The organism is Paraburkholderia sp. J7 (assembly GCF_905220155.1).
In the GTDB taxonomy this organism is placed as follows: domain Bacteria; phylum Pseudomonadota; class Gammaproteobacteria; order Burkholderiales; family Burkholderiaceae; genus Paraburkholderia.
Window position 1 is genome coordinate 1 of record NZ_CAJMYZ010000039.1, and the last position, 51,894, is coordinate 51,894.

The following is a 51,894-nucleotide window of genomic DNA, read 5'->3' on the forward strand; positions in this document are numbered from 1 at the left end:
GTTCAAGCCCCATTAAATGACGAGCGAGGAAGATATGACGAGAAAATCTCTTTTTTCGACGCTCGCGAAGGTGAGCGTCCGGGCCGGCTTGGCCGCGCTGGCGCTCTCATGTGCATTCGGGGTCGGATCTGTGGCGGCGCAGGAAAACTTTCCGCTCGACCGCGCTCCCGATAACGGCGAAAATCTTGCTTCGCTGCAACACGGCGCCAAATTGTTTGTAAACTATTGCCTGAATTGCCATAGTGCGAACTTGATGCGCTACAGCCGGTTGCAGGATCTCGGCATTCCGCAGAAGCAAATCGAAGATAATCTGTTGTTTACGACCGACAAGGTCGGCAACACGATGTCCATCGCGATGCGCCCGGACGACGCGAAGGCGTGGTTCGGCGTGGCGCCGCCGGACCTCTCAGTGGAAGCGCGGGCGAAAGGGCGCGACTGGCTGTATACGTACCTGCGTACCTTTTACCGCGACGACACGCGGCCGACTGGCTGGAACAACCTGGTGTTCGAAAACGTGAGCATGCCGCACGTGCTGTGGCAGTTGCAGGGCATACGCACGGCGAAGTTCGAGGACACGACTGATGAGGAAACCGGGGAAAAAGTCCGTCGCTTTGCCGGGTTCCAGCAGGTCACGCCCGGAACGCTAACGCCTGTGGATTATGATGCCGACGTGGCCGACCTGGTGGCCTACCTCGGCTGGATGGCCGAACCCGAGCAGAAAACCCGCAGGCAGCTTGGCGTGTGGGTGCTTCTGTTCCTCGGCGTCTTGAGCTTTTTCGCGTGGCGATTGAACGCCGCGTACTGGAAAGATATCAAATAGGCACGTCCTGACCGACGTGGGGCCGGTGCGACGAGATGCCGTCTGACGGTTCAGGGACCGTCAGGCGGTTTTTTCGCCCGCTGGCCTTTTGGGTTTATTGAGGAAATGTAAATCATGATGGTTCTGTACTCCGGCACTACCTGCCCGTTCTCCCAGCGCTGCCGGCTGGTGTTGTTCGAAAAGGGCATGGACTTCGAAATCCGCGACGTCGACCTGTTCAACAAACCGGAAGACATCGCCGTGATGAATCCGTACGGTCAGGTGCCGATTCTGGTCGAGCGCGACCTGATCCTGTACGAATCGAACATCATCAACGAGTACATCGACGAGCGCTTCCCGCATCCGCAGCTGATGCCGGCCGACCCCGTCCAGCGCGCCCGCGCGCGTCTGTTCCTGCTCAACTTCGAGAAGGAACTGTTCGTGCACGTGAGCACGCTCGAGAATGAGAAGGGCAAGGCCGCCGAGAAGAATCACGAGAAGGCGCGCCTCGCGATCCGCGACCGCCTCACGCAGCTCGCGCCGATCTTCCTGAAGAACAAGTACATGCTGGGCGAAGAGTTCTCGATGCTCGACGTCGCGATCGCGCCGCTCCTGTGGCGCCTCGACCACTACGGCATCGAACTGTCGAAGAACGCCGCGCCGCTCATGAAGTACGCTGAGCGCATTTTCAGCCGTCCGGCGTACATCGAAGCGCTCACGCCGTCTGAAAAGGTCATGCGTCGTTAAGTAGTATCCTGGCGGTTGCAGGTAACAGAGGCGGCGTGCACAGCGTGGGTGTGGATGCCGCCTCGTGAAAGGATTGTTGATGCAAGAGATTTCCACCAAGCCGTATCTGCTGCGCGCGCTGTACGAGTGGTGCACCGATAACGGCTTCACGCCGCATATCGCGGTGCGGGTCGACAACCGCACGCGCGTGCCGCGCCAGTTCGTGCGTGACGGCGAGATCGTGCTGAACATCAGCTTCGAGGCGACGAGCCAGCTGCAGATGGGCAACGAGATGATCGAGTTCCACGCGCGCTTCTCGGGCAAGTCGCACAAGATCGAGGTGCCGGTGCCGAACGTTCTCGCGATCTACGCGCGCGAGAATGGCCAGGGCATGGCGTTCCCGGTCGAGTCGCCGCCGGGCGACGCCGACGACGTGCTGTCCTCCGAGGACCACGAAGAAGCCGAAGCGCACGAAGTGCGCGACGAGCCTGCCGAGGAATCCGCCGCGCCGCTCGCGCCCGTCGCGTCGCGCGCTGCCGACAAAGATGACGAAGGCGGCAGCAAGGGCGGCAAGGGTCACCTCAAGATCGTGAAATGAAGTAGAATAGCGGGCTACGCCGGCTTAGCTCATCTGGTAGAGCAGTTGATTTGTAATCATCAGGTGGCGGGTTCGAGTCCTGCAGCCGGCACCAAATTCGAAGTAAAGCGTCAAGACAAAGGGTTACGTGAAGTTCACGTAACCCTTTGTGCTTTCTGGGCTCACTCCGCCCATTCCGGGTCGCTCGTGAACATGATCGTGAGCCAGCGGTGCGACTCGTCCCCGCCGATGGCGCGGCCAATTTCGTCGCGAATCGCGTCCCATTCGGCGATGCGCTTTGGCGGCATGTCGGGCGGCACGACGAAATACAACTCGATCTCGCGCGAACGGCCCACTTTCGCGACATAGGCGCGGTAGTACTCGAAGGCGTAGCGCTCGACGAAGGTTTTCGCGACGGTATCGACATGCTGCTTGAGATCCGCGGGCGCGACGAGCAGCACGTCCAGCAGTGCCTGGCGGATTTCCGCGAGCGGAATCGGAATGATCACCGCGCACACCACCACGAGTGCCGCCGGGTCGACGTAGGGCGTGAGGTGTTCCCACGCCGTTCCCTGAATCGCATAGCCGACACTGAACGCGATCAGCAGCGCCGCCGTGATGCCCGCGGACATGATCCACGACTTGATGTCGAGGCGCACGAAGTCCGAGTGGATTCGACGGTTCGCGCGCGATTCGAACACCGCCATCGCCGCGCAAGCGCTCACGGTGAGCACGGCGTAGACGAGCGCCGGGCCGAAGTGCAGTTCGTGGCCGCCGGAGAGCAGGTTCGTCACGCCGTTGATCAGCGCATAGACGGCCACGCCTACGAGCAGCGTGCTGTTCAGGCCAAGCACCATCGGTTCGAGGTGCCAGAAACCCATGGTGAAGCGCTCGCGCCATTTGCGCGGCAGGTCGACGTTGACCGCGTAGGAGGTGATGAGCCGCACGACGGCGAGCGCAAGCGCGCTCATGCTCGCGTCGACGAGCGAATAGACGCCGTCGAACACAATGGAAAACGAGCCGGAGATCAGGCCGAACAAGATGCCGATGAGGGCGATCACCAACGTCGTGGCGATCGATAACGTCAGCACGCTGCTCTCGTCGGAGGGACTGAAGAATCGTAGCCGTTCCATGATGTCTGCTCTCGCGCGAGGATGAGCAAGACTAGCCGACTCGCCGTGACGCCGTCGCGCAGCTGGCCGGTCAGCTTGCTTCGTGCGCGATCGGGCCGGCGCGGCCTTCCACTAGATCGATCTCATGTGCCGACAAGCCAAAAGCCGCGTAAAGGCGTCGATCTATCTCGCGCGCGATGTCTTCCGCTTCCGGGGCATCGCATCCGGACTCGTGAGCGCGCAGCAACCGGGTTACGCAGTCGGCGATCTCGTCGCGCACCGAAGCGCTGCCTGGCACGGGCAACGCGTCGATCATCGCTTTCGTGAATGCCACGCCGCCGTTGTAGCTCGACGATCCGTACCTCGCGCGAATCAGGAAAATCGAGAGCGGGCAGTTGAGGAGCGCTGCCGCGAACTTCAGCAGCGGTTCGTCGTCCGAGCGCAGAATCAGCGTGGTCTTGCCGGGAATGGTGTCGCCGGCGAGATCGAGTGTCGCGTCGAGCCGCGTGAGGCCTTTCACGATCACTTTTTTCGCATTGGCTTTCGCGCCGTAGCCGTTCGAGAACGTCGAGGCGAAGCGCTCGCGCTCGACCACAGGTGCGTCGTAGCGTCGCCCGAGGTAGGTCATCGGCTTGCTGCCCCAACGCGAGACGTAGCGCCCGAGCGTGCCGGTGTTCACCACGCGGTAGTGATGGTCAGTGAGCGCATGCTCTTCGGCCTCTTCGACGAGGGGCGCGAGCCGGTAGGCGTCCGATGTCGCGCATGCGTTTTCGCAGGGTAGCAAACCACCGAGCGTAGGGTGCGCACGGCCGATCCGCTGGACGAACGCGGCATGTGGCGAGAGCAGCGCGTCGAGCGGCCACGGCGCCTCTAGCGTGCGTTTGTCGGTTCGCGCCAGCTCGCGAAGCGTTTCGCCCTCGATGCGCGCAGTCGCGATGGCGGGCGTGCCCGACTCGCGAAAGACCGTGATGATCGAATCTACGCGCGCCTGTTCGAACACACCGCGCCCGAGCCCGACGATGCGTTCGATTTTGTCCAGATGCCGCGCGCGCAGCGCGTTGCCGAAGGGCTTCGAGAGCCACTTGTCGGGCGTGAGATACGCCATTGCGCCACCAGGCTTGAGGAGCGCGAGGCCTAGCTCCATGAACACGATGTACAGGTCCCAGTTGCCCCTCGCGCTCGGCCAGCGCTGCGCGAGGCGCTCGCGCAGCGCGCGCTGGCCCTCGTTGATCATGCGCTCGGAATCGATATAGGGCGGATTCGCAATGACAGCGTCGAAGCGCTCGAAGTGGCCTTCGGCGGTGAGGAGGTCGGCGAACTCGATGCGCCATTCGAACGCCGTGGCCTCTTCGGGCAGCGTTTCGGCCAGCCTATTTGCAAGCGCGTTGCGCAACGTGTCGCGCAGTTGGGCGAATCGAGCGGCTTCGGTGCGTCTTGCGGCGCGTGTGGTGGTCGTCCGCAGTTTTGCCGCACTCGCGCGATAGTTCGCGATTAGCGCTGCGTAGTCGCGAATGGGCGTATCGAAGTCAAAACTGCTGAGCGTCGCGTTGCCTTGCTTGAGGTTGGTCTCGAGGTTTGGCAGCGAAGCGGTGAAGTCCGCGTGTTCGAGCAGTTCGATCCACAGCCGCAAACGCGCCATGCCGACCGAATCGGCATGGATGTCCACACCAAAGAGCGAGCGCTCTACGATGTCCCGCTTTACACGAAAGAGCGCGGCTTCGATCTTGCGGATGGCCTCGCCATCGCGCTCGTGTGTGAGCGGCTCGCCGTTCGCGTGCGTGACGCCAAGCCGGTCCGCAGTTACGTCGATGCGGCAGGCGCTAAGCGCTTCGAGGTCGCACGCGTTCAGCAAGCCAAGGCGGACTTTCAGCACGAGCAACTCGTTGAGCGCTGAAACGAGCAGATGCCCTGAGCCCACGGCGGGATCGCAGATGCGCAGCGAGTCCAGAATCGCCTGAGCTTCGTCGCGATCGTCGATCACTTCGGATAGCTGATCGATGCTCGTGGAGTGCCAGCCGTTGGCGCGATTCAATCGATTCAGCGCCGCATTTGTGATGGCGGGACGGGCGAGTTGCATCGCGACGCTGCCTGGCGTGTACCAGGCGCCATCGCGGTAGCCGTTGAGCTTTTCGAAGACGAGCCCGAGCGAAGAGGCGTCGAGGCAACGCGCGTTCGCCGCGGCTGGCTCGCGCGCGACCAAACCGGCGGAGAAGTCGAACGCGGCAAGAAAATCGAGCAGATACCCGAGCACGTGCTGCTCGCCGCCCGCATCGGTGAGCACGGTTGCGGCGAAAAGCGGTAGCGTGGCGCTCTCGTCGAGCTCGCCCATGCCGAGCAGGCCTGGGTCCAGGTCTTGCGGCTCGAAAAGCGACCCGTCGAAGCGGGGGAGGTGAGCGAAGCGAGCGGGGGGCGCGGCTTCATCGCCATGGAGAACGGCGTCGCACAGTGCGTCGAGATCGCTGAATGAGCGGATGCGCCGTGCGTTCAAAAACGCGTACGGCGAATCGCCGCCGTGGAGCGTTAGCAGACGTGTTTCGAGCACCTTGAGAAAAACCAGGCGGCTGATCCAGGCGATGCAAAGCCGCAGCGCGAGTTCGAAACGGTCGGCCTCCGTCCGTTCGTTCTGGCTCTCGACCTCGCACGCGGCAAGACGCGCTAGCGCGAGTTCGATCAGTGCGCCACGCAATCGCGCGTCCGGCGCGAGTCGCGTCACGGTGCGCTCTGCGCCGGAAACGTTCTCCCGCAGCCCCACGATATGCAGCAGTTCGGCGTAAAACCCCTCGTCGAGCCCACCTCCGGCGTTGGCGCGGCGCGTGCGCGGTTTGCGCGCGCGGCGTGTCGGCTGGGTGGTTTCTGGCATGGTCTCGAGCGGGTGGGCGTGGCCTGGCGAGGCGCGGTCGGCGCACATTTTACTGCCGCCCGCGTGCGTTTCGTCCTATGCCGTCTGGCCGAGTCGACGCGCCTGCCCGTCTGCGCGATGATCGGTGCAAAGGCGATGCGGCGGAACGTGCCGCGTCGCCGTGCTATATGATGGCGCCGCGTAAGGCGCCCCGGGGCGCCAACCGGCGGCCCGGCAACGCATCGACGAACTGGCTCGCCGCATCGACTATCCGACCTATGACCGAACATCCCACTCTCACCTGGCCCGACACCGAAGGCCCGCGCACGGTGCGCTGGCGCTCCGAGGCGGGCGTGCCGCCGCCCAAACGCGTGGTCATTGCCGACGATCGCACGACCGCGGACACTGCGTACCGCCTCGCCTGCGAAGGCACCGCCCTGCTGTGGCGTGGCGACTTTCAGAACGCGCGTCAGTTGCTGCTGGCCATGGCGCGCCGCGCGGAGCGCAAGCCCCGCAAGGCTGCGTCGCCCAAGGCGCCCGCCTCACCGCTCGAAGCGTTTCATCTGCACCGCCAGGCGCAGGCGCAGCGCGCCCGCACGCTCGCCATGGTGCTGATTCCGCTCGAAGGCGATTACGGCATCAACCTGCGCCGCGCGCCCGACGTTCGTCTTGCGTGCGAAGAGGCGTGGGGCGCGCCCGATGGCGAAGCTTCTGCTGTGTCGTTGCGTGAAATCCTCGGTCTCGTTGGTGCGCACGAATGGCGCAAGAAGGGCGTCGAGATCGCTGCGCTGAATGGCGAGCGCATTCATCCGTACTACGGCGTGTTTTCGCCGGTGCGCGGCGAATATGTCGATCTCGTCGCGCGCACGGCGCTGCCGTCGCTCGAAAAGGCCTTCGATATCGGCACGGGCACGGGCGTGCTCTCCGCCGTGCTCGCCTCGCGCGGTGTGAAGTGCGTGGTCGCCACCGATCAGGACGCGCGGGCGCTGGCGTGCGCGCGCGAGAACCTCGAGCGCCTCGGCTATGCCGCCCAGGTCGAGGTCGTCGAGGCGGATCTGTTTCCGCCGGGGCGCGCGCCGCTCGTCGTCTGCAATCCGCCGTGGGTGCCGGCGCGTCCCGCGTCGCCCATCGAATACGCCGTGTTCGATCCGGAGAGCCGCATGCTGCGCGGTTTTCTCGGCGGTCTCAAGGACCATATCGAGCCGGGCGGCGAGGGGTGGTTGATCCTGTCCGATTTCGCGGAACATCTCGGGCTACGCACGCGTGAATCGCTCGTCGAGATGATCGTGGAGGCTGGACTCGAAGTGGTGGGCAGGGAGGACATTCGTCCGCGGCACCCGAAGGCTTCGGATCCCAGCGATCCGCTGTATCGTGCGCGCGCGGCCGAGCTGACGTCGCTGTGGCGCCTCAAAGTGCGCGCGCAGTGAGCCTGCGGCAGGGAAAACGTTGGCAAAAAAAGAAGAGTACGGGCCGCTAACGGCCCGTATGGGAGTCGAGCATCGGCGTCGGCAGCGCAAGCCGCCGCGCCGGCTTTAAGTCAGGTTCACATCGGCTTCACCCTGGATAGGCCTCGTCGACCTTGAGGCCTGCCAGCTTGAAAATCACGCGCAGCGTTTGCGGCTTGATATCGCGGCGCGACGCCAACGCCGACATCACGAAATCGAGCACCTTCGCGTACTTCAGCAGGATCAGGCAGGTTTCGAGATCCGATGGGCCGTCGCGCATGCTTTCCGCAACGCGCAGCATCTCCACCGAGATGTCGCGCGCCATTTCCAGTTCCAGTTGCTGCTTTTCCGTCCAGTCGGGAACCGTGATGAGTTTCGTAAGCAGTTCCTGGAATTTTTGCTCTGCGTTTCCGTCAGGTATCGTATTCATTGCATGCCCCATGCAAGGCCATACAGCGTCGTGCGCTCTTCGCGCAGCGAGGACTGCGCCAGCCTGATTCATCGCAACCGGCACTCCCGGAGCGACCTCCCAATGCGCGCCTGTCGATTCGTTGCCGGCTGGTCGCGCTACGTTTTGGTCCTTTTTTGGGCATCGGGGACGATAATCCTCGTGTCTCTTCTACTCAACCCCTCCCTCCTGTCCGCACGTGGGTCAGCGTGCCTGGACGCTATTACGACACTCGCTGCTCTTATGGGTTCGGCAGCCTTGACTAGCTTTTTTCGTAAAATGACAGGAATACCGCAACCCTTCTGTCGCCTGTCGCACGTTTCGCGACATGCCACGCCTTTCCTGTGACCACGCCGATGTCCAGCAAGACTTATGAAGTCCGTCCGAACCAGTCTGTCGAACTCCTCAAGGAGCTCCACATCCTGACGCGCGACGGGAAAATGAACCAGGACAGCCGCCGCAAGCTGAAGCAGGTGTATCACCTGTTCCAGTTCATCGAGCCGCTGCTCAAGGATCTCAAGCAGGATGGCCGCGACGTGACCCTCGTCGATCACGGTGCGGGCAAGTCCTATCTGGGCTTTATTCTCTACGACCTGTTCTTCAAGGATCAGCGCGACAGGTCACACATTTATGGAATCGAAACGCGCGACGAGCTCGTGCAGCATTCGCAGGAGCTGGCCAAACGGCTGGGCTTCGGCGGCATGTCGTTCCTGAACCTTTCGGTAGCCGACTCGATCACGTCGCCGCAATTGCCTGCGACCGTCGACATCGTCACCGCGCTGCACGCCTGCGATACGGCCACCGACGACGCCCTGCGCTTCGCACTGAAGAAGCGCGCGCGCTACATCGTGGTCGTGCCGTGCTGCCAGGCCGAGGTGGCGGGCGTGCTGCGCCGCAATAAGGGCAAGTCGCTCGGGCAGGCGCTCACGGAGATCTGGCGTCATCCGCTGCATACGCGCGAATTCGGGAGCCAGATCACCAACGTGCTGCGTTGCCTGCAACTCGAGGCGCACGGCTATCAGGTGAGCGTGACGGAACTGGTGGGCTGGGAGCACTCGATGAAGAACGAACTCATCATCGCCCAGTACAAGGATTTGCCGCGGCGCCGCCCCGCGCAGCGGCTGAACGAGATTCTCGATACCTTTGGGCTCGCGGACCTGCGCGAGCGCTTTTTCGCCGACGAAGGCGAGGCGGCCTCAGAGGTGGCAACCGAGGGTTGAGCGGGTGGGCGGCGCGGCGTCAGTCGCGCTTGTTCATCCAGTCTTGCCAACCGGCGAAGCCGAGCTTGCGCAGCGTTTCCTGGTTGCGTTCATAGATGTCGGCGGCGTCGGGGAATGCCTCGACCGCGCGCTCGATGCTCGCTTCCCGCAGTAAATGCAGGATCGGATACGGCGCGCGGTTCGTGTAGTTCTCGATGTCGTCGGGCTCGCTGCCCTCGAACTGGAATTGCGGGTGAAAGCTCGCGACCTGCAGCGTGCCTTCCAGCCGCAACTGCTGCACGAGGCGCTCGGCGAACCAGGTCGCATCGTTGAAATCGGCGAAGTCGGCGAACGCACGCGGCAGGATCAGCAGCGTCGTGTCGATCTCCGCGGCGTCGGCTTGAGCGAGCGTTTGCAATTCACGCTCGAGATCGATGAGGACACCTTCGAGATCGGTCGCCTCGCTGATCACGTAGCGAATCTGGTTTTTCACGTGCACGCTCTTCGCGAACGGGCAGAGATTCAAGCCAATCACGGCGCGCGTGAGCCAGTGGCGGGTCGCTTCGAGAATGGCGGCGTGGTCGGGGGACAGAGCAGCGGGTTCGTTCATCGTGTCATTTTACGGGCGGCTAGCGCCGAGGACATGCCGCTTCGATCAACAGCTTTGCCATGCGCGGCGCCGCGAGAATCGGGCCGCAGCCGGGGCCGTAAGTCTGGCTTGCGGCGTAGATGCCTTCGACGAGCAGCGCGAGTTCCTCCGCAAGCGCGGCCGGATCGCTAGCCCCGGCTTCCTGCGCAAGCGTGGTGAGCCGCGCCATGAGCTTCGTCTTGTTGTTGTCGACACTGCGCCGCGCGGGATGCGTGGCGTCGGGAAATTCGGTTGCGACGTTCACGAACGGGCAACCGCGATAGCCCGTCGCAGAGGCGCGGTGCGTGAGGTCCTCGAAATACTGCATCAACTGCTTCGCCGGCTCGCCCGGATGCTTCGCGAGACTGGCGTCGAAGCGCTCGAAAAAGCGCACATCGCAGCGCTGCAGGTAGGCGACGACGAGATCGTCCTTCGACGAAAACTGCCGGTACAGGCTCATCTTGTTGACGCCGGCGCGCTCGACCACAGCCTCGATGCCGACCGCGCGCACGCCCTCGCGGTAGAACAGCTCGTCGGCGGCGCGCAGCAGGTGCTCGTGGGCGCGCGCCCCGGCCGTTTGCGCGCGGGGGCGGGGCTTGCGCGCAGAGGCAGTTGACGTTTCGTCGTGGCCTTCGTGTTTCATGAGGGCATCTCGCGATCGGGGTGATGACTTGACATGTTACCGAGCGGTAACTACTATCGCAACACACTTGTGACCGATCGGTAACAATCGAGCGATGGCGAATCGTCGCAGCGAGCGGTCATACCAACGAAAACATTGGCATGTCGAAACCCGGCGCGCCGTGACAGGAGCACCAATGAACTGGGCAGCGAAGCGAATAGGCGGGCGTTTCCACTACGGATGGCTCGTCGTGGCAGTGGTGTTTCTGGTGCTGCTGGCGGCGGCCGGCACGCGTGCGACGCCCAGCGTGATGATGGTGCCGCTCGAGCATCAATTCGGCTGGAGCCGGGCGACGATCTCGCTCGCCATCTCGGTGAACATCGCGCTCTATGGCCTCATGGGCCCGTTTGCGGCGGCGGCCATGCAGCGTTTCGGCGTGCGTCCCACGCTGCTCGCGGCGCTCGGCACGATGGCGGCGGGCGTGGCGCTTTCCGCGCTGATGACGCATCCGTGGCAGATGATCCTGATCTGGGGCGTGATGGTGGGCGGCGCCACTGGCGTAGCGGCGCTTTCGCTTTCGGCCACGGTCGTCACGCGCTGGTTCCACTCGCACCGCGGGCTTGCCATGGGCATCCTCACAGCGAGCTCGGCCACGGGCCAGCTCGTGTTCCTGCCGCTCCTCGCGGCGATCGTGGAGAAGCACGGCTGGCAGTCGGTGGTGCTCGTGGTTGCCGTGGCCGCCGCTGCGGTGCTGCCGCTCGTGCTGTTCCTGCTGCCCGAGCGGCCCGCGAGCGTGAATCTGCGTCCGTTCGGCGAGGACGAGAGCACCCCCGTCGCGCCGCCGGCGCCGCATCAAAACCCGCTGAAGATCGCGTTCGACGCGCTCTTTTCGGCGAGCCGCACGCGCGACTTCTGGCTGCTCTTCTTCAGCTTCTTCATTTGCGGCGCGAGCACGAACGGCTATGTGGGCACGCACCTCATCGCCATGTGCGGCGACTACGGCATGACCGAAGTGCAGGGCGCCTCGCTGCTCGCCACGATGGGCATTTTCGACTTGTTCGGCACCACGCTCTCGGGCTGGCTCTCGGACCGCTTCAACAGCCGCGTGCTGCTGTTCTGGTACTACGGGCTGCGCGGACTTTCGTTGATCTATCTGCCGCATGCCTTCGGCATCGACTTCTTCGGGCTGCCGATTTTCGCGGTGTTCTACGGGCTCGACTGGATCGCGACGGTGCCGCCTACGGTGCGCCTTGCCACCGACGTTTTCGGCAAGGAGCGCGCACCGATCGTGTTCGGCTGGGTCGTGGCGGGGCATCAACTCGGCGCAGCATTCGCGGCGTTCGGCGCGGGCCTGTTGCGCGCGAGTCTCGGCACCTACACGGTGGCGTCGATGATTTCGGGCGGCCTGTGTCTCGTCGCGTCGTTCCTCGTGCTGCGCATCAACCGCGGTCCGCGCGCCGTGGGCGTGCAAACGGCCTGACGACGCGCACGCGGACCGCGACATCAACGCGCCGGTTCGCACTTCGGCGAATCCCAACGGGCGACGCATGAGCGTCGCCCGTTGCGTTTGAGCGTATTTCACGCGCTGCGGTTATTCTAGTGACCCCCGGGCACGCCGCCCGCCACCCCAAGGACACACAAGGCATGACGAAGCACAAACCCGCACCGACAGCCGTGCCCATTCACGAACTCATCGCCGGGCGCTGGAGCCCGCGCGCCTATTCGAGCGAGCCGGTGAGCCGCGAGGCGCTGCACGCGGTGATCGAGGCGGCGCGCTGGGCGCCCTCGGGCTACAACCTGCAGCCGTGGCGCTTTATCGTGTTCGACCGTAGCGCCGACGAAATCGCGTTCAAGCGCGCGTTCTCGACGCTCGTGCCGTTCAACCAGCAGTGGAACGCGCCGGCGCCGGTGCTGATCGCCGTGACGGCGCAGACGCTCAACGCGAAGGGGGAAGTGAACCGCACGGCGCAATACGACGCAGGTGCGGCGGCGATGTCGCTCGTGCTCCAGGCGCATGCGCTGGGCCTCGCCGCGCACCAGATGAGCGGTTTCGACGTGCAGGCGTTCCGCAAGGAATTTGCGCTGCCGAACGACGTGGAGCCGCTGTCGATCATCTCGATCGGCCACTACGGCGAAGCCGAGAAGCTGGAACCGGTGCTGCGCGATCGCGAGAAGGCGGAGCGCACGCGTTCGGCGGTGGGCGAGATCGCCTACGAGAATGGCTGGAAGCACCCGTTCAAGGGCTGAGCCGGGCGTAGCCCCACGCCCATGCGGGCAGCAGGCTATCGAACTGAGCAAAAACGCGCGGCGCGGCCCGCGCGTTTTTTACTTCCGGGGCCGCATCATGGGCCTGCGGTTGCCGCGCGCCGCGCTTTCGTGCTACAAAGCCGATCCCCCCGACCTTTCCTCTCTTGCGCGCGCATTCGCTGCGGCGCGCTCTTGCCATGACCAGCTTCTGCGCGATTGACTTCGGAACCTCCAATTCGGCGGTGGCGCTCCCGGCAGCGGCCGACGGCGCGATGCGCCTCGCGCCGGTGGAAGGCGCGCACACCACCTTGCCCACGGCGGTGTTCTTCAACGTCGACGAACACACGCGCGAATTCGGGCGTGCGGCGCTTGCGTCCTATATCGACGGCTTCGACGGCCGGCTGATGCGCTCGATGAAGAGCATCCTCGGCTCGCCGCTCGCCGAGAGCACGACCGACCTCGGCGACGGCAGCGCGATTCCTTATACCGAGATCATCACGATCTTCCTGGAGCACCTGAAGCGCAGTGCCGAGCGCTGCTCGGGTGCGCCCATCACGCGTGCTGTGCTGGGTCGCCCCGTCTTCTTCGTCGACGAAGACCCGCGCGCCGACAAGCTCGCCCAGGACCAGCTCGAAGCGGCGGCGCGCCGCGTGGGCTTTCGGGAAATCGAGTTCCAGTACGAGCCGATTGCGGCGGCGTTCGACTATGAGTCGCGCCTCGCGCAAGAAGGGCTCGTGCTCGTAGCCGACATTGGCGGGGGTACGTCGGACTTCTCGCTCGTGCGTGTGGGGCCGGATCGTATGTCGCGCCTCGAGCGCAAGGACGACGTGCTCGCGCACCACGGCGTGCACGTGGCGGGTACCGACTTCGACCGCCGCGTCGAACTCGCGACCATCCTGCGCGAACTGGGCTACCAGTCGCTCGATCCCGAGGGCCGCGAAGTGCCGAACCGCATCTATTTCGATCTGGCGACCTGGCACCTCATCAACACGATCTACACGCCCAAGCGCGCGACCGAGCTGAAGCTCATGCGCCATCTGTACCCGAACACGCGTCAACACGACCGGCTGATGCGCGTGGTCGACGAGCGGCTGGGGCACGCGCTCACGGCGCGCGCCGAGGAGGCGAAGATCGGTGTTTCCGCGGGCGGGGAGACGATGATCGACCTCGAGGCGGTCGAGACGGATCTGCGCCTTGCGTTCGGCGACGCGCAACTCGTCGAGGCGGGCCGCGAGGAGACGCGGCGCATCGTGCAGGCCGCACGTGAAACGGTGCAGGCGGCGGGTGTGGCGCCCGGGCAGGTGAGCGCGCTTTACTTCACGGGCGGCTCCACCGGCCTCGTATTCCTGACGCAGGCGCTGGCGGAGGCGTTTCCGCAGTCGCAGGCCGTGTTCGGCGACCGTCTTGCCAGCGTGGCGACGGGCCTGGGCATTCACGCGCAGCGCCTGTTCGGCTGAATACGCGGCTGAATGCGCGGCTGAACGCGCGGGGAATCTGATCCCCGTTGAAAATCCGTTCTGAAAAACGCAGGCAAGAAAAAACCCCACCTTCGAGAAGAAGCGTGGGGTTTTTCGGTAAGCTTGCTAGTCAGGAACTTCGCAGAAGCTGCGTTCAGATCCTAAATGCCTTAGCAGACCAATAAGCGCAGTACTTAGACCGGCTTGATGTTGGCAGCTTGCTTGCCCTTCGGGCCCGTGCGGACTTCGAATTGAACCTTTTGGTTCTCTTGCAGCGTCTTGAAGCCGTCAACCTTGATTTCCGAGAAGTGCGCGAACAGGTCTTCGCCGCCGCCGTCCGGAGTGATAAAGCCAAAGCCCTTAGCGTCATTGAACCACTTGACGGTACCGGTTTCCATATTACTTTCCTAAAAATGAATGAAGGCCGAAGCCCGAGAGGTGCACGAAAATCAAGGAAGGGGTATGGGACCAGCCGGAGTACCGTTGATGGGCGAACTACGAAAGACCTATTCACACTCGCCGCTTGAAATCCTGCCCGAACTTTATACGGCTAAACGCCATGAAGGTCAACTAGGTCCCCGGGAAAGTTCGTATTTTTTTGCTACAGGGTCGAAACTGACCCTTACAAACCTTGATAAGCAAATGACTTTTTTGTATTAGGCCGTCGTTTTTGGCGCCCTTCCGTGGTGCAACCGGTTAAACTACGCGCCGCGCTGAAGTTGCGCCTACAGGCGCAATCTTTCGTGTGGAGGTACGACAACCGCGGGAAACCCGCCCGCACAACAGACGGGATAAACGCGTTGTCGAGCTGCTCTTGAAACAGGAGAAGACGTGAAAAGTTCTATTCAACGGAACATCGGCCCGTTCGCGCTGATGTTCACCGGCCTTGGGTCGATTATCGGTTCGGGCTGGCTGTTCGGCGCGTGGAAGGCGGCGAAGATTGCAGGCCCGGCGGCCGTTTGCGCCTGGATCATCGGCGCCGTGGTCATTCTGGCCATCGCGCTCACCTACGCCGAACTCGGTGCGATGTTCCCGGAGTCGGGCGGTATGGTCCGTTACGCCCGCTACTCGCACGGCGCACTGGTGGGCTTCATCAGCGCGTGGGCCAACTGGATCGCCATTGTCTCGGTGATCCCGATCGAAGCCGAAGCCTCGATCCAGTACATGAGTACCTGGCCCTATGACTGGGCGCACGCGCTCTTCGTCGACGGGTCATTGACGCATTCAGGGCTCGGCCTTTCGGCGATTCTCGTGATCATCTACTTCATGCTCAACTATTGGGGTGTGAAGCTGTTCGCACGTGCCAACAGCGCGATCACGATCTTCAAGTTCATCATCCCGGGTCTGACGATCATTGGCCTGATGGCTGGAAGCTTCCACCACGAGAATTTCGGCCAGACGACCACGTTCGCGCCGTATGGCTGGTCGGCGGTGTTCACGGCGGTTGCCACCAGCGGCATCGTGTTCGCGTTCAACGGCTTCCAGAGCCCGATCAACCTCGCGGGCGAAGCGCGCAACCCGGCCAAGAGCGTGCCGTTTGCGGTCATTGGCTCGATCCTCTGCGCGCTCGTGATCTACGTGCTGCTGCAGATCGCGTATATCGGCGCGGTCAATCCGGCTGACGTCGCGAAGGGCTGGAACACGTTCAACTTCAAGTCGCCGTTCGCGGAACTCGCGATCGCGCTGAACCTGAACTGGCTCGCGATCCTGCTGTATGTGGACGCGTTCGTGAGCCCGAGCGGCACCGGTACGACCTACATGGCGACGACCTCGCGCATGATCTACGCGATGGAGCGCAACAACACGATGCCGAAGATGTTCGGCAACGTGCACCCGTTCTACGGCGTGCCGCGCAACGCGATGTGGTTCAACCTGCTCGTCTCGTTCATCTTCATGTTCTTCTTCCGCGGCTGGAGCTCGCTCGCGGCAGTGATCTCGGTGGCGACGGTGATTTCGTACCTGACGGGCCCGATCAGCCTGATGGCGCTCAAGCGCGCCGCCACGGACATCGAGCGCCCGCTGAACGTGCCGTTCATGAAGGTGATCGCGCCGTTCGCGTTCGTCTGCGCTTCGATGATCCTGTACTGGGCGAAGTGGCCGCTGACCGGCGAAATCATTCTGCTGATGGTCGTCGCGCTGCCGGTGTACTTCTACTTCCAGGGCAAGCAGGGCTATGAAGGCTGGGGCCAGGATCTGAAGGCTGCATGGTGGCTGTGTGCGTACCTGCCGATCATGGCGCTGCTCTCGCTGCTCGGCAGCAAGCAGTTCGGCGGCAGCGGTCTGCTTCCCTACGGCTGGGACATGCTCGTCGTCGCGCTGATCTCGCTCGTGTTCTATTACTGGGGCGTGAATTCGGGCTACCGCTCGCCGTACCTCGCGGAACGCGAGGAGCACGACGAAGTCCTCGAAGGTATCGGCGCGCACTAAGTATCAAACCAAGCGTCGCGCAATACAAAAAGCCCGCCTGAAGCGATTCAGGCGGGCTTTTTTGCCTTTTGAGCAAGCGCGAGCCAGTGTGGCGGCTCGCCGCGGCGTTACTGCACCGCGCTGCCGAACACGTAGTTCGTCATCGCGAGCGCGCGCTGGTAGGTGCCGAGCGACTGCACACCGAGTGTGTAGTCGTCGTCGGCCGCGCCGAGCGCCGCGAAGACGGGCAGCAGATGCTCGTCGGTCGGGTGCATGAGCACGGCGTGCGGTGCACGCTGGCGGTAGTCGAGCAATGCGTCGATGTCGCGCGCGGCGAGGTGATTCTCGAACCACTCCGTGAACTCGGCCACGCGCGGATCGGCATCTTCCGGGCGCGCCGAGAAGTCCGCCTCGCGCAGGTTATGCGTGATCTGGCCCGAGCCGATCACCATCACGCCTTCGTCGCGCAGCGAGCGCAGCGCGCGGCCCAGCGCAAAGTGATGCGCGGCGTTGGCGCGTGGCTGCACCGAAAGCTGGGCGACGGGCACGTCGGCGTCGGGGAACATCAGCAGCATGGGCACCCACGCGCCATGGTCGAGGCCATGCGCTTGCTCATCGACAGGAACGCCTTGCTCGCGCAGCAGCGCCGCTGCGCGCTGCGCCATCTCGGGAGCGCCCGGCGCGGGGTACTGGATTTCGTACAGCGCGCGCGGAAAGCCGTAGAAGTCGTGGATGGTTTCAGGCTGCGAGGCGGTGCTCACCGCGGGGCGCATCGTGCCCCAATGCGCGGAAAGCATGAGCACCGACTGCGGACGCGGCAAATGCTGCGAGAGCGCGGTAAAGCCGCCAGAAGGCAGCGACGGGTCGATCGGCAGCGTAGGCGCACCGTGCGAGAGGAAAAGGGAAGGCGTGCGGGTAGTCATGATCGTGGGCTGGCCGCGCCGGGGCGGTTCAAAAGTATCGTATTGCGATCAATATAAGACCCAACCGTCGCGAATTAAACGGGCCGAAAGGGAATTGATTGTGTCGCCGATATTGATAATCGAAGCGGCGCAGAAAGATGCGGCAGGCGCTTACTCGTCGCCGCCGCGCAGCCCCGGCCAGGCGGGCGAGAGCGCGGGCCCGAGCGCGAACAGGTCGAGCACGCGCGCGACCGTGTGATCGACCATCTCGTCGATCGAAGCCGGCTGGTTGTAGAACGCCGGCAGCGGCGGGAAGATCACGCCGCCCATTTCGGTCACGGCCGTCATGTTGCGCAGATGCGCGAGGTTGAACGGCGTTTCGCGTACGAGCAGCACGAGACGGCGGCGTTCCTTGAGCGTGACGTCGGCGGCGCGCGCGATCAGATTGTCGGAGAGGCCATGGGCGACGCTCGCGAGCGTTTTCATCGAGCAGGGCGCGACGATCATGCCGTCGGTCGCGAACGAACCCGAAGCGATGGTCGCGCCGACATCGCGTACTGAATGCACGACATCGGCGCGCGCGTGCAGATCGTCCTTCGTGAGCTGCAGCTCGTGCTGGATGTTGAGCCAGCCCGCGGCGGAAACGAGCAGGTGCGTTTCGACGCCGCCCAGCCGCCGCAGCATGTCGAGCATGCGAACGCCGTAAATCGCGCCCGTGGCCCCCGTGATCGCGACGATCAGCCGGCGTTGCGGCAGTTGTGCGATAGCAGGCGAGGCTTGGGAGGCAGTATTCACGTCAGGCGGTCAGGCGGGAGTCGAAGCGAAGGCGAGGTGAGGTCGAGGCGAAGGCGCCTCAAGACTAGCGCCGGCGTAGCGCGCCGTGCGCTCGGGACGGCGCGGGCGCCACGCAATGCGCCCGATGCCGCCCCGTTGCCGGCACTTACGCCGCGGCGAAGAGCTGCTGCAGCTCGCCGTTCTGGTACATCTCCATCATGATGTCCGAGCCGCCGATGAACTCGCCCTTCACGTAGAGCTGCGGGATGGTCGGCCAGTTCGAGAATTCCTTGATGCCCTGGCGGACCGCGTCGTCCTCGAGCACGTTGACGGTCTTGAACTGATCGACGCCGCAGGCTTTCAGGATCTGCACCGCGCGACCGGAGAAGCCGCACATCGGGAACTGCGCGTTGCCCTTCATGAAGAGGACGACGGCGTTTTCGTCGACGATCTGCTTGATGCGTTGTTGGGTGTCCATGACTGACCTTGCGATTGAATTGATGCTGAATACGTTGGAATGCAGGATGAAATGATAGCGGATTTCGCCTGAGCGGGCCGGGCGTGGCCAGCGTTGCGCTCAAATGCGCCTGGTTGCGCTCAGCCAGCCGGCAACGGAAGACGCCCGCCGCTGATGCGCTCGATCCCGGCCAGATCGCGCTCGGAGCGCACGTCCGTGAATCCGGCGCTTTCCAGCAACGCCCGCACAGCGGCCGCCTGGTCGTAGCCGTGCTCCATCCAGAGCACGCCACCCGGCGCGAGCCGGGCCGGTGCGCCCGCGACGATCGCGCGCAAGGCGGTGAGGCCGTCGGCTTCGTCGGTGAGCGCGCCGCGCGGCTCGAAGCGCAGGTCGCCTTGCTCCAGATGCGGGTCGCCGCTCGCGATATAGGGCGGATTGCTCACGATCGCCTCGAAGCGCAGCGCCGGATCGAGCGTGTCGTACCAGCTGCCCGCGACGAACGCGAGCGGGCCGCCGGGGCGCCCCACGTCGAGCAGCTTGGCGGCGTTGCGCGATGCCACGTCGAGCGCGGCCGCCGAGCGGTCGACGGCCCAGACGCGCGCATCGGGCCTTGCCGAGGCGAGCGCCACCGCAATCGCGCCGCTGCCGGTGCCGAGGTCGAGCACGCGCGGCTGTGCGATGCCTTCGAGCGCCGCAAGCGCGGTTTCCACGAGCACCTCGGTATCGGGGCGCGGAATCAGCACATCGGGCGTCACGTCGAAGTCGAGGCCGTAGAACTCGCGCGCGCCGACGAGTTGCGCGATCGGCTCGCCGTGCGCGCGGCGCGCTTCGAGGTCGCGGTAGGCCGCGACGGCGCTCGTTTCAAGCGCTTCGTCGCCGCGCGTGATGAGTTCGGTGCGGCGCCACCCGAGTACGTGCATCAGCAGAATGCGCGTCTCCAGCGCGGGCAGCGGCGAGGCGCGCAGCAGCGCCTCAGCGGTAACGGCTTCGCTCATGTTTGATGCACGCTCAATCCGCGTCGCCCAGCGACGCAAGCTGCTCGGCCTGATGCTCGGAAACGAGCGCGCCGATCAGTTCGCCGAGGTCGCCGTCCATGATTGCTTCGAGGCGATAGAGCGTGAGGTTGATACGGTGATCGGTGAGCCGCCCCTGCGGAAAGTTGTAGGTGCGGATGCGCTCCGAGCGGTCGCCCGAGCCCACGAGGCTCTTGCGCGTGGCCGCTTCCTTCGCGTGCTGCTCCTGGTACTGCTTGTCCTTGATGCGCGCGGCGAGCACCTTGAGCGCGCGGTCCTTGTTCTTGTGCTGCGAGCGGTCGTCCTGGCACTCCACGACGATGCCGGTCGGAAGGTGCGTCACGCGCACGGCCGAATCGGTCTTGTTGATGTGCTGGCCGCCCGCGCCTGAGGCCCGGAACGTATCGATGCGCAAGTCGGCGGGATTGATCTCGACTTCGCCGATCTCGTCGGCTTCCGGCATCACCGCGACCGTGCAGGCCGACGTGTGGATGCGGCCCTGCGTTTCGGTGGCGGGCACGCGCTGCACGCGATGGCCGCCCGACTCGAACTTGAGCTTCGAGTACGCCGCCTCGCCCGCAATGCGCACGATCACTTCCTTGTAGCCGCCGAGATCCGACTCGCTCGCCGACATCATCTCGATCTGCCAGCGATTGCGCTCTGCGTAGCGCAGATACATGCGCAGCAGGTCGCCCGCGAAGAGGGCAGACTCGTCGCCGCCCGTGCCCGCACGGATTTCGAGGAACACGTTGCGGTCGTCGTTGGGGTCTTTCGGCAGCAGCATCATCTGCAATTCGTGCTGGAGCTGCGCCATGCGCTCGCGCGCGGCTTTCACCTCTTCTTCGGCGAAGTCGCGCATCGAGGTGTCGGAGAGCAGGTCTTTCGCCGCGGCCTCGTCGTCTTTGGCCTGTCGCCATTGGCCGTAGTGCTCGACCACCGGCCCCAGTTCAGCATGCTCGCGCGTGAGCTTGCGGTACTGATCGCGGTTCGAGGTCACGTCGGGACGGCTCAACAGGTCGTTTAGCTCGGCCAGGCGTGTAGTCAGCTGGTCGAGCTTCGATTGCATGCTCGTTTTCATCGGGCGGTGCGGAGCGAACTCCGGATAGGACTGCGAGAGAGAAGAGGCGGGCGTGCGGCCCGGTTGTGCAGGGTGCGCATGGCGCGCGCCCGAGCCCGGGCGTCGCTAACGGTCGGAGGAACCGGACGAATCAGAGGAGTCGGCGGAGCGCGAGGCGCCCGTGACGTCCGATGCGCTTTGCGAGACTTCGGTTGCCTTGGCCGGCTGGCCGTGGCGGTAAAAGCCGCCCATCAGCTCGATGAGCGAGTCGCGCTGATCGCCGCTCGACGTGTTGAGCGCATGCGTCGGACCGTGGATCAGCTTGTTGGTGAGCGACTGCGACAGCGCTTCGAGCACGGCGGACGGGTCGTCGCCGCGCGCGAGCATCTTGCGGGCGCGTTCGAGCTCGGTGCGACGCAGCGAGTCGGCCTGCGTGTGCATGTGGCGGATGACCGGCACGATGCTGCGCGAATCGAGCCACTGCATGAAGTTCGCCACGCGCGACTCGATGATCGTCTCGGCCTGCGCGACGGCGGCCTGGCGTGAGGCATTGCCTTCGCGCACGATCGTGCCGAGATCGTCGACGGTATAGAGGAACACGTCTTCGAGCTGGGCGACTTCGGGCTCGATGTCGCGGGGTACCGCGAGGTCGACCATGAAAATGGGGCGGTGACGACGCGCCTTCACCGCGCGCTCCACAGCACCCAGGCCGATGATAGGCAGCGTGGACGCCGTGCACGAGACGATGATGTCGAATTCGTGCATGCGCGTAGGCAGGTCGGAGAGCGGAATGGCGCGCCCGCCGAAACGTTCGGCAACATAGCGCCCGCGCTCGGCGGTGCGGTTTGCGACGACCAGTTCTCGCGGCTGCTGCGCGGCGAAGTGCGCGGCGCACAGTTCGATCATCTCGCCCGCGCCGATGAAGAGCACGCGCTGGTTGGCGATCTTGTCGAAGATGCGCTGTGCGAGGCGCACGGCGGCGGCGGCCATGGAGACCGATTGCGCACCGATTTCAGTCGTGCTGCGCACTTCTTTCGCCACGGCGAACGTGCGCTGGAACAACTGGTTCAAATAGGTGCCGAGCGCGCCCGCTTCGGTCGCGGTGCGCACCGCGGTCTTCATCTGGCCGACGATCTGCGTTTCGCCCAGCACCATCGAATCGAGCCCCGAAGCCACCCGGAACGCGTGACGCACCGCTTCGGACTGCGGCAGCGTGTAGACGTGCGGCGCAAGTTCCTCTTCGCGGATGCCGTGGTAATGCGAAAGCCAGCTCACGGCGGCGTCGCGCGAGCTTTGCGCGTCGGTCGCGCAATAAAGCTCGGTGCGGTTGCACGTGGAGAGAATGGCGGCTTCCGGCGCGCTCAGCGAACGCTTGCCGGACCACGCTTCCTTGAACAGGGCGAGCGCGGGCTTGATCTGTTCGAGCGGAAACGCCACGCGTTCGCGCAAGGCGACGGGCGCGGTGTGGTGATTGATTCCGATCGTTAGAAGCTGCATACCATGGGGGCGAGATTTAGGCGGATATTATAACTTTTCCTCGCTTCCGACATTCGCGTCGACAGAGTCCGACACTCCGGCAGGTGATATGGGGAGTCTTTCGAGCTGGTAGCCAAAGCCGTACAAAGTGGTCAAACGCCAGCCGTACTCGGGCCCGAGCTGCAATTTGCTGCGCAGGCGGGAGGCGTGTGTGTCGAGCGTGCGCGACCGAACGTCGCGGTTCAGATTCCACACGGTTTCGAGGATGCGCGCTCGCGAAACGGGGCGCGATGCATTGGTAAAGAGCAGCAGCGCGAAGCGGTATTCCTTGGGCGTGAGCGTGACGGTGTGACCCCGAAACGATACTTCGTAACGCCCGGAATCGAAGAGGTAGTCCCCAAAGCCATGACGGGCGCGGTTGCGTGGCCGGCGCACGCCGGCGCGGCGCAGGAGCGCGTCGATGCGCGCGAGCATTTCAGGGCCGCGCACGGGCTTGGCGATGCAGTCGTCCGCACCGGCCTGCAGGCTCGCAACGATCTCGCTTTCATGGGGCGCGAGCATCAGGGCGATGGCGGGCAGACCGGGGAGCAACCTGCGCGCCTGGGGGATGACGTCGTCAGCGCCAACGTCGCCGCACCACCATGCCGCGATCAACAGGTCGAAGGTTTCGTCTTCGAGGGTTTCGAAGAGTTGGGCGCCAAGCGGGAAGTGCTGGCATGCGTGCCCGCCCGCAATGAGCAGGCGGACGAGGGTTTCGGCCTGACCGGCGTCTGGTTCGACAAGGGCGATTCGCATACGAGAGAGTGCGGCTGGAGCGGCCCGGATGCGCTTGCCTTGCGCCATCCTGCCCCCTACACTCAACCGCTACGCGGGAAGCGCCGAGCCGACCGTTTTCCAGTTTTAAAAGAGACTAACCAAGTTGCAAATGCTAGCTCTCGTGCTTCGGCAGTCCTATCAGACTTATCCGAAAACCTATAGGACAAGTCTTTAATGGGCTGGACCGGTATTGTCATTCTTGGTCTGGTGGTGGGCTGTGCGGGATGGTGGCTCCATCCCCTGCGCCGTGCCGCACGCCACTCGCTCGCGCTGGCGGCCGTGGCCGGCGTGCTCGGTGCGGCGCTCGCGAACGCGGCCGGCAGTGCAACCGGTCTTTTCTACGATGGCGAGTTGCTCCAGTGGCCGCTTTGCACGGCACTCGCGCTCGTTTTCGTGGGTGTGTGTATGGCGCTGCGCGCTCGTTGGAGCTAGCCGCACGCAGCCGCTCCGCCCAAGGCGCCGCCTTTGGCCAAACCCAGATCTTCCGCTTCGAATTCTTCGCAGGTGAAAACATGAACGCCCGACTCCCCGAAACCTCCTCGATTCCCGAACGCATTGCCGCCCTGCGCGCCGCGATGGCGCGCGCCGGTGTGGATGCCGCCCTCGTGCCGTCCGCCGATCCGCATCTGTCCGAATACCTGCCGCGCCGCTGGCAAGGGCGCGAATGGCTCTCGGGCTTCACCGGCTCGGTGGGCACGCTCGTGGTGACGAAGGATTTCGCGGGCGTTTGGGTCGACAGCCGCTACTGGGTGCAGGCCGAGCAGCAACTGGCCGACACCGGCATCCAGCTCATGAAGATGATAGGTGGCCAGCAGAGCGCACCGCACATCGACTGGCTCGCGCAGAACGTGAGCGCGGGCGGCGCGGTGGCCGTGGACGGCGCGGTGCTCGGCGTGGCTTCGGCGCGCGCGCTGGCCGATGCGCTCAAGGCGCGCGACGTCGCGCTGCGCACGGACCTCGATCTGCTCGACGACGTCTGGCAGGGCCGCCCGTCGCTGCCGCTCGAGCCCGTGTACGAGCACGTCGCGCCGCACGCCGACACGAGCCGCGCCGGCAAGCTCGACCAGGTTCGCCGCGCGATGCAAGAAAAGGGCGCGCAGTGGCACTTCGTCTCCACGCTCGACGACCTCGCCTGGCTCTTCAACCTGCGCGGCGCGGACGTCAACTACAACCCGGTGTTCGTTGCGCACGCGCTGATCGGGCCGGACGAGGCGACGCTTTTCGTCGCCGACGGCAAGGTGAGCGAGGCGCTCGTGCAGTCGCTCGCGAAAGACAAGGTGCGCGTCGCGCCCTATGCCGAGGCTGCCGCCGCGCTCGCGGCGCTGCCCGCGAAAGCCGCGCTGCTCGTCGACCCGCGCCGCGTAACGTACGGCTTGCTGCAGGCGGTGGCGTCGGCGGTGAAGCTCGTGGAGTCGGTCAATCCGAGCACGTTCTTCAAATCGCGCAAGACGGCCGCAGAAGCCGATCACGTGCGCGCGACCATGGAGCAGGACGGCGCGGCGCTCGCCGAATTCTTCGCGTGGTTCGAGGCCGCGCTTGGCCGCGAGACCATCACCGAACTGACCATCGACGAAAAGCTTTCCGCCGCGCGTGCGCGCCGCGCGGGCTTCAAGTCGCTCTCGTTCGCGACGATCGCCGGCTTCAACGCGAACGGCGCGATGCCGCACTACCGCGCCACGCCCGAATCGCACAGCGTGATCGAAGGCAATGGCCTGCTGCTCATCGACTCGGGCGGCCAGTACCTCGACGGCACCACGGACATCACGCGTGTCGTGCCCGTGGGCACACCGAGCGCGGAGCAAAAGCGCGACTTCACGCTCGTGCTCAAGGGCATGATGGCGCTCTCGCGCGCGAAGTTCCCGCGCGGCATCCGCTCGCCGATGCTCGACGCCATCGCGCGCGCGCCGATCTGGGAAGCGGGTGCGGACTACGGCCACGGCACCGGCCACGGTGTGGGCTACTTCCTGAACGTGCACGAAGGTCCGCAGGTCATCTCGCACTACGCGCCGGCCGAGCCCTGGACCGCGATGGAAGAGGGCATGATCACCTCGGTCGAGCCGGGCATCTACCGGCCGGGCAAGTGGGGTGTGCGCATCGAGAATCTCGTGCTGAACCAGCGCGCCGAAACGACCGAATTCGGCGACTTCCTCGACTTCGAGACGCTCACGCTTTGCCCGATCGACACGCGCTGCATTGATCTGGCGCACTTGCGTGCGGACGAGCGTGAATGGCTCAATGCGTACCACCAGACGGTGCGTGTGCGCGTGGCGCCGCACGTGAGCGGCGATGCGCTCGCGTGGCTCGAAAAGCGCACGCAGCCGATCTGATTTCCTCTGGTCATCAATGGGTGTTCAAGCGGAGCGCAAACGCATGACGATCAAGGCAGTGGTGTTCGATTTCGGCGGGGTGCTGGTGGACTGGAGTCCCGAGCATCTCTATCGCAAGCTCATTCCCAACGACGACGAGCGCCGCTGGTTCCTCACGAACGTCTGCAAGATGGACTGGGTGATCCGCCAGGACGGCGGTGAGCCCATCGCCGTCGGCACCGAGGAACTGGTCGCGAAGTTTCCCGAGCACGAGGCGCTTATCCGCGCATTCTACGAGCGCTGGCACGAGATGATTGCAGGGCTGCTCGAGGGCGGCGTCGCCACCTTCGAGCGCCTCGAGGCGGCGGGCGTGCCGATCTTCGGTCTCACGAACTGGTCGGCCGAGACGTTTCCGTGGGCGTGGGAGCGCTTCGGCATCCTGCGCCGCTGCCGCGATATCGTCGTGTCGGGCCGCGTGAAGCTCGTGAAGCCCGATCCGGCGATCTTCCACGAGATGTTTCGCCGTATCGACGTGCAGTTGCCTGGCGTGAAGCCCGAGGAACTCGTTTTCATCGACGACAACGCGCACAACGCCAAAGCCGCCACCGCGCTCGGCTGGCATGGCGTGCATCACACGAGCAACGCCGCCACCGACGCGAAACTGCGCGAACTCGGCCTGCCGGTCTAACCGCGCTGGCGTCCGCGCCCCTGCGCGTTATTTCGATGCAGGCGCCGGCGCCACCGGCTGCAGCAAGCTGCGCAGCGCGTCGGCGATCCCCTTCGCGGTTTGCCCGGCGCCCTTCGCCACCCCTTCCGCGCTCACGCCGAGCGCCTGTGCGAAGCCTGCGCGCAACTCCGTCATCAGGTTTTCGTTGAGCTTGAATTTCGGGTCGCGCAGGTTGCCTTCGAGCACGAAATGCAGCGTGATCTCACCGTTGTGCGCCTTCAGTGCCGCCACGGCGGCGCGCGTCGGAATCGACAGGAAGGTGTCCACGGCGTCGCCGCTTTCCGCGAGTTGCAGGTTGTGCAACGTGAGCGTGCCCGGCGCGTGCAGGTGATAGCCGCGCACGGTCGAATTCAGGTCGAGGTCGAGCGTGCCGCCCGTCACGTTGGCCTTCGCGCCAGCCTTTTTCAGCAGGTAGGGATCGATCGTGCGCACATCCATGCCGCGCAACGTCGTATGGAGTTGCGAGTCCTTGCTCGCAATCTGCATCCAGCCGTTGAACGTCATGCGTCCAGTGTGCTCCGGACCGACGACATTGCCCGTCACCGAAACGCGCGTGGGCTCGCTCAGCGCGGGCAGATGGACATTGTCGACGCTCGCCCGCGCGCGGTTCACCGTGACGCGCCACGGCGGATTGCTCACCGAGCGGTCGTAGAAGTCGAATGTGCCGTTTTCCAAGCCGATGTGGTCGATGACCTTTTCCTGAGGCAGGCTGGTGCCTCCCTGCGCGGCGCTCGCGTCGCTTTGCGTCATTTCTTCGCGCAAGTTCGGCAGGATCTGGATCGAGCCGCTTTCCTGGCGCAGCACCGTCATCGTGAAGTCGCTCACGGTCACGTCGCGAATATGCACGCGGTGCGAGAGCAGCGCGCGCAGGTCGGGCGTGATCGTGATGCGCGCGGCGCGCAGCGTGTCGGCGGTGGGCCAGTGGGGCGGGGGCTTCAGGCGCACGTCGATGAGTTCGACGGACGAGAGATCCAATGCCACGTTCACGCTCGCGGCCGTGCCGACGGGCGCGAGCGCGCGCTCCACGTACGCCTTTGCCTCGCGCTGCAGTGCGTAGAGCGTGCCGAGCGCCGCGAGCACGAGCAGCGCGACGACGATCGCCACAATCAGGAGAACACGGTTGCGCAGCGGCATCGCCATGCGGAATTCCTTGCGGAGAATGGCCGGGAGTTCAGGCCCGAAGTGACCCTAAGCGTAGCGGCTTTCGAGCAACCGCCATGCCGCGCGCGCCGCCAAAACGACAACGGCGGCCCGCGGGCCGCCGTTGTTTGCTATCGATCCAGCACGCTTAGCGGCTGATCGGCTTGTAGCGCAGACGCTTCGGACGCGCGGCTTCTTCGCCCAGACGCTTGATCTTGTCGGCCTCGTACTCCTGATAGTTGCCGTCGAAGAACGTGACCTGCGAGTCGCCTTCGAACGCGAGGATGTGCGTGGCGATACGGTCGAGGAACCAGCGATCGTGCGAAATCACCATGACCGAGCCCGCGAATTCGAGCAGGGCGTCTTCGAGCGCGCGCAGCGTTTCGACGTCGAGATCGTTCGACGGCTCGTCGAGCAGCAGGACGTTGCCGCCCGAAATGAGCGTCTTGGCCAGATGCAGGCGACCACGCTCACCGCCCGAGAGGTTGCCGACGATCTTCTGCTGATCGCCGCCCTTGAAATTGAAGCGGCCGATGTACGCGCGCGAAGGCGTTTCGTACTTGCCCACGGTCAGCACGTCCGCGCCGCCCGAGATTTCCTCGAACACGGTCTTGTTGGCGGCCAGCGCGTCGCGGCTCTGGTCGACGTAGGCGAGCTTGACCGTCGGGCCTTGCACGATCTCGCCCGAATCCGGCTGTTCCTTGCCCGTGAGCATGCGGAAGAGCGTCGACTTACCCGCGCCGTTCGGCCCGATGATGCCGACGATCGCGCCTGCGGGAATCTTGAAGCTGAGGTCGTCGATGAGCAGACGGTCGCCGTAGGACTTGCTGACGTTCTTGAACTCGATGACTTCGTTGCCCAGACGCTCGCCCGCCGGAATGAAGATTTCCTGCGTTTCGTTGCGCTTCTGGTAATCCGAGCTCGACAATTCCTCGAAGCGGGCGATACGCGCCTTCGACTTCGCCTGACGTCCCTTCGGGTTCTGGCGCACCCACTCCAGTTCCTTCTTGATCGCCTTCTGGCGAGCGGATTCCGTCGCTTCTTCCTGCTTCAGACGCTCTTCCTTCTGGTCGAGCCAGCTGGAGTAGTTGCCCTTCCAGGGAATGCCGTGGCCGCGGTCGAGTTCGAGAATCCACTCGGCGGCGTTGTCGAGGAAGTAGCGGTCGTGGGTCACGGCGACCACGGTGCCCGGGAAGCGCGTGAGGAACTGCTCGAGCCACTCGACCGATTCGGCGTCGAGGTGGTTGGTCGGTTCGTCGAGCAGCAGCATGTCCGGCTTTTCGAGCAGCAGCTTGCACAGCGCCACGCGGCGCTTTTCACCGCCCGAGAGGTTGCCGATTTTCGCGTCCCAGGCCGGCAGGCGCAGGGCATCTGCCGCGATTTCGATCTGTTGCTCGGCGCTGCCGTCGGTCGTCGCGAGAATCGCCTCGTACTTTGCCTGCTCGGCGGCGAGTGCGTCGAAGTCGGCGTCCGGTTCCGCGTAGGCGGCATAGATTTCGTCGAGCTTTTTCTGCGCGTTGAACACGTCGCCGAGACCTTCTTCGACCGCTTCGCGCACGGTCTTTTCCGGGTCGAGCTGCGGTTCTTGCGGCAGGTAGCCGATGTTGAGGTTGGGCATCGGCGTGGCTTCGCCTTCGATGTCCTTGTCGACGCCGGCCATGATCTTGATGAGCGTGGACTTGCCCGAGCCGTTCAGGCCGAGCAGGCCGATCTTCGCGCCGGGGAAGAACGACAGCGAGATGTCCTTCAGGATCTGGCGCTTGGGCGGCACGATCTTGCCGACCCGGTTCATGGTGAAGACGTATTGGGCCATGAGAGTGTCTTTGGAAACGGGAAAAAGGGGCGGAAGTGTGTCTCGAACGCGACGTACGCCGCGTCGGAACCGCGAATTGGGGTGACGCGCAAAGCGCTATTGTACGGGGCGCGGGCGGCGGGGGAGTGACGCTTGCCTGCCGCCGCGCTCTCGCGCGCTCAGCCGTAAAAAAGCCCGCTCACGAGCGGGCTTTTTTGGCATTGCCTCGCCACTGCGCTTACACGTTGAACAGGAAGTTCATCACGTCGCCGTCGTGCACGACGTATTCCTTGCCTTCGGCGCGCATCTTGCCGGCTTCCTTCGCGCCGGTTTCGCCCTTGTACTGGACGTAGTCCGCGAACGCGATGGTCTGCGCGCGGATGAAGCCGCGCTCGAAGTCGGTGTGGATCGCACCGGCGGCTTGCGGCGCCGTGTCGCCGATATGGATCGTCCACGCGCGCACTTCCTTCACGCCGGCCGTGAAATACGTTTGCAGACCAAGCAGCTTGAAGCCCGCGCGGATCACGCGGTCGAGGCCGGGCTCTTCCATGCCCATGTCAGCGAGGAAGGCGATCTTGTCTTCGTCGTCGAGGTCGGCGATTTCCGCTTCGATCGCAGCGCACACGGCCACGACCGGCGCGCCTTCGGCGTCGGCGTGCTTGCGCACGGCGTCCAGGTGCGGATTGTTCTCGAAGCCGTCTTCCTTCACGTTCGCGACGTACATCGTCTTCTTCGCGGTGATCAGGCAGAACGGCTTGAGAAGCGCCTGCTCGTCTTCGTTCAGGTCGAGCGCGCGCACGGGTTTGGCCTGGTCGAGCTGCGCACGCACCTTGTCCAGCACGGCGACGAGCTTCGCGGCTTCCTTGTCGTTGCCCGACTTGGCGGCCTTCGAGTAGCGCGTGAGCGCCTTTTCGACGGTGCCGAGGTCGGCGAGCGCGAGTTCGGTGTTGATGACTTCGATGTCGGAGATCGGGTCGACCTTGCCCGCCACGTGGATCACGTTTTCGTCCTCGAAGCAGCGCACGACGTGCGTGATCGCATCGGTTTCGCGGATGTTGGCGAGGAACTGGTTGCCAAGGCCTTCACCCTTGCTCGCGCCCGCGACCAGACCCGCGATGTCGACGAACTCGACCACGGCCGGCACGACGCGCTCGGGCTTGACGATGTCCGAGAGCGCCTTCAGGCGCGGATCCGGCACTTCGACCACACCGACATTCGGCTCGATCGTGCAGAACGGGTAGTTCTCGGCCGCGATGCCCGCCTTGGTCAGCGCGTTGAAAAGGGTGGACTTGCCGACGTTAGGCAAGCCGACGATGCCGCATTGGAGGCTCATGAAAATCTCTGCATGTCAGGGTGGTGACGTGCGGCTCGCCGCGCGCGAAGGGCCCGGAGCCGGGCGTCTCGCGAAAGCGGGAGCGGCGGGCGGGGCGGCGCAGGGGGCACGTCGGGGGGCGTGACACCGGCTCGCGCGGAGTCACGAAAACCGTAATTGTAACCTCGTCCGGGTGAGGGTTTGCCGCAGGCGTCGCTGTGCCCGTGGGATGGCGTCCTGCGAAGACTTGCTGCGTCGCAACATCCGCGCCCTTCCGGCCCTGTCAGACAAGCGCCCGCGGCTATAATGCGCGCATGACAGCAAGCAACCAGACCTTTGATGTCGCCGTGATCGGCGGCGGGCTCGTCGGCAAGTCGGCGGCACTCGCGCTGACTCAGGGCGGCCTGCGCGTGGCGCTGCTCGCGCAGCCGTGCGCGCCGCTGCCCGCGGGCGCCGTGTTCGACGCGCGCGTGTACGCCTTCTCGCGCAGTTCGCAGGCGCTGTTCGAGCGGCTGCGGGTCTGGCAGGCCGCCGACGCCGCGCGCCTCACGCCCGTCTACGACATGCGCGTGTTCGGCGACGCTGCGGCGGAGCTGCACTTCTCGGCGTATCAGGCGTCGGTTGCGCAGCTCGCGTGGATTGCCGAGTCGTCGGTCATCGAGCGCGCGCTCGACGCCGCGCTGAATTTCCAGCCCAATCTCGCGTGGATCGACACGCGCGCCGAGACGCTGGACGTGAAATCCGACGCTGCCGTGATCGGCCTCGCCAATGGCCGCACGATCGAAGCCGACCTCGCGATCGGCGCGGACGGCGCGCATTCGTGGGTGCGTGCGCAGATCGGTTCGAAGGTCGAGCGGCGCGAATACCGCCAAACCGGCGTGGTCGCCAATTTCCGCGCGCAAAAGCCGCACGGCGAAACGGCGTACCAGTGGTTCCGCGAGGGCGAGATCGTCGCCTTGCTGCCGCTGCCGGATCAGCACGTCTCGCTCGTCTGGTCGGCACAGACTGAACACGCCGATGCGCTTCTCAAGCTCGAGCCGGAGCAGCTTGCCGCTGAAGTCGAGCGCGTTTCGCAAAGCCAGCTCGGTGAGCTCGAGTGCGTCACGGCTGCACGCGGGTTTCCGCTTTCGCTGCAAACCGTGGATCGGCTCGTGGCGCCGCGCGTTGCCCTGGTCGGGGACGCCGCGCATCTGATTCACCCGCTTGCGGGACAGGGCGTGAACCTTGGTTTGCGCGACGTTGCCGCGCTCGTCGACGTCGTCACGAAGAAAGAGGCGTTCCGCGATCTCGGCGACATCGTGCTGCTGCGCCGCTACGAACGCAGCCGCCGCGAGGACATCCAGAAGCTCGTCGTTGCCACCGACGGCCTGCAGCGGCTCTTCTCGTTCCCCGGCACGCTGGCGCGCGCGGTGCGCAACACGGGCATGGCGTTCGTGGGTGCGCAGCCGCTGCTCAAGCGCTGGCTCGTGGCCTCGGCGCTCGGCTAATATTCTCAGGCTTTAGCGCTCATTGACCCCTCGAGCAGGCATTTCGGTTGCTCGAGGCCCGTGCAGCTTAGAATGGCCGTATTGGCCGCGGCCGCAGCGCATGCCGCCCCGGCCACTCAACGGAACTCTGCGCGCGTCGCCCCTCTCGCGGCGCGGGCGAATCAGGAATGCATCCCATGCAAACGCGTATTCGAATTGCCGCGCTCGTGATCGCGGTAGCCACCTCGGCGCTCGGCTGCTCGGCTCAGGCCGACCAGACCACCGACAAGATCCGGTCGGCGCTGCAAACGCGCCTCGGCATCGACGCCAGCGACATCAAGGGCATCACGAAGGCGCCGATGCCGGGCCTCTACGAGATCAACCTCGGCACGCAAATCGTCTACAGCGACGCCACTGGCGACTACGTGCTCAACGGCGAACTCATCGACACCAAGGCGCACCGCAATCTCACCGAGGCGCGTCTGAACGAAATCAACAAGGTCGATTTCGCGAAGCTGCCGTTCGAAAACGCGGTCAAGGTCGTGAAGGGCGACGGCAAGCGCAAGATGGCCGTGTTCTCCGACCCGAATTGCCCGTACTGCCATCAACTCGAAAACACGCTGAAGGCCGTGGACAACGTGACGGTCTACACCTTCCTGTATCCGGTGCTCTCGCCGGATTCGACGGCGAAGGCCAAGCAGATCTGGTGCTCGACCGACCGCGCGAAGGCGTGGGAGTCGTGGATGGTCGACCGCAAGGCGCCCACGGCGGCCGGCACGTGCGACACGGCCGCCATCGACAGCAATCTCGCGCTCGGCCAGAAGATGAACGTGACCGGCACGCCCACTGTGATCCTTGCCGACGGTACGCGCCTGCCCGGCGCGGTCAGCGCCGACCGGCTCGAACGCGGACTGAACGGCGCGCACTGACGCCTCGCCCGAACCCGCCGGCCGCTTTCGCGGCCGGTGCTTTTTTTGCCTGGCGCTTTTTGTCCGCTCTTGCGCGCCGGGCATACTGAAATTGCATTGCAGCGTCTGCTGACCGCATCTCTCACCGATCCCACCGATGAAGCCGATCCGATACACCATCGTCCCGAAGAATCCCGCCGCGCATCTGTTCGAGGTGACGCTTACCGTGGAAGACCCCGCGCCGGACGGTCAACGCTTCATGCTGCCCGTATGGATTCCGGGCAGCTACATGGTGCGCGAGTTCGCGCGCAACATCGTCACGCTGCGCGCCTTCAACGACGCCGGCCGCAAGGTGCGCGTGACGAAGACCGACAAGCACGCGTGGCAGGCCGCGCCGGTGAAGGGCGCGCTCACGCTGCGCTACGAGGTTTATGCGTGGGATATGTCGGTGCGTGCGGCGCACCTCGACGACACGGTGGGTTTCTTCAACGGCACGAGCGTGTTTCTCGCGGCGCTCGGCCATGAAGAGGCGCAGCACGCGGTCGATATCCAGCGTCCGGACGGTCACGCGTATCGCCACTGGCGCGTGGGCACGGCGCTCACGGAAGCGCGCGGCACGAAGCGTTACGGCTTCGGCGAGTACACGGCCGCGAATTACGACGAGCTGATCGATCATCCCGTGACGCTCGGCGAGTTCACGCTCGCGAGCTTCAAGGCGCACGGCGTGCCGCACGACATCGTGATCGCGGGCCGCGTGGTCGCGCTCGACACCGAGCGTCTTGCCGCCGACCTGAAGAAGATCTGCGAGGCGCAAATCGCGCTGTTCGAGCCGCGCACGAAGCGCGCGCCGATGGAGCGCTACGTGTTCATGACGCAAGCCGTGAGCGACGGTTACGGCGGCCTCGAGCATCGCGCGTCGACGGCGCTCATCTGCAATCGCACGGATCTGCCGGTGAAGGGCAAGCCGGAGACGTCGGACGGCTATCGCACCTATCTCGGCCTGTGCAGCCACGAGTACTTCCACACCTGGAACGTGAAGCGCATCAAGCCGGCCGCATTCGTGCCGTACGACCTCACGCGCGAGGACTACACCTCGCTCTTGTGGCTGTTCGAAGGTTTCACGTCCTACTACGACGACCTCATGCTCACGCGCAGCGGGCTCATTTCATCGGACGAATACTTCGGCCTCCTCGGCAAGACGATCGCCGGCGTGCTGCGCGGCGCGGGGCGTCTGAAGCAGAGCGTCGCGGAAAGCTCGTTCGACGCGTGGGTGAAGTACTACCGCCAGGACGAGAACGCATCGAATGCGATCGTGAGCTACTACACGAAGGGCTCGCTCGTGGCTTTGGCGTTCGATTTGTCGATTCGCGCGCAGACGAATGGCCGCAAATCGCTCGACGACGTCATGCGCCTCTTGTGGCAGCGCTATGGCCGCGACTTCTATCGCGGCAAGCCGGTGGGCGTGGGCGAAGACGACGTCGAGGCGCTGATTGCCGAGGCGACGGGCGTGGAACTGGGCGCGCTCTTTAGCGACGCCGTGCGCGGTACGCGCGACCTGCCGCTCGCGACGCTGTTCGAGCCGTTCGGCGTGACGCTCGAAGGTGAGCCGGAGCGCGGCGCCAAGCCCTCGCTCGGCGCACGGTTGCGTGGCGGCGCGGACGCAACGCTCGCGGTGGTCTACGAAGGCGGCGCGGCGCAGAAGGCGGGACTTTCGGCCGGCGACGCGCTCGTCGCGCTCGACGGCCTGCGCGTGACGGGCTCGAATCTCGACGCACTGCTCTCGCGCTACCAGCCGGGCACGAAGGTCGAGATCCACGCGTTCCGCCGCGACGAGCTTCGCGTGGCGCGTCTGACCCTCGATGCGCCTGAAGTCGCGCGCTACAAGCTCGCCGCATCCGACAAGCGTGCGCCCGCGCGCGGTCTGCGGGACCGCTGGCTGGCGGCGTAAGCCGCACGGCAGTGCCAGAAACGGCGTGGGCGCCTGGCCCCACGCCGTTTTTTCATGCCGGGGATTGTTCTATCGCTGCAACAATCCGTCATCGGCGGACTACTTTTTCGGGGGGCGTTAAAAAAACACAATGCCTTCACTCGCGCAACGTTGCGCAACTGAGACCCGAAGGAGCCACCATGACCACGATCCTGCAAATCAATTCCGCCGCCCGCTCGCAAGGCGCCCAGTCGACGCTGCTCGTCAACGAACTGACGGCCAAGCTGCAACAAGCGAATCCGGGTGCGCAAGTCGTTACGCGTAACCTGCAAGCCGATCCGCTGCCGCACCTCGACGACGCCGTGCTCGGCGCGTTCTTCACGCCGGCCGAGCAGCGCACGCCGGAGCAGCAGGCTATCGCGGCACGCAGCGAAGCGCTGATCGCAGAATTGCAGGCAGCGGACGTCATCGTGATCGGCGCGCCGATGTACAACTTCGGCGTCTCGTCGCAGCTCAAGACGTACTTCGACTGGATCGCGCGTGCCGGCATCACGTTCCGCTACACCGCGAACGGCCCGGAAGGTCTCGTGAACGGCAAGAAGGTGCACATCGTTTCGGCGCGCGGCGGCAAGTATCAAGGCACCCCGCACGACAGCCAGACGCCGTACCTGAAGTCGTTCCTCGGCTTCCTCGGCATGACCGACGTGAACTTCATCTACGCCGAAGGCCTGAACATGGGCCCGGACGCAGCCAGCGCAGCGCTCGCGGGCGCGCGTGAGGCGATCGCTGCGGCGTAAAGCTCACGCTTGACGGCTGCTTGACGGCTGTAAAAGAAAAAACGCCACGAGAGTGATCTCGTGGCGTTTTTTCATCGTGTGTCGCTTCGCGTTGCGTTGCTCAAGCGAGCACGAGGCCTTCCTCCGGCAATCGCCAGTCGATCGGCTGGCGGCCTTGCGCCTCCAGATACGCGTTGGCCTGCGCAAAATGCCCGCAGCCGAGAAAGCCGCGATGCGCGGAAAGCGGTGACGGATGCGGCGCTTCCAGCACGCAATGCGCACCCGAGAGCAGCGCGCGCTTGTTCTGCGCGTGCGCGCCCCACAGCATGAACACGAGATGCTCGTGGCGCGCGGCGAGTTGCTGGATCAGCGTGTCGGTGCAGCGCTCCCAGCCGCGCTTCGCGTGGCTCGCGGCGCTGGCGCGCTCGACGGTGAGTACCGTGTTCAGCAGCAGCACGCCCTGGCGCGCCCAGGCGTCGAGACAGCCGTGCGCGGGCGCCTGAATGCCGAGGCTCGCCGCGATCTCCTTGAAGATGTTACGCAGCGAAGGCGGCGGGCGGACCGAGGGCGGCACCGAGAACGCCAGGCCGTGCGCCTGCGGCGTGCCCCGATCGTCGCCGTGGTACGGGTCCTGACCGAGGATCACGACCTTCACGTCATCGGGCGAAGTGAGGCGCAGTGCACGGAACACATCGGCGGGATAGACGGTCTTGCCGGCGGCGCGCTCGTCATCGACGAAGCGGCACAACGGCGCGTAGGCGTCGCTCGCGATGAACGGCGCGAGCAATTCGCGCCAGGCGGCGGGCAGCGCGTCGAACTGGTCTTCGAGTCGCGTGGTGTCGATGGTGGCCTGGGGCGCGGCGGGTTGGCTGGACATGTCGTCGGATGCGGGCGTATTGGCAATCATCGCGGCGTGCGTGCGGGCGGGCGCGGGGAATTCGTCGGCGCCGAACAACGAGAAGATCGTGATCTGACGCGGATCGACTTCGGGCAGCGGCGGCTCGTCGAGCGTGGCTTGCGCGGTGTCGGTCAGATCGTCGTCGAACAGCGACGCTTGCACCGGCATCGCGACGCGCGGGCGTTTCGTGGAGGTCATGGGCGGCAAGTGTCGCAGCAATTGCGCGGCGATTCAATCCGGCGCGAGCGCGGCGGCGCGGCATTTTGCGGCTTCGGCGCTGATGATGCAACTAACAGCGCCCTTTTGAGGGAGCACGGCGCTTCGAGGTTGCGCCGCGTCGTTCTCAGCCTTCGCGCAGCTTGTACCCGCGCTGGGCCTTGCTGATGTCGTCCGGCGCGAGGCCTGGCAGCGCTTTGGCAAGTTCGGCAGCAAGCGTGTGCAATGCCGCTTCGTCGCCCGCCTTCAGTTCGAGCTCGATTTCGCAGATCGGCGCGCGGCGCGTTTCGCCGTTCACGTCCGCGATGACTTCGCCCTGATCGATGGCCGCTTCCACTTGTGCGCCGTCGACGTCGAGCGTCCACAGCGTGCGCGTGAAGTCGGTGCGAAAGAGCGGGATCAGGTTCGCAGCGGCATCAGAGAGCGCCGTCGACACACCGGCCTCATCGCACTCGTGCAGCAGCCGGTCGATTTCGAGCGCTTCGCCCGCCACCGGCATTTCCCATTCGTGCCGCGCGTGCAGCCCGTTTTGCGCAACACCCACGGTCTTGAACGTCTGCAGCCAGCCTTCGGGCGCGCGGCGCAGGCGCAGCGCGCTCTTTGCGCGCGCGAGTGCGAGCGCCGGCGTGTCGAAGTAGACGTTTTCGAGCCTGATAGCGTGACCGGGCTTACCGGCGCGCGTCTCGAAAAGACGCAGCGCCGCGTCCACCTGGCCGCGCGGAAGCGCGAGCTTGATTTCGCGTTCGATACCCATCGCCGTGCAATCAGAAGAACATGCGGGCGAGTTCCGCGCCCGGATGTTCGGCGCGCATGAACGCTTCGCCCACGAGGAACGTGTGCACGGAGAGCGAGCGCATCTTCTCGACATCGGCGCGCGAGAGAATGCCCGACTCGGTCACGACGATACGGTCTTCGGGCACGTCGTCGAGCATGCCGATGGTCGTGTCCAGCGTGGTTTCGAACGTGCGCAGATTGCGGTTGTTGATGCCGATGAGCGGCGTCTTCAGCGTGAGCGCGTGCTTGAGTTCCTCGCGATCATGCACCTCGACCAGCACCGCGAGACCGAGCGAATGCGCAAGCGCCTCGAGGTCGCGCATTTCGCCCGGCTCGAGCGCGGCGGCGATCAGCAGGATCGCGTCGGCGCCCATCGCGCGCGCTTCGACGATCTGGTACGGATCGACGATGAAGTCCTTGCGCAGCACCGGCAGATTGCATGCGGCGCGCGCGGCTTCGAGGTACGCCACGCTGCCCTGGAAGAACTGCACGTCGGTGAGCACGGAGAGGCAGGCGGAGCCGCCTTCGGCGTACGAGCGCGCGATTTCGGCTGGCTGGAAGTTTGCGCGCAGCACGCCTTTCGACGGACTTGCCTTCTTCACTTCGGCGATCACGGCCGCCTGGCCGTTCTCGTGCTTCGCGCGCAAGGCGCCGACGAAATCGCGCAAGTCACGCGTGCTGGCCTGCAGACGCAGTTCTTCGAGCGGGGCGCTCTGCTCGGCGGCGCGCACTTCTTCGCGCTTCACCGCAATGATCTTTTCGAGGATGTCACTCATGATGTTCGGAGGCAAAAAACGGTGCTGGATCAGCGTTTGAACTGTTGCGTGAAGCGTACCAGTTCGTCGACTTTCGCGCGCGCGCGGCCGCTGGCGAGGGTTTCACGCGCAAGCGCGATGCCTTCGGCGATCGAGTTGGCCACGTTCGCCGAGTAGAGCGCCGTGCCCGCGTTCAACGCGACGATCTCGCGCGCGGTGCCCGCTTCGTTCGAGAGCGCGCCGAGCAGCATCGCTTTCGATTCATCGGCATTTTCGACCTTGAGCGAACGGTTCGAGACCATCTGCATGCCGAAGTCTTCGGGATGAATCTCGTACTCGCGAATCTGACCGTCCTTCAACTCGCCCACGAGCGTGGCCGCACCGAGCGACACCTCGTCCATGCCGTCCTTGCCGTACACGACGCACACGTGTTTGGCGCCCAGACGCTCCATCACGCGCACCTGAATGCCGACGAGGTCCGGATGAAACACGCCCATCAGCTGATTCGGCGCGCCGGCCGGATTCGTGAGCGGCCCGAGGATGTTGAAGATCGTACGCACGCCAAGCTCGCGGCGCACGGCGGCGATGTTCTTCATCGCGGGATGATGATTGGGCGCGAACATGAAGCCCATGCCCGTTTCGGCGATCGACGCGGCCACCTGATCCGGCTGCAGATCGATGTTCACGCCGAGCGCTTCGAGCACGTCCGCGCTGCCCGACTTACTCGATACGCCACGATTGCCGTGCTTGGCGACCTTCGCGCCCGCCGCGGCGACGACGAACATCGAAGCCGTGGAGATATTAAAGGTGTGCGAACCATCGCCGCCCGTGCCGACGATGTCGATGAAGTTCGAGTTGTCCTTCACCTCGACGTGATTCGCGAACTCGCGCATCACGGTCGCAGCGGCGGTGATCTCGCCGATGGTTTCCTTCTTCACGCGCAGGCCGGTGATGATGGCGGCCGAAAGCACGGGCGAAAGCTCGCCGCGCATGATGAGGCGCATGAGATGGAGCATCTCGTCGTGAAAAATCTCGCGATGCTCGATCGTGCGTTGGAGCGCTTCCTGCGGGGTAATCATGTGGGTGGCCTCCGGGTTAGGCGCTCTTGGTTTGCTTAAGGAAGTTCTCGAACAGCGCGTGGCCGTGCTCCGAGAGAATCGACTCCGGATGGAACTGCACGCCTTCCACTGCAAGTTCGCGGTGACGCACGCCCATGATTTCGCCGTCGTCGGTCCACGCCGACACTTCCAGGCAGTCGGGCAGCGATTCGCGCTCGATGGCGAGCGAGTGGTAGCGCGTGACGTTGAAGTGCTTCGGCAGGTCGGCGAACACGCCTTTGCAGTCGGTTTCGATCTGGCTCACCTTGCCATGCATGATGGTCTTCGCGCGCACGACGCGGCCGCCGAACGCCTCGCCAATCGCCTGATGACCGAGGCACACGCCGAGAATCGGCGTCTTGCCCGCGAATTCGCGCAGCACGTCGAGCGTGATGCCCGCGTGCTGCGGGTTGCTCGGTCCCGGCGAGAGGCAGATGCGCGCAGGATTGAGCTTCGCGATTTCGTCGATGGTGATTTCGTCGTTACGGTACGTATGAACGTCTTCGCCAAGCTCGCCGAAGTACTGGACGATGTTGTAGGTAAACGAATCGTAGTTGTCGATCATGAGCAACATGGTCTTTTCTCCGCTCAGAAGTCGCTGTCGAGGCCGTCCTGCACCTGCTCGGCGGCGCGCAGCACGGCGCGCGCCTTGTTCTCGGTTTCCTGCCATTCGGACTCGGGCACCGAATCCGCAACCACGCCCGCGGCGGCCTGCACATACAGATTGCCGTTGTGGATGAGGCCGGTGCGGATCGCGATGGCGAGGTCCATTTCGCCGTTGAACGAGAGATAGCCCACGGCACCGCCGTACAGGCCGCGCTTCACGGGTTCGAGTTCGTCGATCAGTTCCATCGCGCGCACCTTCGGCGCGCCCGAGAGCGTGCCGGCCGGGAAGGTGGCGCGCAGCACGTCGAAGTTGTTCATGCCGGGCTTGAGCTTGCCCTCCACCGAACTCACGATGTGCTGCACGTGCGAGTACTTTTCGATGATCATCTTGTCGGTCACGCTCACCGAGCCGATTTCGGCGATACGGCCCACGTCGTTGCGCGCGAGGTCGATCAGCATGACGTGCTCGGCGATTTCCTTCGGGTCGTTGAGCAGTTCGGTCGCGAGTTCGGCGTCGCGCTCGGGCGTGTTGCCGCGCGGGCGAGTGCCTGCGAGCGGCCGGATCGTCACGATGCGGTCCTCGCCGCGCTTTTCCTGGCGCACGAGAATTTCCGGCGACGCGCCCACCACGTGGAATTCGCCGAAGTTGTAGTAGTACATGTACGGCGAAGGGTTCAGCGAACGCAGTGCGCGGTAGAGCGAAAGCGGGTTGTCGCGATACGGCTTCGTGAGGCGCTGGCCCACTTGAACCTGCATCAGTTCGCCCGCCGCGATGTATTCCTTCGCCTTGCGCACGGCGGCGAGGTAATCGTCCTTCTTGAATTCGCGGAACGTTTCGGTGCGCACGCTCGCGCTCGTCACGGGCGGCTGCACCGTGGTGCGCAGGCGCTGCTTGAGTTCGCGCAGGCGATGTTTCGCCTTCGTGTAGGCCTCGGGCGTTTGCGGGTCGGCGTAGACGATCAGGTAGAGCTTGCCCGCGAGATTGTCGATCACGGCGACTTCTTCGGTCAGCAGCAACTGGATGTCGGGCAAGCCGAGATCGTCGGTCGGGCAGGTGTCGGCGAGCTTTTTCTCGATGTAGCGCACCGCGTCGTAGCCGAAGTAGCCTGCGAGACCGCCGCAGAATCGCGGCAAGCCCGGACGCTGCGCGACCTTGAAGCGCGCCTGGTACTTCGCGATGAATTCGAGCGGATCTTCGTGATGCGTCTCGATCACCTGGCCGTCGCGCACGACTTCCGAAACGCCGTTGCGCGTACGGATCAGCGAGCGCGCGGGCAGGCCGATGAACGAGTAGCGCCCGAAGCGCTCCCCGCCCACCACGGACTCCAGCAGGAAAGAGTTGGCGCCGCCGCGCTCGGGTTGCGCGAGCTTGAGGTACAGCGAAAGCGGCGTTTCGAGATCGGCGAGCGCTTCGGCGATCAGCGGGATGCGGTTGTAGCCCTCGTTGGCGAGGGACTGAAATTCGAGTTCGGTCATGTTCCGATCCTGTTCGTGCTGCCGGTCGCGGCGGGTGCGGGCCCAGTGCGGCTCAAAACGGGGCGCGCGGTGAGCGCGAGGCGTTTGTTTTTGAGTGCTAGATGGCCGCTGGCGCTCGCTCGTGCTGCCCGATAAGCGCATTAAAGCGCCTGCCGGGCCGGCGTGCAGTACATCGACGGACGGTGAGGCGTAGCCGCTCGCGCCTCGCGCACTTCGCCACGAACGGCGAAACAATACGCAAGGACCACGAAAGCCAACGGCGAGACCAGCCGACGGGTTACTGCAACAGTTTAGAGTCGAGACACGCGCGAGTGCGCAGCGAAGTAAAAAACGGTGCTGAAGACGAACGAATACGCAACTTCAGCGAACCTCGGGTGAGGTTAGCGCGACCAGCGACGCCAGGGCCAGGCTCCCCGGTCGATCGTGCTCAGACTCCGTTTTTTATTCAGAAACATGAGGATAGTTGACGTTCAGTTGAGAACTTAAGTCAGATCATTGTGCGCTGCGACCGCCTTGGCGGCGTCGAGCAGCGAGGCAACTATACCATCCGATTCAATTTTTTGTACAGGTTGGCCGTGGTTGTAGCCGTAGGGCACCGTGAGCGTGGCCATGCCGGCCGCGCGGCCCGCAATCGCATCGTTCTCCGAATCGCCGATCGCCACCGCCGCTGCGGGCGCAACGCCCAGGCGCTCGCACGCCGTGAGCATCGGCAGCGGGTCCGGTTTCTTCTTCGCCAGGCTGTCGCCGCCGATCACCACTTCGAAGTACGCCGCGAGGCCGTATTGCTGCAAAAGCTCAACGGCGAAGCGGTGCGGCTTGTTGGTCACGCACGCGAGCTTGATGCCCTGGTCGCGCAGCGCAGCAAGGCCCGCTTCGACCTCCGGGTACAGATGCGTATGGCGGCCGTTGATCTTCGCGTACTCGTCCTGGTAGAGCGCGAGCGCTTCGTCGAAGCGTGCCTCCACGTTGTCGGCCGCAAAGCGCGGCGCAAGCACGCTGCGGATCAGGTGCTCCGAGCCCTTGCCCACGTAGCCCATCACTTCCTCGCGCGTGGTTTCCTCGGCGTCGAGTTGCGCGAGCATGCCGTTCAGGCCGGCGGCGAAGTCGTCGGCGGTGTCGACCATCGTGCCGTCCAGGTCGATCAGCGCCGCTTCGATGCGCGGCGCGGTGAATCGGACAGGGGCGTTCATTTCGCGGTTGCGGCGTTGGCAACGCTTGCGAGCTGCGCGCGCATCTGATCGATCACGGCCTTGTAGTCCGGCTTGCCGAAGATCGCCGAGCCCGCCACGAAGGTGTCTGCGCCTGCCGCCGCGATTTCGGCGATGTTGTCCACCTTTACGCCGCCGTCCACTTCGAGGTGGATTTCGCGGCCCGTGCGCGCCGTGTAGGCGTCGATCTTCGCGCGGGCCTCACGCAGCTTGTTGAGCGCCTCCGGAATGAACGACTGCCCGCCGAAGCCAGGATTCACCGACATGATGAGCACGAGGTCGACCTTGTCCATCACGTGGTCGAGATAGTTCAGCGGCGTGGCCGGGTTGAACACGAGGCCCGCCTTGCAGCCGTGGTCGCGGATCAGCGAGAGCGTGCGGTCGATATGGTCCGAGCCTTCCGGGTGGAAGCTGATGAGGTTCGCGCCGGCCTTGGCGAAGTCGGGCACGATGCGATCGACCGGGCGCACCATCAGATGCACGTCGATCGGTACGTTCACGTGCGGGCGAATCGCCTCGCACACCAGCGGGCCGATAGTGAGGTTCGGCACGTAATGGTTGTCCATCACGTCGAAGTGGATCCAGTCGGCGCCGGCGGCGACGACATTGCGGACTTCCTCGCCAAGACGCGCGAAGTCGGCGGAGAGAATGCTGGGGGCGATGCGGAATTGCGTCATGGCGGCCATCGAAAAACTGTCGGAAAAACCGTATTTTACCGTCAGTAGGAGAGCCGTTCGCGGCGGCCGCCACGGGCTGCGCCGGGTTGCGGGTGCCCGTTGCATCAAGCAGAATGCCAAACCATGTGCCGCGCCTCGCGGCGCGCTCGCGAGCGCCTTGCTGCGCGGGCGTCTCAGTCAACGCACTCAGCCGCACCCGGGCGAATGGAACAAGGATGAGCCAGTACGAATTCAGCGTGACGTCGCAGGTGCGCTACCTGCCCGAAGAATCGGACCCGGAGCGCCGGCAATATGCCTTCGCGTACACGTTGACCATTCGCAATACCGGTCAGGTGAGCGCCCAGCTCATTGCACGCCACTGGGTGATCACCGACAGCGAAAATCAGGTGCAGGAAGTGAAGGGGCTCGGCGTGGTCGGCCATCAGCCGCTCTTGAAGCCGGGCGAGCAGTTCGAGTACACGAGCTGGGCCGTGATCGCGACCCCGGTGGGCACCATGCGCGGCGAGTACTTCTGTGTAGCCGAGGACGCCGAGCGTTTCGAGGCGCCCGTGCCCGAGTTCGTGTTGCGCATGCCGCGCACGCTGCATTGAACCGCGGCGCGAATTCGGGGTCTGCTAGTCCTGACGCCGGTCGTCGCGCGAGGCTTGTTTCTTCCTGCCGGACGCGGTCCACACAACGATGAAAATCAGCAGGAACAGCGCAAGGAGCGCTTCCAGACCAAACATGAGCATCGGGTATTCGTCGAGCAGTTCTGACATGGCGGCATCCATCGAGAGCCAGTATTGTAGGCGTGATTTTGACGTCGATTCAGGTCGTAATGACCCGGTGATGCCGGGATTCACAAAGGCGGAATATCGCGCGGGGTCAGCGCTTCGGCGCGGGTTGGTCCGATTGGGTGGCCGGTTAGGCGGCTGGTTGGGTGCCGTTTCGCTGGCGGCCTTGCTTGCCGCATGCGGTGGCCCGAGCTACGTTCGTAACGCCCCGCCCAAGGGCGCGCCCACGCTGCCGTCGCAACTCGCCGCGCAGCGTCTCACGGCGGTTGCGTGGCAGCAGGTGCCGGGCTGGCAGGACGACTCGCTGATCGGCGTGACCGCGGCGCTGCGCGCGAACTGCACGCGCCTCGCGCGCGACCCCCGCTGGCAGCGCGCGTGCTCGGCCGCCTCGCAGCTCGATGACCTCGATGCATCGAGCGCTCGGGCATTCTTCGAAACGTATTTCACCCCCTATCAGTTCGCCAACACCGACGGCACGCTCGACGGCCTCGTGACCGGCTACTACGAGCCGCTGCTGCGTGGTTCGCGCACGCGTCACGGCATCTACCAGACCGCGCTGTATCGCTGGCCGTCCGCCTATCGTCCGGGCGCCGCGATGCCGGCGCGCGCGCAACTCGAACGCTCGGGCGCGCTCAACGGCAACGAGCTCGTGTGGGTCGACGATCCGATCGAAGCGTTCTTCCTGCAGGTGCAGGGCTCGGGGCGCGTCGTGATGGAAGACGGCAGCGTGATGCGCGTGGGTTTTGGCGGCACCAACAACCAGCCGTACAAGTCGATTGGGCGCTGGCTGCTCGACCGCGGCGAACTCACGCCCGCGCAGGCGACCATGCAGGGCATCAAGGCGTGGGCGCGCGCGAACCCGACGCGCGTGGACGCGCTCCTCGACACGAATCCGCGCTTCGTGTTTTTCCGCGAAATGGGCGGCTCCGAGGGCGACGCGCAGGGTGGGTCGGATGGCCCGATCGGTGCGCTCGGCGTGCCGCTCACGCCGGAACGCTCGATTGCCGTCGATCCTTCTTCGATTCCGCTTGGCACGCCGGTGTTTCTGCAGACCACGCGGCCGCTCACGAACACGCCGCTCAACCGGCTCGTGTTCGCGCAAGATACGGGCTCGGCAATCAAGGGCGGCGTGCGCGCCGACTATTTCTGGGGTCTTGGCGACGACGCCGGCGATCTGGCCGGCAAGATGAAGCAGGGCGGCCGAATGTGGCTGTTGTTTCCGAACTCGTGAGTGCGGCAGCGTTTTCAGCGCGCACGTAGCGTGAAGCGAAAAAGCCGGCGATTGCCGGCTTTTTCTTTTGCTACGCGTTGCGAACCGCGCTTACTTCGGCCGCTTGTCGATCACGCGCTTCGCCTTGCCGACCGAACGCTCGATGCCGTTCACCTCCAGCACGTTCACCTTGCACGTCACGCCGATCAGCGCCTTGATGTCGTAAGCGAGCGCTTTGCTTGCCGCGTCGAGCGCGCCGTAATCGGGCGCGGTTTCCGGACACGGTTCGCAGTTGAGCGCCATCACGTCCATCGGACCTTCCTTCGTCAGGACGATCTGATAGTGCGGCGCGAGCGCCGGCTGCTTGAGCAGCAGTTCCTCGATCTGCGTGGGGAACACGTTCACGCCGCGGATGATCAGCATGTCGTCCGAGCGGCCCGTGATCTTCTCCATACGGCGCATGGTGCGCGCCGTACCTGGCAACAGACGCGTGAGGTCGCGCGTGCGGTAACGGATGATAGGCAGCGCTTCCTTGGTGAGCGAGGTGAAGACGAGTTCGCCGAATTCGCCGTCAGGCAGCACTTCGCCCGTTTCCGGGTTGATGATCTCGGGGTAGAAGTGGTCTTCCCAGATCGTCGGACCATCCTTGGTTTCCGCGCATTCCGACGCAACGCCCGGGCCCATCACTTCCGAAAGACCGTAGATGTCGACCGCCGTGATGCCCATGCGTTCTTCGATCGCCCGGCGCATGTCGTTGGTCCACGGCTCCGCGCCGAAGATGCCGATGCGCAGCGAACTGGTGCGCGGATCGATGCCCTGGCGCTCCATTTCGTCGGCGATCGCGAGCATATAGCTCGGCGTGACCATGATGATGTCGGGACGGAAGTCCTGGATCAGCTGAACCTGCTTCTCGGTCTGACCGCCACCGAACGGAATGACCGTGAGGCCCGCGCGTTCGGCACCGTAGTGCGCGCCAAGGCCACCCGTAAAGAGTCCGTAGCCGTAGCTGATGTGTACCTTATCGCCGCGCCGTGCGCCCGCTGCGCGCACCGAACGCGCGACGAGATTCGCCCAGGTGTCGATGTCGCGCGCCGTGTAGGCGACCACGGTGGGCTTGCCCGTCGTACCCGAGGACGCATGGATACGCGAAATCTGGTCTTGCGGCACGGCGAACATGCCGAAGGGGTAGTTATCGCGCAGATCCTTCTTCGTGGTGAACGGGAAGCGCGCGAGATCGGCGAGCGACTGCACCTGAGACGGATGCACGCCTGCTTCGTCGAATTTGCGGCGATAGACCGGCGAATTCTCGTAAGCATGGTTCAGGGACCATTTCAGGCGCTCGAGCTGCAGGGCAGCAAGCTCGTCGCGGCTCGCCTTTTCGATGGATTCGAGCGGCAGCGTGGTACTCATGGGTGTCTCCTGGATCTTAAGAACTTTACTCGTGACGCGTAGGGAATCGAGAAGGGGAAACCCGCTTCACGTTGCGACTGGAATGACATTGCCGCGAATCTGCGCGGACTTGCCTCGGAAAAGCGCGACGGTTTCGCCAGCCCGGTTCGTCACGCGGATGTCGTAGACCCCGTTGCGTCCCGATAGCACCTGTTCGACGGCTTCGGCGGTCAACACCTCGTCGCGCAGGACGGGACGCAGGAACTCGATCGAGCAGCCGGCCGCTACGGTGTTGATGTTGTATGAATTGCACGCGAAGGCGAACGCTGAATCCGCGAGCGAGAAAATCATCCCGCCGTGGCAGGTCTGATGGCCGTTCAGGAACTCGGGCCGCACGGCCATGCGCAGGCGCGCGTAACCGGCGCGCACTTCGAGGAGTTCCATGCCGAGCGCCCGGGTGCAGCCGTCGGATTCGTACATTGCTAGCGCGGCCGCGCCGGCGAGTTCGTCGGGCGACATGTCGTGCTCAGGCAGTTGCGAGACTTGCGTGGACATCTCAGCGGCCCTCGAAATGTGGTGCGCGTTTTTCGATGAAGGCCTGGACGCCTTCCGCGTAGTCGTACGACGCGCCCAGTTCGCGCTGCAGATCGCGTTCGAGATCGAGTTGCTGGTCGAGCGTGTTCGTGGCCGATGCGCGCAGCGCTTCGCGCGTGGCGACGATGGCGCGCGTAGGTTGCTGCGCGAGGCGTGCGGCGAGCGCGCCGGCCGTTTGCGCGAGTTCCGCATCGTCGGTCACTTGCCAGACGAGGCCCCAGCTCTCCGCCTTTTCCGCGCCGAGTTTTTCGCCGGTCATGGCGAGCCCGAGTGCGCGCGCCATGCCCACGCGCTTGGGCAGGAACCACGTGCCGCCGGAATCGGGCACGAGGCCGATCTTCACGAACGCCTGGATGAAGCTGGCGGAGCGTGCGGCGAGCACGAGGTCGCAGGCGAGGGCGAGATTTGCGCCAGCGCCGGCGGCGGTGCCATTGACAGCCGCGATCACGGGCATCGGCAGCGCTTGCAGCCGCTTGATCAGCGGATTGAAATGCTCGTCGATTAGGTCGCCCAGGTCGGTCATCGCCCCCGGCGTGAAGTCGAGATCGGCGAGATCCTGGCCCGCGCAGAAGCCGCGGCCCGCGCCCGTGAGCACAAGGGCGCGCGCGCCGGCTGCGACGACTTCGTCGAGTGCTGCGGCAAGCTCTGCGTGCATGACACGCGTGAAGCTGTTGAGCTTGTCGGGCCGGTTGAGCGTGATCGTGGCCACGCGGGTGGATGCGTCGATTTCGACGCGGATCGCATCGTAGGGCATCGGTTGTCTCCTGTCGGCAGGACCTGGCGCTTAAGCGCCGAGTCCCGCTCAATGCAAAGCAGTTTGCTGCCAGAGACCGCCGAATGCATCGCCCGGCGGCCGGTCGATACTGCGCGTGTTACGCCTCGATGCGTTCGATCGCGAGGGCAATGCCCTGGCCGACGCCGATGCACATCGTGCAAAGCGCGAAACGTCCATTCGTGCGCTCCAGTTGATGGAGCGCCGTTGTAACGAGCCGTGCGCCCGAGGCGCCGAGCGGGTGGCCCAGTGCAATCGCGCCCCCATTCGGGTTGACGCGCGGATCGTCGTCGGCAATGCCGAGTGCGCGCAACACGGCGAGACCTTGCGAGGCGAATGCTTCATTGAGCTCGATCACGTCGAACTGGTCCAGCGTCATGCCGAGTTGCTTGAGCAGCTTTTGCGTAGCGGGCGCGGGGCCGATGCCCATGATGCGCGGCGCGACGCCAGCGGTTGCCATGCCGAGTACGCGCGCGCGGCGACGCAGGCCATATTGCTTTGCGGCCTCCTCATTGGCGAGCAGCAGGGCGCAGGCGCCGTCGTTGACGCCCGAGGCGTTGCCCGCCGTGACCGTGCCGTCCGGCTTCACGACGCCCTTGAGCTTGGCGAGCGATTCGAGCGAAGTCTCGCGCGGGTGCTCGTCGAGCGTCACGCGAACCGGGTCGCCCTTCTTTTGCGCAATCTCGACCGCGACGATCTCCTGCGCGAGCGTGCCGTCCTTCTGCGCGCGCGCTGCTTTTTGCTGGCTGCGCAGCGCGAACGCGTCCTGATCGGCGCGATTGATCTTGAATTCCTCGGCGACGTTTTCCGCTGTTTCCGGCATTGAATCGACACCGTACTGTTGCTTCATCAGCTTGTTGACGAAGCGCCAGCCAATGGTCGTGTCATAGATGGCCGCTTCACGCGAGAACGCCGAAACAGCCTTGCCCGTGACGAACGGCGCGCGCGTCATGCTTTCCACGCCGCCCGCGATCATGAGGCGCGCTTCGCCCGCCTTGATTGCGCGTGCGGCACTGCCCACAGCGTCGAGGCCCGAGCCGCACAGGCGGTTGAGCGTGCCGCCCGGCGCGTCGGTGGGCAGGCCCGCGAGCAGCGCGGCCATGCGCGCGACGTTGCGATTGTCCTCGCCGGCCTGGTTGGCACAGCCGTAGAGCACGTCGTCGAGCGCGCTCCAGTCCACGCCGGGATTGCGCTCTACGAGTGCGCGGATGGGCACGGCGGCGAGGTCGTCCGCGCGCACGTCTTTGAGGGCGCCGCCGTAGCGGCCGAACGGGGTGCGAATCGCGTCGCAGATATAGGCTTCGGTCATCTCGGGTTCCTGGGGCGTGAGCGCAGAAGTGCGCTCACGCCTTGCATGCTAGAGGGATGGGCAATCGGGCGCCATTCGGCCGAACGGCATAGGCCGTTCAGCTGGCTACCGCGGGGGCCGCTTTCGGTTCAACATGAGCGCGGCTTTGAACCACGCGGAAGCGGTTCGCCACGAAGGCGGCGTCGGCGAGTGCGGCGTTCGCCGCGGGGTTCGCGCCGGTGCCGTGGAAGTCCGAGAACGCAGCCGACTGGTTCACGAACACGCCGCCCGTCAGGTTGATCGAGAGTGCCACGCCGCCGGTGATGGCGGCTTCGTGAGCCGCTTCGATCACGGCGTCGTCCGTGCTGTAGACGGAGAGCGTGAGCGCGCCGTGGTCGCGCGCGGTCTCGCCGGCCAGCTTGAGCGACTGGGCGGTCGAATCCGTGGCGATCACGAACGAGATCGGGCCGAACCACTCGCGTGTGAACTGGGCGGCGTCGCGGGCTGCGTCGAGCGAAAGCACGAGCGGCGTGCGTACGCGAGCGCCGGCGAACTGCGGGTGTTCCAACGTCTGGCTGTCGGCGAGCACGGTGCCGAGCTTGCGGGCCTCGTCGATGCGAGCGCTCACGCCTTCATTCTGGATCGCGCCGAGCACTTCGACGGCGCGCGCCGGGTCGGACACGAACTTCTGCACGGCGCCGGCAATCGCCTGAGCGACGGCCTCGAAGCTCACCTGGCCTTCAGCCGTGCGGATGCCGTCACGCGGCACATAGATATTCTGCGGAGCCGTGCACATCTGGCCCGAGTAAAGCGAGAGCGAGAAGGCGATGTTGCGGGCGGCGGCCTTCAGGTCGTCCACGGAGTCGATCACGATCTGGTTCACGCCGGCCTTTTCCGTGTAGACCTGCGCCTGGTGCGCATTGCGCTCGAGCCAGTCGCCGTTTTGCGTGCTGCCCGTGAAGTCGATCAGCTTGATCTCGGGGCGCAGCGCGAGCGCTTGCACGAGCGCGCCGTCGTTGGGATCGGTGGCGAGCAGGGTCACGATGTTCGGATCGAAGCCGGCTTCACGCAGAACGTCACGCGCAATACGTACGGTGATCGCGAGCGGCAGGATCGCGCCGGGGTGCGGCTTAACGATAACGGTGTTGCCGGTCGCGAGATCGGCGAAGAGGCCCGGGTAGCCGTTCCAGGTCGGAAACGTGCAGCAGCCAAGCACGAGGCCGGTGCCGCGCGGCACGATGGTGAAGCGCTTTTGCATCGCGAGCGGCGGGTTCTTGCCCTGTGGCTTTTCCCAGTGCGCATCGGCAGGAATGCGGCGCAACTGGTCGTACGCGTAAGCGACGGCTTCGAGCGCCCGGTCCTGAGCGTGCGGGCCGCCGGCCTGGAACGCCATCATGAACGCCTGGCCGGTCGTGTGCATCACGCTGAAGGCGATCTCGAAGCTTGCGCGGTTCAGGCGCTCGAGAATTTCGAGGCTCACGCCTGCCCATGCTTGCGGGCCCGCTGCACGCCAGTCGCGCTGGGCGTTCTGGGCGGCTTCGATCAACTGATCAGGCGTCGATTTCGGATAGCGCGCGCCGAGCGCGAAGCCGAACGGCGAGGCCTCGCTGCCGACAGTTTCGCCGGTCGACGGCTGGTCGAGTTCGAAGGCGCGATTCAGGTGGGCCTTGAAGGCGGCTTCGCCATCTGCGCTAGCGGTTTCCCCGTACACTTTGGGGCTAGGCATTTCGGCGAACGGGCTCCAGTAGCCACGGGTCTCAATGGCGGCAAGCGCTTTTTGAAGCGCGCCCTCATGCTTGGCGAACAGCGAATGTGTCATGGCTCAACGTTGGTAGAGAGGGTGGACAGGGCCCGCATCAATTAATTGACCGACCGGTTGGTTGGGCAATGTTAGCATTAGTCAAAGTTCGGCGTAAAAAATTTTTTTGGGGACTTTCTTTAGATGGAAGGAGGGGCTATGGGGTACGAAAACATCCTGGTCGAGACGCGCGGCAAGGTCGGTCTGGTCACGCTGAACCGGCCAAAGGCGCTCAATGCGCTTAACGATGCGCTCATGGACGAACTGGGTGCAGCGCTCAAGGCGTTCGACGCCGATGAGGGTGTGGGTGCGATCGTCATCACGGGTAGCGAAAAGGCGTTTGCGGCCGGCGCGGACATCGGGATGATGGCGACCTACACCTTTATGGATGTGTACAAAGGCGACTACATCACGCGCAACTGGGAGACGATCCGCTCGATTCGCAAGCCGATCATTGCGGCGGTTGCCGGCTTCGCGCTAGGTGGTGGCTGCGAGCTGGCCATGATGTGCGACATGATCTTCGCCGCCGATACGGCGAAGTTCGGTCAGCCCGAAATCAAGTTGGGCGTGATTCCGGGGGCGGGTGGTACGCAGCGTCTGCCGCGCGCGGTTTCGAAAGCCAAGGCAATGGATCTGTGCCTGACCGCGCGGATGATGGGTGCGGATGAGGCGGAGCGTGCCGGGCTTGTATCTCGAGTCATTCCGGCTGCGGATTTGCTGAATGAAACGCTCGCGGCCGCAGCGACCATCTGCGAATTCTCCTTGCCCGCCGTCATGATGGCGAAGGAGTCGGTCAACCGCGCCTACGAGACCACGCTCGCAGAGGGCGTGCATTTCGAGCGTCGCCTGTTTCATTCGCTCTTCGCAACGGAAGATCAAAAGGAAGGGATGGCGGCCTTCGTCGAAAAGCGCAAGCCCGCGTTCAAGAACAAGTAACGACGCGGCGGGATTCGACCGCTGCGAGCGGCGGTCGGAATTATTTTCCGCCACCCCCTTGCGCGGCGCCGTC

General features: G+C 64.8%; 48 protein-coding genes, 1 tRNA gene and 1 pseudogene. 20 read left to right on the forward strand and 30 right to left on the reverse strand.

The features are described 5' to 3' along the window. Window positions 1-34: 34 nt before the first annotated feature. From U5A58_RS37755 to U5A58_RS37770, 4 genes are all read left to right on the forward strand, one after another. Complete coding sequence (locus U5A58_RS37755) at window positions 35-820, forward strand: cytochrome c1 (protein WP_415774351.1); 786 nt, start codon at window positions 35-37, stop codon at window positions 818-820. A 114-nt stretch (window positions 821-934) separates the two neighbouring features. Beyond that, on the forward strand, window positions 935-1,546 hold the full coding sequence (locus tag U5A58_RS37760) for a glutathione S-transferase N-terminal domain-containing protein (RefSeq protein ID WP_027797364.1): 612 nt from the start codon (window positions 935-937) through the stop codon (window positions 1,544-1,546). 79 nt (window positions 1,547-1,625) lie between these two features. Then, window positions 1,626-2,123 carry a ClpXP protease specificity-enhancing factor gene (locus U5A58_RS37765; protein WP_321965139.1) on the forward strand — a complete coding sequence of 166 codons (498 nt, stop codon included), beginning with the start codon at window positions 1,626-1,628 and terminating at the stop codon, window positions 2,121-2,123. A gap of 18 nt (window positions 2,124-2,141) precedes the next feature. Continuing rightward, window positions 2,142-2,217: transfer RNA gene (locus U5A58_RS37770), tRNA-Thr, on the forward strand. A gap of 67 nt (window positions 2,218-2,284) precedes the next feature. On the opposite strand, the gene U5A58_RS37775 is transcribed toward U5A58_RS37770, so the two are convergent. Next, entirely contained in the window at window positions 2,285-3,235 is a 951-nt protein-coding gene (locus tag U5A58_RS37775; protein ID WP_321965140.1) for a cation diffusion facilitator family transporter, read from the reverse strand. Between the two features lie 70 nt (window positions 3,236-3,305). Then, window positions 3,306-6,074, reverse strand: a complete 2,769-nt coding sequence (locus U5A58_RS37780) for an Eco57I restriction-modification methylase domain-containing protein (protein WP_321965141.1) — start codon at window positions 6,072-6,074, stop codon at window positions 3,306-3,308. A 257-nt stretch (window positions 6,075-6,331) separates the two neighbouring features. On the opposite strand from U5A58_RS37780, the gene U5A58_RS37785 reads away from it, so the two are divergent. Beyond that, entirely contained in the window at window positions 6,332-7,480 is a 1,149-nt protein-coding gene (locus tag U5A58_RS37785; RefSeq protein WP_321965142.1) for a class I SAM-dependent methyltransferase, read from the forward strand. Window positions 7,481-7,607: 127 nt separating this feature from the next. On the opposite strand, the gene U5A58_RS37790 is transcribed toward U5A58_RS37785, so the two are convergent. After that, complete coding sequence (locus tag U5A58_RS37790) at window positions 7,608-7,928, reverse strand: DNA-binding protein (protein WP_233883048.1); 321 nt, start codon at window positions 7,926-7,928, stop codon at window positions 7,608-7,610. 374 nt (window positions 7,929-8,302) lie between these two features. Here U5A58_RS37790 and U5A58_RS37795 point away from each other — a divergent pair, with 374 nt between their 5' ends. Next, window positions 8,303-9,166 (forward strand): SAM-dependent methyltransferase, encoded by an 864-nt coding sequence (locus U5A58_RS37795; RefSeq protein WP_321965143.1) that lies wholly within the window; start codon window positions 8,303-8,305, stop codon window positions 9,164-9,166. A 19-nt stretch (window positions 9,167-9,185) separates the two neighbouring features. Here U5A58_RS37795 and U5A58_RS37800 read toward each other — a convergent pair whose 3' ends face one another. Together U5A58_RS37800 and U5A58_RS37805 are read right to left on the reverse strand one after the other, a co-directional pair. Next, window positions 9,186-9,755 (reverse strand): DUF1415 domain-containing protein, encoded by a 570-nt coding sequence (locus U5A58_RS37800; protein ID WP_321965144.1) that lies wholly within the window; start codon window positions 9,753-9,755, stop codon window positions 9,186-9,188. A gap of 19 nt (window positions 9,756-9,774) precedes the next feature. Next, a complete protein-coding gene (locus U5A58_RS37805; RefSeq protein ID WP_321965145.1) occupies window positions 9,775-10,416 on the reverse strand; it encodes a TetR/AcrR family transcriptional regulator in 642 nt (213 codons plus the stop codon). Between the two features lie 175 nt (window positions 10,417-10,591). On the opposite strand from U5A58_RS37805, the gene U5A58_RS37810 reads away from it, so the two are divergent. From U5A58_RS37810 to U5A58_RS37820, 3 genes are all read left to right on the forward strand, one after another. After that, window positions 10,592-11,875, forward strand: coding sequence for an MFS transporter (locus U5A58_RS37810; protein ID WP_321938283.1), 1,284 nt, complete (start codon window positions 10,592-10,594; stop codon window positions 11,873-11,875). A 164-nt stretch (window positions 11,876-12,039) separates the two neighbouring features. Continuing rightward, entirely contained in the window at window positions 12,040-12,642 is a 603-nt protein-coding gene (locus U5A58_RS37815; RefSeq protein WP_321915868.1) for a nitroreductase family protein, read from the forward strand. 197 nt (window positions 12,643-12,839) lie between these two features. Further along, window positions 12,840-14,099: an Hsp70 family protein gene (locus U5A58_RS37820; protein ID WP_321965146.1), complete on the forward strand. Its 1,260-nt coding sequence runs from the start codon at window positions 12,840-12,842 to the stop codon at window positions 14,097-14,099. A 194-nt stretch (window positions 14,100-14,293) separates the two neighbouring features. On the opposite strand, the gene U5A58_RS37825 is transcribed toward U5A58_RS37820, so the two are convergent. Continuing rightward, window positions 14,294-14,497, reverse strand: coding sequence for a cold-shock protein (locus tag U5A58_RS37825; protein ID WP_027797379.1), 204 nt, complete (start codon window positions 14,495-14,497; stop codon window positions 14,294-14,296). Window positions 14,498-14,930: 433 nt separating this feature from the next. On the opposite strand from U5A58_RS37825, the gene U5A58_RS37830 reads away from it, so the two are divergent. Next, window positions 14,931-16,526: an APC family permease gene (locus U5A58_RS37830; protein WP_321915866.1), complete on the forward strand. Its 1,596-nt coding sequence runs from the start codon at window positions 14,931-14,933 to the stop codon at window positions 16,524-16,526. Between the two features lie 107 nt (window positions 16,527-16,633). Here the strand turns inward: U5A58_RS37830 and U5A58_RS37835 are convergent, their stop codons facing one another. The 7 genes and pseudogenes from U5A58_RS37835 to U5A58_RS37865 all read right to left on the reverse strand — a co-directional run bounded on the left by U5A58_RS37835 (window position 16,634) and on the right by U5A58_RS37865 (window position 22,979). Further along, the gene (locus U5A58_RS37835) at window positions 16,634-17,428 is read right to left on the reverse strand and encodes a class III extradiol ring-cleavage dioxygenase (RefSeq protein ID WP_321965147.1); all 795 of its coding nucleotides are present in this window, start codon (window positions 17,426-17,428) and stop codon (window positions 16,634-16,636) included. Window positions 17,429-17,578: 150 nt separating this feature from the next. Further along, a complete protein-coding gene (locus tag U5A58_RS37840) occupies window positions 17,579-18,202 on the reverse strand; it encodes a UbiX family flavin prenyltransferase (protein WP_321965148.1) in 624 nt (207 codons plus the stop codon). Window positions 18,203-18,347: 145 nt separating this feature from the next. After that, the gene (gene grxD, locus U5A58_RS37845) at window positions 18,348-18,659 is read right to left on the reverse strand and encodes a Grx4 family monothiol glutaredoxin (RefSeq protein ID WP_158758724.1); all 312 of its coding nucleotides are present in this window, start codon (window positions 18,657-18,659) and stop codon (window positions 18,348-18,350) included. Window positions 18,660-18,778: 119 nt separating this feature from the next. Continuing rightward, window positions 18,779-19,633 (reverse strand): peptide chain release factor N(5)-glutamine methyltransferase, encoded by an 855-nt coding sequence (gene prmC, locus U5A58_RS37850; protein ID WP_321965149.1) that lies wholly within the window; start codon window positions 19,631-19,633, stop codon window positions 18,779-18,781. Window positions 19,634-19,646: 13 nt separating this feature from the next. Then, the gene (gene prfA / locus U5A58_RS37855) at window positions 19,647-20,729 is read right to left on the reverse strand and encodes a peptide chain release factor 1 (protein ID WP_321965150.1); all 1,083 of its coding nucleotides are present in this window, start codon (window positions 20,727-20,729) and stop codon (window positions 19,647-19,649) included. 189 nt (window positions 20,730-20,918) lie between these two features. Beyond that, window positions 20,919-22,205: pseudogene (hemA, locus tag U5A58_RS37860) on the reverse strand (glutamyl-tRNA reductase); the annotation flags it as partial. A gap of 27 nt (window positions 22,206-22,232) precedes the next feature. Further along, window positions 22,233-22,979 (reverse strand): response regulator transcription factor, encoded by a 747-nt coding sequence (locus U5A58_RS37865; protein WP_321915922.1) that lies wholly within the window; start codon window positions 22,977-22,979, stop codon window positions 22,233-22,235. Between the two features lie 195 nt (window positions 22,980-23,174). Here U5A58_RS37865 and U5A58_RS37870 point away from each other — a divergent pair, with 195 nt between their 5' ends. The 3 genes from U5A58_RS37870 to U5A58_RS37880 all read left to right on the forward strand — a co-directional run bounded on the left by U5A58_RS37870 (window position 23,175) and on the right by U5A58_RS37880 (window position 25,994). After that, window positions 23,175-23,432, forward strand: coding sequence for a hypothetical protein (locus tag U5A58_RS37870; RefSeq protein WP_321965151.1), 258 nt, complete (start codon window positions 23,175-23,177; stop codon window positions 23,430-23,432). 80 nt (window positions 23,433-23,512) lie between these two features. Beyond that, window positions 23,513-25,327, forward strand: a complete 1,815-nt coding sequence (locus U5A58_RS37875; RefSeq protein WP_321965152.1) for an aminopeptidase P family protein — start codon at window positions 23,513-23,515, stop codon at window positions 25,325-25,327. A gap of 43 nt (window positions 25,328-25,370) precedes the next feature. Beyond that, on the forward strand, window positions 25,371-25,994 hold the full coding sequence (locus U5A58_RS37880) for an HAD family phosphatase (protein ID WP_321965153.1): 624 nt from the start codon (window positions 25,371-25,373) through the stop codon (window positions 25,992-25,994). A gap of 27 nt (window positions 25,995-26,021) precedes the next feature. Here U5A58_RS37880 and U5A58_RS37885 read toward each other — a convergent pair whose 3' ends face one another. The 3 genes from U5A58_RS37885 to ychF form a co-directional block, all read right to left on the reverse strand. Beyond that, window positions 26,022-27,173 carry a DUF748 domain-containing protein gene (locus U5A58_RS37885; protein WP_321965154.1) on the reverse strand — a complete coding sequence of 384 codons (1,152 nt, stop codon included), beginning with the start codon at window positions 27,171-27,173 and terminating at the stop codon, window positions 26,022-26,024. A gap of 148 nt (window positions 27,174-27,321) precedes the next feature. Then, a complete protein-coding gene (ettA, locus tag U5A58_RS37890; RefSeq protein ID WP_028218401.1) occupies window positions 27,322-28,986 on the reverse strand; it encodes an energy-dependent translational throttle protein EttA in 1,665 nt (554 codons plus the stop codon). A gap of 217 nt (window positions 28,987-29,203) precedes the next feature. Continuing rightward, entirely contained in the window at window positions 29,204-30,298 is a 1,095-nt protein-coding gene (gene ychF / locus U5A58_RS37895) for a redox-regulated ATPase YchF (RefSeq protein ID WP_321965155.1), read from the reverse strand. A 293-nt stretch (window positions 30,299-30,591) separates the two neighbouring features. Here ychF and U5A58_RS37900 point away from each other — a divergent pair, with 293 nt between their 5' ends. The 4 genes from U5A58_RS37900 (at window position 30,592) to U5A58_RS37915 (ending at window position 35,375) form a co-directional block, all read left to right on the forward strand. Continuing rightward, a complete protein-coding gene (locus U5A58_RS37900; RefSeq protein ID WP_321915857.1) occupies window positions 30,592-31,764 on the forward strand; it encodes a UbiH/UbiF family hydroxylase in 1,173 nt (390 codons plus the stop codon). A 176-nt stretch (window positions 31,765-31,940) separates the two neighbouring features. Beyond that, entirely contained in the window at window positions 31,941-32,672 is a 732-nt protein-coding gene (locus tag U5A58_RS37905; RefSeq protein WP_321915856.1) for a DsbC family protein, read from the forward strand. A 136-nt stretch (window positions 32,673-32,808) separates the two neighbouring features. Further along, complete coding sequence (locus tag U5A58_RS37910; protein ID WP_321965156.1) at window positions 32,809-34,599, forward strand: PDZ domain-containing protein; 1,791 nt, start codon at window positions 32,809-32,811, stop codon at window positions 34,597-34,599. 179 nt (window positions 34,600-34,778) lie between these two features. Beyond that, window positions 34,779-35,375, forward strand: coding sequence for an FMN-dependent NADH-azoreductase (locus tag U5A58_RS37915; RefSeq protein WP_321915854.1), 597 nt, complete (start codon window positions 34,779-34,781; stop codon window positions 35,373-35,375). Between the two features lie 100 nt (window positions 35,376-35,475). On the opposite strand, the gene U5A58_RS37920 is transcribed toward U5A58_RS37915, so the two are convergent. The 8 genes from U5A58_RS37920 to rpe form a co-directional block, all read right to left on the reverse strand. Beyond that, on the reverse strand, window positions 35,476-36,450 hold the full coding sequence (locus tag U5A58_RS37920; RefSeq protein ID WP_321965157.1) for a uracil-DNA glycosylase: 975 nt from the start codon (window positions 36,448-36,450) through the stop codon (window positions 35,476-35,478). A 145-nt stretch (window positions 36,451-36,595) separates the two neighbouring features. Then, entirely contained in the window at window positions 36,596-37,222 is a 627-nt protein-coding gene (locus tag U5A58_RS37925) for a CYTH domain-containing protein (RefSeq protein ID WP_321965158.1), read from the reverse strand. Window positions 37,223-37,232: 10 nt separating this feature from the next. Further along, window positions 37,233-38,018, reverse strand: coding sequence for an indole-3-glycerol phosphate synthase TrpC (gene trpC / locus U5A58_RS37930; RefSeq protein ID WP_321965159.1), 786 nt, complete (start codon window positions 38,016-38,018; stop codon window positions 37,233-37,235). A 29-nt stretch (window positions 38,019-38,047) separates the two neighbouring features. Next, window positions 38,048-39,076 carry an anthranilate phosphoribosyltransferase gene (gene trpD, locus U5A58_RS37935; RefSeq protein WP_321965160.1) on the reverse strand — a complete coding sequence of 343 codons (1,029 nt, stop codon included), beginning with the start codon at window positions 39,074-39,076 and terminating at the stop codon, window positions 38,048-38,050. Between the two features lie 16 nt (window positions 39,077-39,092). Further along, entirely contained in the window at window positions 39,093-39,668 is a 576-nt protein-coding gene (locus tag U5A58_RS37940; RefSeq protein ID WP_069269170.1) for an aminodeoxychorismate/anthranilate synthase component II, read from the reverse strand. Between the two features lie 14 nt (window positions 39,669-39,682). Further along, the gene (trpE, locus tag U5A58_RS37945; RefSeq protein WP_321915849.1) at window positions 39,683-41,176 is read right to left on the reverse strand and encodes an anthranilate synthase component I; all 1,494 of its coding nucleotides are present in this window, start codon (window positions 41,174-41,176) and stop codon (window positions 39,683-39,685) included. 482 nt (window positions 41,177-41,658) lie between these two features. Further along, window positions 41,659-42,366 carry a phosphoglycolate phosphatase gene (locus tag U5A58_RS37950; protein ID WP_321965161.1) on the reverse strand — a complete coding sequence of 236 codons (708 nt, stop codon included), beginning with the start codon at window positions 42,364-42,366 and terminating at the stop codon, window positions 41,659-41,661. Beyond that, window positions 42,363-43,061, reverse strand: a complete 699-nt coding sequence (gene rpe / locus U5A58_RS37955) for a ribulose-phosphate 3-epimerase (RefSeq protein WP_321915847.1) — start codon at window positions 43,059-43,061, stop codon at window positions 42,363-42,365. Before rpe ends, U5A58_RS37950 begins: the two co-directional genes overlap by 4 nt. Window positions 43,062-43,276: 215 nt before the next feature. Between rpe and apaG the strand changes: the two genes are divergently transcribed. Beyond that, on the forward strand, window positions 43,277-43,651 hold the full coding sequence (gene apaG / locus U5A58_RS37960; RefSeq protein WP_321915846.1) for a Co2+/Mg2+ efflux protein ApaG: 375 nt from the start codon (window positions 43,277-43,279) through the stop codon (window positions 43,649-43,651). Between the two features lie 24 nt (window positions 43,652-43,675). On the opposite strand, the gene U5A58_RS37965 is transcribed toward apaG, so the two are convergent. After that, window positions 43,676-43,819 carry a hypothetical protein gene (locus U5A58_RS37965; RefSeq protein WP_165822966.1) on the reverse strand — a complete coding sequence of 48 codons (144 nt, stop codon included), beginning with the start codon at window positions 43,817-43,819 and terminating at the stop codon, window positions 43,676-43,678. Between U5A58_RS37965 and U5A58_RS37970 the strand changes: the two genes are divergently transcribed. Next, on the forward strand, window positions 43,785-45,065 hold the full coding sequence (locus U5A58_RS37970) for a murein transglycosylase A (protein ID WP_321965162.1): 1,281 nt from the start codon (window positions 43,785-43,787) through the stop codon (window positions 45,063-45,065). The genes U5A58_RS37965 and U5A58_RS37970 overlap by 35 nt on opposite strands. Before the next feature lie 90 nt (window positions 45,066-45,155). Here U5A58_RS37970 and paaK read toward each other — a convergent pair whose 3' ends face one another. The 5 genes from paaK to paaN form a co-directional block, all read right to left on the reverse strand. Next, window positions 45,156-46,454: a phenylacetate--CoA ligase PaaK gene (gene paaK, locus U5A58_RS37975; RefSeq protein ID WP_321915844.1), complete on the reverse strand. Its 1,299-nt coding sequence runs from the start codon at window positions 46,452-46,454 to the stop codon at window positions 45,156-45,158. Window positions 46,455-46,520: 66 nt separating this feature from the next. After that, window positions 46,521-46,988, reverse strand: coding sequence for a hydroxyphenylacetyl-CoA thioesterase PaaI (paaI, locus tag U5A58_RS37980; RefSeq protein WP_321965163.1), 468 nt, complete (start codon window positions 46,986-46,988; stop codon window positions 46,521-46,523). A gap of 1 nt (window position 46,989) precedes the next feature. Then, entirely contained in the window at window positions 46,990-47,781 is a 792-nt protein-coding gene (gene paaG, locus U5A58_RS37985; RefSeq protein WP_321915842.1) for a 2-(1,2-epoxy-1,2-dihydrophenyl)acetyl-CoA isomerase PaaG, read from the reverse strand. A gap of 118 nt (window positions 47,782-47,899) precedes the next feature. Then, window positions 47,900-49,108, reverse strand: coding sequence for a 3-oxoadipyl-CoA thiolase (gene pcaF / locus U5A58_RS37990; RefSeq protein ID WP_321965164.1), 1,209 nt, complete (start codon window positions 49,106-49,108; stop codon window positions 47,900-47,902). Window positions 49,109-49,205: 97 nt separating this feature from the next. Continuing rightward, window positions 49,206-50,906 carry a phenylacetic acid degradation protein PaaN gene (gene paaN, locus U5A58_RS37995; RefSeq protein WP_321965165.1) on the reverse strand — a complete coding sequence of 567 codons (1,701 nt, stop codon included), beginning with the start codon at window positions 50,904-50,906 and terminating at the stop codon, window positions 49,206-49,208. Window positions 50,907-51,044: 138 nt separating this feature from the next. Between paaN and U5A58_RS38000 the strand changes: the two genes are divergently transcribed. Next, window positions 51,045-51,821, forward strand: coding sequence for an enoyl-CoA hydratase (locus tag U5A58_RS38000; RefSeq protein ID WP_321965166.1), 777 nt, complete (start codon window positions 51,045-51,047; stop codon window positions 51,819-51,821). Window positions 51,822-51,894 lie beyond the last annotated feature (73 nt).

Coding starts and splice junctions, on each gene's coding strand:
- U5A58_RS37755 (WP_415774351.1), top strand. CDS start 35: ATGACGAGAAAATCTCTTTTTTCGACGCTCGCGAAGGTGAGCGTCCGG.
- U5A58_RS37760 (WP_027797364.1), top strand. CDS start 935: ATGATGGTTCTGTACTCCGGCACTACCTGCCCGTTCTCCCAGCGCTGC.
- U5A58_RS37765 (WP_321965139.1), top strand. CDS start 1,626: ATGCAAGAGATTTCCACCAAGCCGTATCTGCTGCGCGCGCTGTACGAG.
- U5A58_RS37775 (WP_321965140.1), bottom strand. CDS start 3,235: ATGGAACGGCTACGATTCTTCAGTCCCTCCGACGAGAGCAGCGTGCTG.
- U5A58_RS37780 (WP_321965141.1), bottom strand. CDS start 6,074: ATGCCAGAAACCACCCAGCCGACACGCCGCGCGCGCAAACCGCGCACG.
- U5A58_RS37785 (WP_321965142.1), top strand. CDS start 6,332: ATGACCGAACATCCCACTCTCACCTGGCCCGACACCGAAGGCCCGCGC.
- U5A58_RS37790 (WP_233883048.1), bottom strand. CDS start 7,928: ATGAATACGATACCTGACGGAAACGCAGAGCAAAAATTCCAGGAACTG.
- U5A58_RS37795 (WP_321965143.1), top strand. CDS start 8,303: ATGTCCAGCAAGACTTATGAAGTCCGTCCGAACCAGTCTGTCGAACTC.
- U5A58_RS37800 (WP_321965144.1), bottom strand. CDS start 9,755: ATGAACGAACCCGCTGCTCTGTCCCCCGACCACGCCGCCATTCTCGAA.
- U5A58_RS37805 (WP_321965145.1), bottom strand. CDS start 10,416: ATGAAACACGAAGGCCACGACGAAACGTCAACTGCCTCTGCGCGCAAG.
- U5A58_RS37810 (WP_321938283.1), top strand. CDS start 10,592: ATGAACTGGGCAGCGAAGCGAATAGGCGGGCGTTTCCACTACGGATGG.
- U5A58_RS37815 (WP_321915868.1), top strand. CDS start 12,040: ATGACGAAGCACAAACCCGCACCGACAGCCGTGCCCATTCACGAACTC.
- U5A58_RS37820 (WP_321965146.1), top strand. CDS start 12,840: ATGACCAGCTTCTGCGCGATTGACTTCGGAACCTCCAATTCGGCGGTG.
- U5A58_RS37825 (WP_027797379.1), bottom strand. CDS start 14,497: ATGGAAACCGGTACCGTCAAGTGGTTCAATGACGCTAAGGGCTTTGGC.
- U5A58_RS37835 (WP_321965147.1), bottom strand. CDS start 17,428: ATGACTACCCGCACGCCTTCCCTTTTCCTCTCGCACGGTGCGCCTACG.
- grxD (WP_158758724.1), bottom strand. CDS start 18,659: ATGGACACCCAACAACGCATCAAGCAGATCGTCGACGAAAACGCCGTC.
- prmC (WP_321965149.1), bottom strand. CDS start 19,633: ATGAGCGAAGCCGTTACCGCTGAGGCGCTGCTGCGCGCCTCGCCGCTG.
- prfA (WP_321965150.1), bottom strand. CDS start 20,729: ATGAAAACGAGCATGCAATCGAAGCTCGACCAGCTGACTACACGCCTG.
- U5A58_RS37865 (WP_321915922.1), bottom strand. CDS start 22,979: ATGCGAATCGCCCTTGTCGAACCAGACGCCGGTCAGGCCGAAACCCTC.
- U5A58_RS37870 (WP_321965151.1), top strand. CDS start 23,175: ATGGGCTGGACCGGTATTGTCATTCTTGGTCTGGTGGTGGGCTGTGCG.
- U5A58_RS37875 (WP_321965152.1), top strand. CDS start 23,513: ATGAACGCCCGACTCCCCGAAACCTCCTCGATTCCCGAACGCATTGCC.
- U5A58_RS37880 (WP_321965153.1), top strand. CDS start 25,371: ATGACGATCAAGGCAGTGGTGTTCGATTTCGGCGGGGTGCTGGTGGAC.
- U5A58_RS37885 (WP_321965154.1), bottom strand. CDS start 27,173: ATGGCGATGCCGCTGCGCAACCGTGTTCTCCTGATTGTGGCGATCGTC.
- ettA (WP_028218401.1), bottom strand. CDS start 28,986: ATGGCCCAATACGTCTTCACCATGAACCGGGTCGGCAAGATCGTGCCG.
- ychF (WP_321965155.1), bottom strand. CDS start 30,298: ATGAGCCTCCAATGCGGCATCGTCGGCTTGCCTAACGTCGGCAAGTCC.
- U5A58_RS37900 (WP_321915857.1), top strand. CDS start 30,592: ATGACAGCAAGCAACCAGACCTTTGATGTCGCCGTGATCGGCGGCGGG.
- U5A58_RS37905 (WP_321915856.1), top strand. CDS start 31,941: ATGCAAACGCGTATTCGAATTGCCGCGCTCGTGATCGCGGTAGCCACC.
- U5A58_RS37910 (WP_321965156.1), top strand. CDS start 32,809: ATGAAGCCGATCCGATACACCATCGTCCCGAAGAATCCCGCCGCGCAT.
- U5A58_RS37915 (WP_321915854.1), top strand. CDS start 34,779: ATGACCACGATCCTGCAAATCAATTCCGCCGCCCGCTCGCAAGGCGCC.
- U5A58_RS37920 (WP_321965157.1), bottom strand. CDS start 36,450: ATGACCTCCACGAAACGCCCGCGCGTCGCGATGCCGGTGCAAGCGTCG.
- U5A58_RS37925 (WP_321965158.1), bottom strand. CDS start 37,222: ATGGGTATCGAACGCGAAATCAAGCTCGCGCTTCCGCGCGGCCAGGTG.
- trpC (WP_321965159.1), bottom strand. CDS start 38,018: ATGAGTGACATCCTCGAAAAGATCATTGCGGTGAAGCGCGAAGAAGTG.
- trpD (WP_321965160.1), bottom strand. CDS start 39,076: ATGATTACCCCGCAGGAAGCGCTCCAACGCACGATCGAGCATCGCGAG.
- U5A58_RS37940 (WP_069269170.1), bottom strand. CDS start 39,668: ATGTTGCTCATGATCGACAACTACGATTCGTTTACCTACAACATCGTC.
- trpE (WP_321915849.1), bottom strand. CDS start 41,176: ATGACCGAACTCGAATTTCAGTCCCTCGCCAACGAGGGCTACAACCGC.
- U5A58_RS37950 (WP_321965161.1), bottom strand. CDS start 42,366: ATGAACGCCCCTGTCCGATTCACCGCGCCGCGCATCGAAGCGGCGCTG.
- rpe (WP_321915847.1), bottom strand. CDS start 43,061: ATGACGCAATTCCGCATCGCCCCCAGCATTCTCTCCGCCGACTTCGCG.
- apaG (WP_321915846.1), top strand. CDS start 43,277: ATGAGCCAGTACGAATTCAGCGTGACGTCGCAGGTGCGCTACCTGCCC.
- U5A58_RS37970 (WP_321965162.1), top strand. CDS start 43,785: ATGAGCATCGGGTATTCGTCGAGCAGTTCTGACATGGCGGCATCCATC.
- U5A58_RS37965 (WP_165822966.1), bottom strand. CDS start 43,819: ATGTCAGAACTGCTCGACGAATACCCGATGCTCATGTTTGGTCTGGAA.
- paaK (WP_321915844.1), bottom strand. CDS start 46,454: ATGAGTACCACGCTGCCGCTCGAATCCATCGAAAAGGCGAGCCGCGAC.
- paaI (WP_321965163.1), bottom strand. CDS start 46,988: ATGTCCACGCAAGTCTCGCAACTGCCTGAGCACGACATGTCGCCCGAC.
- paaG (WP_321915842.1), bottom strand. CDS start 47,781: ATGCCCTACGATGCGATCCGCGTCGAAATCGACGCATCCACCCGCGTG.
- pcaF (WP_321965164.1), bottom strand. CDS start 49,108: ATGACCGAAGCCTATATCTGCGACGCGATTCGCACCCCGTTCGGCCGC.
- paaN (WP_321965165.1), bottom strand. CDS start 50,906: ATGACACATTCGCTGTTCGCCAAGCATGAGGGCGCGCTTCAAAAAGCG.
- U5A58_RS38000 (WP_321965166.1), top strand. CDS start 51,045: ATGGGGTACGAAAACATCCTGGTCGAGACGCGCGGCAAGGTCGGTCTG.